This is a genomic window from Galbitalea sp. SE-J8, from assembly GCF_030345695.1.
GTDB lineage: Bacteria > Actinomycetota > Actinomycetes > Actinomycetales > Microbacteriaceae > JAUASV01.
In genome coordinates this window covers 1-54,800 of sequence record NZ_JAUASV010000005.1, presented here as the reverse complement: position 1 = coordinate 54,800, position 54,800 = coordinate 1, and the positions used below count along the sequence as shown (strand labels likewise).

The window sequence follows — 54,800 nt, the reverse complement described above, 5'->3', positions numbered from 1 at the left end:
ACGTGCTGCGCACGCCGAACTCCGCGTTCGTCTACCTGCACGGGCCGCGCGAGGTGCTCGCGGAGCGGCTCGCGACGCGCTCCGGCCACTTCATGCCGCCGTCGCTGCTCGACTCCCAGCTCGACACCCTCGAGCCGCTCGAGACGGACGAGGTCGGCATCCAGGTCGACGTCGAGCTCGAGCCGGAGGCCGCCGCCGACCTCGTGATCGCGACCCTCGGGCTGGAGCGCTCCGCCGGGCCGGTGCCCGCGAGCTGAGGCCGCCGCGCGCGCTGCACGCGCGACGATCGGTGCGCGACGATCGGTGCGCGACGGTCAGTGCACGGCGGGCCGGGCGCGGCGCCCGCCCGCGCTTCCGCGCCGCTCGCGCACCTCCCCGACGATGCGGCAGACCAGGTAGATCAGGAACGAGATCGTCGTCACGTACGGGCTGATCGGGATCGACGTGCCGAGGGCGACCAGGATGCCGCCGACCACCGAGACGACGCCGAACGCCATGCTGAGCACGGGCACCACGACCGGCGACGACGCCACCCGCAGCGCGGCCGCCGCCGGCGTGACGAGGATCGAGAGCACGAGCAGCGAGCCGACGATCTGCACGCTCACCGCCACCGCGAGCCCGAGCAGCACCATGAACAGCAGCGAGACACCCGCGGTCGGCACCCCGCGGCCGGCGGCGACCTGCGCATCCGTGCTCGCGAACAGCAGCGGACGCCAGGCGACGAGCAGTCCCGCGATCACGATCGCGCAGACCGCGAGCAGCGAGCCGAGGCGCGGGTCGTCGACGGCGACGATCTGGCCCGTGAGCAGGCCGAACTTGTTCGAGGCCCGCCCGGTGTAGAGCGCGAGGCACAGGATGCCGAGGCCGAGGCCGAACGGCATGAGCACCGCGATGATCGAGTTGCGGTCGCGCGCGCGCACGCCGAGCACGCCGATCAGGATCGCGGCCACGAGGGAGCCGCCGATCGCGCCGGGCACGACCCCGACCCCGAACAGCAGCCCGGCCGAGGCACCGGCGAACGACAGCTCGCTGATGCCGTGCACGGCGAAGGCCATGTCCCGGGCCATCACGAAGACGCCGATGAGCCCGCCGACGATGCCGAGGATCGCGCCCGCGATGATCGAGTTCTTCAGCAGCACCACGAGCTCGCCGTAGTTGGAGAAGTCGAAGAGCGACGACCAGAGCGAATCGTCGCTCACGAGGTGGGCGAGCGAGTCGATCATGCGGGCTCCTCGTCGTGGTGGCTCGAGTCCGTGGCGCCGACGACCACGACGCGCCCGCCGACGCGGATGACGTCGATGTGCGCCCCGTAGAGGTCGCTGAGCACGTCGCTCTGCAGCACCTCGTCGGGCGTTCCGATCCGGAACCGCCCCCCGGCGAGGTAGAGCACCCGATCCACCATGTCGAGGATGGGGTTGACGTCGTGCGTGACGAACAGCACGCCGAACCCGCGGCGGCGGCGCTCGCGGTGGATGAGCTCGCTCACCCCGCGCTGGTGGGCGAGGTCGAGCGAGAGCAGCGGCTCGTCGCACAGCACGAGCGCGGGGTCGCCGGCGAGCGCCTGGCCGACGCGCAGCCGCTGCTGCTCGCCGCCGGAGAGCGCCGAGAGCCTCGCCCTCGCGTACCCGGTCGCACCGACGTCGCGCAGGATGCCGTCGACGATCGCGCGCCGCTCCCGCGACGGCAGCGGCACGCCCCAGCGGTGCCCGTCGACGCCGAGGGCGACGAGGTCCCTGGCGCGCAGCGGCGTGCCGGCATCCGCCAGCTTCTGCTGGGGCACGTACCCGATGCGCCGGTTGCCGCGGCGCACGGGGCTGCCGAGCACCCGGATGCTGCCGGACGTGAGCGGGCGCTGGCCGAGGACCGTGGTCAGCAGCGTGGTCTTGCCGGAGCCGTTCGCGCCGAGCACGGCGATGAACTCGCCGGGGGCCATGTCGAAGGAGAGCCCGCTCCACAGGGTGCGCTCGCCGAGCCGGACGGCGGCATCGCGCACACTGAGCACCGGCCCGGCCGGGGACCACGGGTCCCCGGCCGGGCCGGTGGCGTCGCTCGTGACGGTGGCGATGTCAGCTCCCGAGAGCGGCCGAGACCGCGTCGAGGTTGTGCTGCATCCACTCAATGTACGACGTGCCGGCCGGGAGGGTCTCGGTCACGGGCACGACGGGCACGTCGTTGTCCTTCGCGGCGGTCAGCACAGCCTCGGTCTGCGGGCCCGTGGTCTGCGCGTTGTACGCCAGCAGGGCGACCTGGCCGGTGGAGAACAGGTCGGTCGTCTGCTTGAGCACGTCGGCGGGCACGTCGGTGTCCTCCTCGATCGCCTCGCTGAACTCGGCCGGGGTCTTGTTGTCGAGCCCGATCGCGTCGAGCAGGTAGAGCGGCACGGGCTCCGTGATCGCCACGCCCTCGCCCGCGTACTTCGTCTTCAGGTCGGCCTCCTGACCCTCCAGGTCGGTGAGCTTGCCCTGCAGGTCGGCGCCGTTCTTCTGGAACGTCGCGGCATCCGCGGAATCGATCGACGACAGCGCGTCGACGAGCTGGTCGACGACCTTGCTCACGGTCGGGAAGTCGTACCAGACGTGCTCGTTGAACTCGCCGTCGGCCGGCTCCTGGTCGTAGCCGGAGATGTCGGCGGCGTTGAGCACGGTCGCGGTCGTGTTGCCGGCGGACGACAGCAGCGTGTCGACGAAGTCGTCGTACCCGCCGCCGTTCTCGATCACGACCTGCGCCTTGGAGAGCGCGAGCTGGTTCTGCGCGTCGGCCTCGTACTCGTGCGGGTCCTTGTCGGGGTCGTCGATGATCGACGTCACGTCGACGAGGTCGCCGCCGATCGTCCCGGCGATGTCGCCGTAGACGTTCGTCGAGGCGACGACCGCGATGGGCGTCGAGCCGCCGCCGCCGGTGCCGGACGACGACGGGGTCGGCGAGCCGGAGCATCCGGCGAGGACGACGGCGAGCGTCAGTCCGGACGCGAGGACGGCGAGTGGGCGCAGGGTCATGGGGAAGCCAATCTGGGTCGTCGGGAGGGGGCGGAGCCCCTCGGTGACGCTACCCCCAACTGATAACCATAGTCAAAACGGTTATCGATTAGCCGTCCGATTCGGTGTCGAGGCGCCGCGCGCAGTCCGCGCACACGCCCATGATGTCGAGCACGTGGCGCACCCGCGTGAACCCGTGGTCGGCCGCGACCGCGTCGACCCAGCCCTCGATCGGGGCGTCGACCTCGACCGTGCGTCCGCACTCGACGCACACCAGGTGGTGGTGGTGGCCCTCCGAGGCGCACAGGCGGAACATCTGCCCCTGCGTGCCGGTGAACACGTCGGCCTGCGCGTGCTCGACCAGGTCGTTGAGCGTGCGGTAGACGGTCGCGAGCCCGATGCCCGAGCCGCGCTCCTTGAGCCGACGGTGCAGCTCCTGAGCGCCGACGAAGTCGGACGACTCCGCGAGCACGGCGCGGATGTCCCGCTTCTGCCGGGTCTGCCGGTGGGCGCGCTCCTCCATGACCGGTCCTTCCACGACGATGCGAGCAGCATTCTCAACAACGATACGCGGATGGGCACCGACCGGCTCAGTCGAATCGATTCTGAGGTCGCAGTGAGCGCGACGCCCAGAGGGCGGAGACCGAGGCGCCCACGACGATCAGCACGACGGAGGCCGCGAGCGCCGGCCACGGAACATACGGCTCGATGCCCCACCCGCCGACCGCGAGCACCACGATCGTCCCGATGAGTGCCGCGATCACCGACACCCCGAGGATCGAGCCCGTCACGTAGGCGATCTGCACGGCGAGAACGCCCACCAACCAAGGGCGCCCGATCCCGAGCGCCAGCAGACCGGCGAGGTTCGGGCGCAGCGAGCGTACCGAGCTGCCGGCGTAGTAGCCGATGAGGACCAGCTGTCGTCGAACCCGAGCGTCGCCGGTGCCCGCTCGGCGAGCGCAAGCTCCCCGGGAGTGACGCCGGTGTAGACCAGCGTCTCCTGCGAGAGCGGTATCGCGTCCTCGGCGGCCGCCTCGGCCAGCATGTAGCCGCCCCGGGACCGGTGACTCGGGTCGACGTCTCCGAGTGTGAGCGCGGGCACCGTGACGATGTGCGGGTCGTCGCTCTCGACGTCCAGCCGCAGCGTCGCTACATCGGGAGCCCTGGTCCGGAGCACTCCGCCCTCGCGGAGGAGGGCACGCTCCTTGCTCGCCAGGTGGCGCCCGATGTACTTCTGCACATCACTCGGCGAGGAGAACACGAAGATCGATCCGTCGCCGTACTCATTCCACGCATCCGCGGTCCACACGCACTTCGGCGCTCGTGAGGGCGCGCTGGTAACCAGTTTGGCAACCATCTGCATACCGCATTTTTGGTTACCTGCTGGGAGCCGTACTGCCTCTGACCAGCATTTTTCTTCGAAGTTGAGCGTTCGGTGGCAGGTGAGGGATTCGAACCCCCGAAGTTGAAAACGTCTGATTTACAGTCAGATCCCTTTGGCCGCTTGGGTAACCTGCCGAAGCGCCTCCACCCACCTGTACTCAGCTGTGCGAAGGCGCCCGATCACTGTACCCGAACCGCGACGGCCTCCCGACCACGGCATCCGTCATCGGGGCCCGTGCGCCGGCACCGGTTCACCTCCGCGCTCGGGGGGTCAGCGCCCGTACTCGATCGCCGCGCGGGCGACCGCGTGCAGGTACGAGGGCGCCGGGTTGTAGGCGCGGATGCCGCCCTGCCAGCCCGCGGTCGTCACCATGTCGGGCTCGCCCACCGCATCCTGGGTCGCCCGGCAGAGATAGTTCGCGGCGGCCATCGTCGCGTCGTCGATGTTCTGCGGGTCGCGCTTTCCGTCGCCCGAGCCGTCGGTGCGCCAGTTGCGCCAGGTCTGCGGGATGAGCTGCATCGGTCCCATCGCCCGGTCGTACTCCTTGTCCCGGTCGAAGCGCCCGTCGTCGCTGTCCGGGATGTGCTCCGTGCCGTCGCCGGTGAGCGACGGTCCGTAGATCGCGGGCCTCACCGCGCCGGACGCCGTCACGCGCGAGCCGCCGTGCGTGCCGTGCTTGCTCTCCACCCAGCCGATCGCGGCGAGCGTGTTCCACGAGATGCCGCACTGCGGCATCGCCCGCGCCTTCGCGATCGCGGCACCCGCGTATGCCGCGAGCGCGCGGGCCGGGATGCCGGTGCGCGCGCTCGTCGTCGCGAGCCAGACCGGGTCGACGAGCGTCGAGACGGATGCCAGCGAGTCAGCGGTGCCGACGGTCGCGTCGACGACGGGGGCGTCCATTGCCACGGCGGGCGGTGCCGCGGGGCGCGCGTAGCTCGGCTCCGGCGTCGGTGCCGGCCGGGGCGAGAGACTCCCTCCCGCGAGCGCCACGGTCAGGATGACCCCCGCGACGAGGAAGGCGATGCCCGCGATCGCGAGGAGCACGGCGGGGCGGGCGGGCATCCGTCGTTCCTACCATGCCGTCACTACGATTGACGCCATGGCAGATTCCTCGTTCGACATCGTCAGCAAGGTCGACAAGATGGAGGCCGAGAACGCGGTGAACCAGGCCCAGAAGGAGATCGCGCAGCGCTACGACTTCAAGGGCGTGGGCGCGTCGGTCGACTGGTCGGGAGAGAAACTGCTGCTCAAGGCGGAGACCGAGGAGCGCGTCAAGGCCGTGCTCGACGTCGTCGAGGCGAAGTTCGTCAAGCGCGGCATCTCGAGCCGCAGCCTCGACACGGGCAAGCCGTTCGCGAGCGGCAAGGAGTACCGCCTCGAGGTCGGCCTCAAGAACGGCATCGGCCCGGACGACGCGAAGAAGATCTCCAAGATCATCCGCGACGAGGCGCCCAAGACGGTCAAGAGCCAGATCCAGGGCGACGAGCTGCGCGTGCAGTCGAAGAGCCGCGACGACCTGCAGGCGACGATCGCCCTGCTCAAGGCCAAGGACCTCGACGTCGACCTGCAGTTCGTGAACTTCCGCTGAGCCGGGGCGGGCGCAGCGGATGAACCCCCCGTCCGGCGGCGACTTCTGGTCGGCCGTCGCCGTCACCTGGTCGATCGTCGTCGTGGTCGTCGACTGGACGATCCGCGTGCTCGCGCTCATCTACGTGCCCCGCAACCGCCGCCCGCAGACCGCGCTCGCCTGGCTGCTGCTCATCATGTTCGCGCCCGTGCCGGGCATCGTGCTGCTCGGCCTGTTCGGCTCCCGCCGGCTCCCCCGCCGCCGCCGGCGCAAACAGCGCGAGATCAACGAGTTCATCCTCGACGCGTCGCGCGGCGTCGAGGTCGAGCCCGTGACGCCCTGGCCGGACTGGCTGCCGCCCATCGTCGAGCTCAACCGCACCCTCGGCGCCATGCCGATGATCGGCGGCAACGTCACGAACGTCGTCACCGACTACGAGCGCTCCATCGAGGAGATGACGGATGCGGTGCGTGCCGCCCGCCGGTTCGTGCACGCCGAGTTCTACATCCTCGCCTGGGATACGACGACCGCGCCGTTCTTCGCCGCGCTCGCCGATGCCGTCGCCCGCGGGGTCACGGTGCGCGTGCTGCTCGACCACATCGCGACCGTGCGCAGCGCGCACTGGCGGCGCACCATCCGCAAGCTGAGCGAGACGGGCGCGCAGTGGGAGTTCATGCTGCCCGTGCAGCCGTGGCGCGGCCGGTTCCAGCGCATCGACCTGCGCAACCACCGCAAGCTGCTCGTCATCGACAACACGATCGGCTTCACCGGCTCGCAGAACATGATCGACGCGAGCTACAACAAGCGCGGCAACATCCGCCGGCACCTGCAGTGGAAGGACCTCATGGTGAGGTTCGAGGGCCCGATCGCCGCCGGCATCAACGCGCTCTTCATCACGGACTGGTACAGCGAGACGGATGAGCTGCTCGCCCCCGACGACGAACAGGTCGTCACGGCGCCCGCGGCCGCCACACTCGACTGCCAGGTGGTGCCGTCCGGGCCGGGATTCGAGGGCGAGAACAACCTGCGCCTGTTCAACGCGCTGGTCTACGCGGCGAAGGAGCGCGTCATCCTCGTCTCGCCGTACTTCGTGCCCGACGACTCGATGCTCTACGCGATCACGACGGCCGCCCAGTCCGGACTCGAGGTGCAGCTGTTCGTCTCGGAGATCGGCGACCAGCCCGTCGTCTACCATGCGCAGCGCAGCTACTACGAGCAGCTGCTGCGCGCGGGCGTGCGCATCTTCCTGTACCGCGCACCGACGCTGCTGCACGCCAAGCACTTCACGATCGACGACCAGGTCGCGGTGATCGGCTCGAGCAACATGGACATGCGCTCGTTCAGCCTCAACCTCGAGATCTCGGTCATGGTGCACGGCACGGCGTTCGTGAAGCGCCTGCGCGAGGTGGAGGCCGACTACCGCGCGGCGAGCACCGAGCTCACCCTCGAGGACTGGCTGAAACAACCCCGCCCGGCGCGAACACTCGACTCCCTCGCGCGCCTGACCGCGACCGTGCAGTAGGCCGCTCCCACTCCCGTGCGGTGGCGTTGCACGACCGTGCAGCGGCGCCGGACGACCGGGCAGTGGCGCCGCACGACCGTGCAGCGGTCGTGTCGACGGCCACTGTCTCGACGGCCACTGTCTCGACGGCCACTGTCTCGACGGCCACTGTCTCGACGGCTATCATCACGATTCGATAAAGGATCCTCAGCGCGGGCAACGGATGCGCCCCTCCCGGACATCTGTGTAGTGAGAGGCACCGTGCCGATCAGACGAGGAGCGATCATGGACCCCATCTCGAGCATCGGCGCCGGCATCCGCCCCGACGCGATCGACCTCCCGCCGACCGTGCCGATCTCGATCGCGACCTGGGTGCCCGACCGCTTCCAGGACTGAGGGTCGCTCGTCGAAGGTGGCGCGGAGGTCGACCGCACCAACTCGACGCGGCTGATGGCGACCCGCTGTGTCGTGGGTGGCGCGCCCGGAGGAGCAGCGCCGGTGCCGGCTCGCTGGTTGAGGAGCGCCCGAGCGCAGCGAGGACGCGTCTCGAAACCACCCGTCCGCCCGAACGATCCGTGGTGGTCCCGACCGCCGACATCACGGAAATGCAGGAGCGCAGCGCGGCGCACGCGCGCCCAGCCCCCGAATCACGCGAACCTCTCTCCGGTGACGCTCGGGTGCTCCTGCATTTCCGTGATCGAGGGGAGGGTTTCCGCGGTGGGGCCGCGTCGGGCGGCGCGCCCGGAGGAGCGGTGCCGGCGTCACACCCCGCTGGTTGAGGAGCGCCCGAGCGCAGCGAGGACGCGTCTCGAGACCACCCGCCCGCCCGAACGATCCGTGGTGGTCTCGAGCGCCGACATCACGGAAATGCAGGCGCGCAGCGCGACGCACGCGCGCCCGGCCCCCTAATCACGCGAGCGTCTCTGCGGTGACGCTCGGATGCTCCTGCATTTCCGTGATCCAGGGGAGGGTCTCCGCGGTGGGGCCGCGCAGGGCGGCGCGCCCGGAGGAGCAGCGGCGGCGTCATACCCCGCTGGTTGAGGAGCGCCCGAGCGCAGCGAGGACGCGTCTCGAGACCACCCACCCGCCCGATGAAGCTGTGGTGGTCTCGAGACGCCAGCTCGCTCCGCTCGCGGGCTCCTCGACCAGCGGGGCGGGCCAGCGGGGCGGACCAGCGGGACGGACCAGCGGGGCGGGGCCAGCGGGGCGGGGCCGGCGGGGCGGGGCCGGCTCGGCCGGCCCGGCCGGCGGGCCGCCGCGGGCTCCTCAACCAGCGGCAGGACGCGAGCGCTGCGACGCGCGGAGCATCTCGTCGCGCTCGACGACCTTGACGCGGGCCCGGCCCCGGGGCTCGCCCAGGCCGATCTCGTAGGCGTCGAGGTTGTGCCATCCGTCGAGGGTCGTGAACTCGACGCCGCGCGCGGCCAGCAGCGCGGGGATCGCCTGCTCCGACGGGTCGGCGGGGCTCCACCACGACGCCTGGTCGTTGATGAGGTGCGAGACGGTCTCCATCGCGTCGGACTTGGTGTGCCCGATGAGGCCCACGGGCCCGCGCTTGATCCAGCCGGTCGCGTAGACACCGGGCACCTTCTGGTCGTCGTCGCCGATGACCTGGCCCTCGCGGTTCGGGATGACGCCGCGCTTCTCGTCGAACGGCACCCCCGGCAGCACCGAGCCGAAGTAGCCGACCGCGCGGTACAGCGCCTGCACCCCGACCTCGCGGAACTCCCCGGTGCCGCGCACGCCGCCCGCGCCATCCGGCTCGGTGCGCTCGTAACGGATGCCGGTGACCCGGCCACCCTCGCCGAGCACCTCGGTGGGCGCCGCGTAGAAGTGCAGGTGCAGTCTGCGGCCGGCCTGCCCCACCGGACGCTGCCGCCACTGCTGCAGCACCCGGTCGATGACGAGGATCTGCTTGTTCGTCGCGATCGCCGTCTTCGACGCCTCGTCGTAGTCGAAGTCCTCGTCGTCGAGGATCATGTCGACGTCGCGCATCTCGCCGAGCTCGCGCAGCTCGAGCGGCGAGAACTTCACCTGGGCGGGCCCGCGCCGGCCGAACACGTGCACGTCGGTGACCGGCGAGGCCGCGAGTCCCCGGTAGACGTTGTCGGGGATCTCGGTCGGCAGCAGGTCGTCGGCGTGCTTCGAGAGCATCCGCGCCACGTCGAGCGCGACGTTGCCGTTGCCGATGACCGCGACGGATGCCGCATCGAGCGGCCACTCGCGCGGCACGTCGGGGTGGCCGTCGTACCAGTTCACGAACTCGGCCGCGCCGTGGCTGCCCGCGAGGTCGATGCCGGGGATCGCGAGCGGGGCGTCGAAGAACGAGCCCGTCGAGAAGATCACGGCGTGGTAGTGCCGCTTCAGGTCGTCGAGCGTGATGTCGGTGCCGAAGTCGACGTTGCCGAACAGCCGCACGGTGTGCGCGTCGAGCACGTCGCGCAGCGCGTTGACGATGCCCTTGATGCGCGGATGGTCGGGCGCGACCCCGTAGCGCACGAGTCCGTAGGGCGCGGGCAGGCGCTCGAACAGGTCGATCGAGACGTCGAACCTCCTCTCGGCCTTGCGCAGGATGTCGGCGGCGTAGATGCCGGCCGGGCCTGCTCCGACGATGGCGAGGCGCAGCGTGGTCATGGGGTGTTCCTTACGGGATCGGGGAGCGCGGGCCTCAGCCCTGGCGCTCGACGAGCGAGTCGGCGAAGCGGATGAGGGCGCGCGTCACGGCGCCCGCCGGGATCGCGTCGAGCGCGGCCACGGCCTCGGCGGCCCAGCGGCGGGCCTCGGCGAGCGTGCGCTCGGTCACGGGGTGGGCGCGCAGCTCGGCGACCGCGGCGTCGAAGGCGGCGTCGTCGAACGCGTCGTCGCCCGTCGGCGGGGCCTCCAGGCGCGCGAGCAGCGCGGCGGCATCCGGGTCGTCGGCGGCCTGGGCGCGCAGGTAGAGCAGCGGCAGTGTGGCGACCCCCGCGCGCAGGTCGGTGCCGGCGCGCTTGCCGGTGGCATCCGTCGCGGGCGACAGGTCGATGACGTCGTCGACGAGCTGGAAGGCGACACCGATGCCCTCGCCGTACGCGCGCACCGGCGCGCGGTAGGCGGCATCCGCTCCGGACATCATCACGCCGGTCTCGGCGGCCGTCGCGATGAGCGATCCGGTCTTGTCGGAGAGCACCCGCAGGTAGTGCGCGATCGGATCGGCGCCGTCCTCGGGGCCGACGGTCTCGTGCAGCTGGCCGAGGCAGAGCCGCTCGAAGGTCTCGGCCTGCAGACGGATGGCGTCCTCACCGAGGCCGGCGACGAGCCGGCTCGCGCGCGCGAACAGCAGGTCGCCCGAGAGGATCGCGACCGAGTTTCCCCAGACGTGCTGGGCGCTCGGCACGCCGCGACGCATGGTCGCGTCGTCCATCACGTCGTCGTGGTAGAGCGAGGCGAGGTGGATGAGCTCGACGGCCCGTGCCACGGCGAGCACGTCGTCGGTGCTGCCGGCGCCGAGCTGCGCGGTGAGCAGCGTGAGCGTCGGGCGCACGCGCTTGCCGCCCGCCTCGAGCAGGTAGCGCGTGGTGGTGTCGGCGAGCGAGTCGCTGAAGCGCATGTCGTCGCGCAGGTCGCCCTCGATGCGCTCGAGCGCGTCGTCGAGCTCGCGCGCGAGCTGCTTCTCCTCGGCCGAGGCGAACAGCCTCTCGCCGAAGCCGAACGAGGAGCTCAGCCGGCTGGCACGCCTGCTCGTGGCGCTCGGGGTCATCTCGAACCGATTCTGTCGGGGGCGGGGCGCCGGGGGATGGACTGCTGCGGAGGGGGCTACTGCGGCGCCGGCGGCTCGGGTGCGGCCGCGCTGCGGCGCGTCCGGCGCTTCTCGACGGATGCCAGCACCGCCGCATCCGCCGGCTTGCGACCGCGGTGCAGGGCGACGACGCCCGCCGAGAGGTTGCGGTAGGCGACCCGGGTGAAGCCGACGGCGCGCAGCCAGCGGCTCAGCTCGCCCTGGTCGGGCCAGGCGCGGATCGACTCGGCCAGGTAGTCGTAGGCGTCGGCGTTCGAGCTGCTGACCTTCGCGACCACCGGCATGACGGCGTTCAGGTAGCCGTAGTAGCCGGCGCGCACGATCGCGCGCGGCGGCCGGGAGAACTCGCACACCACGATGCGTCCGCCGGGCTTGAGCACCCGGTACATCTCGGCGAGCGCCGCCCGCGGGTCGTGCACGTTGCGCAGCCCGAAGCTGATCGTGGCGGCGTCGAACTCGTCGTCCCCGAACGGCAGCCTCGTGGCATCCGCCTCGATGAACTCGATGCGCGGGTGGCGCTTGCGTCCCTCCGCGATCATGCCCGGCGAGAAGTCGACGGCGACGACCGTCGCGCCGGACCTCGCCAGGGCGGCCGAGCTCGTGCCCGTTCCGGCCGCGACGTCGAGGATGCGCTCGCCCGCGACCGGGGCGACGGCCTTCGTGGTCGCGACCCGCCAGAGGATGCTCTGCCCGGCCGAGAGCACGTCGTTGGTGCGGTCGTAGTGCCTGGCGACGTCGTCGAACATGCCCGACACCTCGTCCGGGTGCTTCTCCATGTCCGCCGATGCCACCCGACGATCCTACCGGCGGGGCTCCGCGACCGACCCGGACGGATGCTCGCGGGGCCCAAAGTCCCGCCTCCCCGGCCCGCGGGGTCGTCCGTTGCCGCGTACCCTGGACCGAGTGAGTCCCACCCCGACCGTGCTGCCCTCGCTCACCGGCGTGAGCGAGCCCGTCGACGCTCTCGGCCCGGTCATCAAGCTGCTCGACCCGCGCGACCCGCTGCTGTTCCTGCGCAAGGGACAGGGCATCGCCGGCGTCGGCGAGGCGCTGCGGCTCGAGTTCACGGGACCGAACCGGATGACGGATGCCGCGGCCGCCTGGCGCGAGCTCGTGGCGACCGCGCGCATCGACGACCGCGTCGGCCTGCCGGGATCGGGACTCGTGGCCTTCGGGAGCTTCGCGTTCAGCGAGCACTCGGCCGCGACATCCGTGCTCATCGTGCCCGAGCTCGTGATCGGCCGCCGCGACGAGGCCACCTGGGTGACGCGCATCGCGAGCGACCGGCCGCTGCCCGAGCCGACCCCGCTCGGCCCGGAGTACCGCATCTCGCTGCTGCCCGGCGCGCTCGACGCCGCCGGCTACGTCGCCGCGGTCGACCGCGCGCTCGCCGCGATCGACGCGGGCCCGGTGCGCAAGGTCGTGCTCGCGCGCGACCTCGTCGGCCGGCTGCCCGAGGGCGCGGACCTGCGGCGCGTGCTCGCCGAGCTCGCCCTCGGATACCCGGACACCTACACCTACGCCGTCAACGGGTTCATCGGCTCGAGTCCGGAGACGCTCGTGCGCGTCGACCACGGCACGGTCTCGGCGCGCGTGCTCGCCGGGAGCATCGGCCGCGGCACCGACGCCGAGTCCGACCACGAGGCCGCCGTCACGCTCGCGACCTCGACGAAGGACCTCGACGAGCACCACTACGCGCTCGCGTCGGTCGTCGAGGCCCTCGCCCCGCACTCGGCCGGGCTGCGCGCGCCGGACGACCCGTTCGCGCTCAAGCTGCCGAACCTCTGGCACCTCGCGAGCGACGTCGAGGGAGCGCTCGTCGACGGCTCGTCGTCGCTCGACCTCATCGCGGCACTGCACCCGACCGCCGCGGTCGCGGGCACGCCGACGGATGCCGCGCTCGAGCTCATCCGAGCGCTGGAGCCGTTCGACCGCGGCCGCTACGCCGGTCCGATCGGCTGGGTCTCGGCATCCGGTGACGGCGAGTGGGCGGTCGCGCTGCGCGGCGCCCACGTCTCGTCGACCGGGCGAGTGACCGCGTACGCCGGCGCCGGCATCGTCGCGGGCTCGGCGGGCGAGACGGAGCTCGCGGAGACGACGATGAAGTTCCGGCCGATCGTCGAGGCGTTCGGGTAGTTCCCCTCCGCCGGTCGAGGAGCGCGCGACGAAGTCGCCCGCGTCTCGAGACCACAACAACACAGCGAACCAATGGTCTCGAGACGCGACCTCGCTGCGCTCGGACGCTCCTCGACTAGCGGAATGACCACACCCCTCGACCAGCGGAATGACCACACCCGACCAGCGGAGCGAGTCGGTCAGCCCTCCGCCAGGGGGACCTCGACGAGCGTCGTGCCGTCGAGCGGGGCGAGCGCCTCCTCCAGGCGCTGGCGGGTGTCCGCGCGCACGTGCCGCCAGCCGAAGGCGGCGGCGAGCGCCGCGAGGTCCGTGTGCTGGGGGGTGAGCATGACCCGGTCGAAGGCCGCCGCATCCGCCGTCGACGCGACCTCGAGGCCGGTGAAGATCGTGCCGCCGTGGTCGTCGCCCACGATGACCTGGATGCGCGGACGCTCCTCGCCGTCCGGGACCAGCAGCGCGCCCGCGTCGTGCAGCAGCGCGAGGTCGCCGAGCAGCACCCGCGTGACGCCGTGCGGATGCTGCCCCGCCTGGCTCGCGAGCGCGACCCCGATGCCGGTCGCGACCGTGCCGTCGATGCCCGCGAGCCCGCGGTTCGCGTGCACCCGGATGCGCTTGCCCGGCGCGACCTGATCGAGCTCCCGGATGAGGCGGCTCGCGCCGAGCACGAGCCGGTCGTGCGGCCAGGTGGCCCGCCACACCGCCTCCACGAGACGGCGGCGCGTGACCGGGGCGCGCAGGTCGGCGAGCACCGCGCGGTTGAACGCGGCCTGGTCGGCCGGCTCGCTCGACACCTGCACGTCGATCGGCGGGGCATCGTGCCGCTCGAGCGCGGCGCGGCTCGCGGCGACCCAGCGCCCGGACCACGCGCGCGGTGCCGGATCGCCCGCCACCTCGATCGCGTCGGCGAACACCGCGACCCGGCGGCCGGGGTTCCAGTCCTCGGCGCCGGGCCCGCGCACGACGATCGCCTCGACGTCCGGGCGCTGCACGAGCGCCGGCGCCTCGCGACTCAGCGTCGGACGACCGAACACGATCGCCCGGCGCACGGTCCCGCCGAATTCCGGATGCCGCAGCAGGCTCCGGTAGTCCACCACGAGGTTCGGTCCGAAGTGCGCCCCGCTCACCACCTCCGCGAGCAGCGGCGCGCCGAGCGCCCGGGCGGCCTGCTCGGCGGCCGGGCCGGCGCCCGCGCCGGCCACGACGACGGTGTGCTCGTCGGCGGTGACCGCGAGGGGCGCGGGGGTATCGGCAGGCTCGACCAGGGCGCCGGAGTCAGCCTGCGTGAGGGGCGCGCGACCGGCCACCGAAAACGAAGGAGTCCCGCGCGATTCGGGCGCGAGAGCGGCGCTTGCGGCGGCATCCGCTCGGTCGCTCCTTCGTTTTTGGTCCGGGAGGTCGACCGCGCCGCTCAGCGGATCGCGGAACGCGACATTGAGGTGCACCGGACCGGCCGCGCCGAGAACGCGCGCGACGACCGCGGCGGGGTCCGCATCCGTCGTCGCGCCGGTCGGCGCGGGCACGTCGACGAGCTCGGCGGCGGGCCCGAAGATGCCGCGCTGCTCGGTGGTCTGGTTCGCGCCGATGCCGCGCAGCTCGTCCGGCCGGTCGGCGGAGATCACGATGAGCGGCACGCCGCCGTGGTGCGCCTCGAGCACGGCCGGGTGCAGGTTCGCGACCGCGGTGCCCGAGGTCGTGACGACGAGCGCGGGCGCTCCGCTCTCCCGCGCGATTCCGAGGGCGAGGAACGCCGCGACCCGCTCGTCGACGCGCACCCGCAACCGGATGAGTCCCGCGGTCTCGAACGCGGCCGCGGCGAGCGCGAGCGCCTGCGAGCGGGATCCGGGGCAGACCACGACGTCGCGCACCCCCGCGCGCACGAAGGCGGCGAGGAGCGCGACCGCGAAGTCGCCGCCGGGCGAGGTCACCGGGACGAGTCGGGGCGGTCGCCGTCCGGCCGGCCGCCGTCGGGCTGGTCGTCGTCGAGGTCGGCGAGCTCCCGCTCGAGCTGGCGGATGCGCTCGTCCTGCGCCTCGCGCATCCGCAGCCGGTAGAGGAAGTCGGGGTCGTCGTCGGGTGCGACCGGGCCGCCGCGACCGGCGGCCGGGGGCGCCACGCGGCCTGCGGGCTCCTTGCCCAGGATGAACCAGATGATGCCGCCGATGGGCGACAGGATGATGACGATGATCGCCCAGATGGCCTTCGGCAGACCCCGCACGCGGGAGTCCTCGGTGAGGAGCACGTCGACGAACGCGAAGATCGTGAAGGCGATCACGAGCGCGGGGATGACGTACCGGATCATGCCGCGATCCTACTTTCCGCGCGCCCGCGGCGCCTCAGGGCCGGGGCGATCGACGCATCCGCGCCCGGCCGGGGCTCAGGCGGCGGAACCTAGACTGGGCGGGTGAGACCGGTCGTGCTCTACGGAGTCGTGCGCATCCTGCTGTTCGCCGCGGCGCTCGTGGTCTTCCTGATCGTGGTCCGCAATCCGTATGTCAGCGCGGTGCTCGCGGCCGTGGTCGCGTTCTGCATCGCCTACATCGCGTTCGCGCCGCTGCGCCGGGCCTCCGCCGAGGCCCTGGCCGCGCGGCGGCGCCTCGACGGCGAGGGCGACCACGTCGCATCCGCGCACGGCGACGACGAGGACGCCGAGGACGCCGCGGCGCCTCCCGCGGACCCGCGGTAGCCCGGTCACTTCGAGATCGGGATGACCGTGGGGTCTCCGATCGCCGCCAGATCGACGGGTGTCTCCGCAGCCTGCGCCCCGATCGCGTCCAGCGTCTCGCCGCTGTCCGGGTCGACGATCAGCACGAACTCGTCGAACGCGTCGGGCATGGCGGCCTGTGGCGGATGGTCGAACGACTGCTGGAACGATCCTCGCAGGAGCACGGCGAGGGCGGGAACATCGTCACCGACGGACTCGGGAATCGCTAATCGCGAGGCCCCCGGGAGCGCGCTGCGGATGCCGGCTCAGAACGCGATCGCCGCGCCCAGCCCGACGCCGTAGGCGAGCGCCGTGAGCGACGTCAGCTGCAGCGCCCAGATGAGCTCGCGCGGCGTGCGGGCGGTGAGCGTGATGACGGCCGCCGGGATCGCCGCGAGCAGCCCGAACAGCACGTACAGCGCGTTCGGGTACAGCACCGTGAACAGCGCCACGACCACGAACGGCAGCAGCACGAGCACCGCGAAGCTCACGCGCGACGCCCGTTCGCCGAGCCGCACCGCGAGCGTGCGCTTGCCCGCGAGCGCGTCCTGCGCCCGATCGCGGATGTTGTTGACCATGAGCACGGCGCACGCGAGCAGCCCGGCGCCGACGCCGCCCGCCCAGCTCTCCAGATTGACCTGCCCGACCTGCACGAACGTCGACCCGGAGGTCGCGACGACGCCGAAGAAGACGAACACGAACAGCTCGCCCAGCCCCGCGTACCCGTAGGGGCGCTTGCCGCCGGTGTAGAACCAGGCCGCGGCGATCGCGACCGCGCCGACGGCGAGCAGCCACCACTGCTGCGACAGCACGACGAGCGTCAGGCCCGCGGCGGCCGCGATCGCGAAGAAGACGAGCGCGACCGTGAGCACGGTGCGCGGCCTCGCGCGTCCCGAGCCCGTCAGCCGCGACGGGCCGACGCGGAACGCGTCGGTTCCGCGGATGCCGTCCGAGTAGTCGTTGGCGTAGTTGACGCCGATCTGCAGCGCGAGCGCGACGATGAGGCACAGCGCGATGCGGTACTCGTGCCACACCTCCTCGCCGATGACGTGGGCCGCGCCCGTGCCGAGCGCGACCGGCGCGATCGCGAGCGGCAGGGTGCGCAGCCGCGCCCCGCCGATCCAGTCGCCGAGGGTCGCGGGCCGGACGGCGACCGGGCCCGGCCGCCTACCGCCCGGCCGCCCCTGGCGCGCCGCCTGCGAGCGCGATCGGGCGTTCTGCGTCTGCTTCTTCCGCCCGGGCCTCGTGGAGGCCGGCTTCTTCGGGGACTGCTTCTTGGGAGACTGCGCCACGGATGCGGATTCTAGCCACCGAACTCACGGGCGATCCTGCGACGGTCGGGCTTGCCGCTCGCGAGCTGCGGGATCGCGGGGATCCGCTCGACGCGCGCGGGCGCCGCGGCCCGGCCGAGCTCCGCCGCGACCGCGTCGCGCACGCGGGCGAGCGTCGCCTCCGGCTCGACGGATGCCGCGGTCACCACGACCGGCGCGGCGCCCCACTCCGGGTGCGCGCCGCCGATCACGACCGCGTCGCCGAGCCCGGGGAGTCCGCGGACGACGCGCTCGACCGCCCCGAGGAACACGTTCACGCCGCCGGACACGATCATGTCGTCCCGTCGCCCGACGACCGAGACGACACCGCCGGCGTCGATCTCGCCGACGTCGCCGGTGCGGTACCAGCGCCGGCCGTCGCGCTCGACGAAGGCGGCATCCGTTCGCGCCGGGTCGCCGAGGTAGCCCTCCGCGAGCACCGGACCGCCGAGCAGCAGCTCGCCCCGGCCGGCGGCGTCGGCGCCCTCGATCCGCACGTCGACGGTGCCGAACGGCACGCCGTCGTAGACGCAGCCGCCGCTCGTCTCGCTCGATCCGTAGGTCGTGACCACGGCGATCCCCGCGTCGTGCGCCCGCTCGAGCAGCGCCGGCGGCGTCGCCTGTCCACCGACCAGCACGCCCGCGAAGCGCGCGAGCGCGGCCCGGCCGACCGGCTCGGCGAGCAGGCGGGCGAGCTGCGCCGGCACGAGCGCCGTGTACCGCCGCGGCTCGACGAGGAGCGCGGCGGCATCCGCGAAGCCGGCCGCGTCGAAGTGCCCCGCGGGCATCGCGACGGGCGTCGTGCCCGCGGCGATCGAGCGCACGAGCACGTTGACGCCGGCGATGTAGCTCGTGGGCAGGGCGAGCAGCCACTGGCCGGGACCGCCCAGGGCGGCGTCGGATGCGGCCGCGCTCGCGAGCACCGCATCCGCCGACAGCGCCACGCGCTTCGGTCGCCCGGTGGAGCCGCTCGACGCGACGACGAGCGCCACCCGCTGCGGCACGCGGGCCGGCAGATCGCCCGGGTCGCCCCCCGCGAACACGGCCGGTCCGCTGCCGTCGAGCGCCGCGTGCAGCGCCGCCGGCAGGGCCGCGGCGGGGGCGGCGGCGAGTCGCCGCGTCATGCTCCCAGGCTATCGCCGCGCGATGCCCCCCCGAACTGGGGTGAGCCGACACGGGCGGCGGCACCCCACTCTGATTCGAAGACCCGGGGGTGGCCATGAACGACGCCGGTGCGACGTCGCGCATGACACGCATCCTCGTCGTGGCGTGGGGACTGGGCACGTTCGTGTTCGCCGCCCTCATCGCGGGCGAGATCGTCGCCCAGGCGCGCACGCTCGCCCCGTGGCTCACGGGCGGGGCCGTCACGGTGTTCGTCGTCGCCCCCGCCGTGCTCGCGGCACTCGCCTACGCCGTTCCGGTGCGCGCGCTCCGCGTCGCGATCCTCGCGGATGCCGCGGTCGCGCTCGCGGTCGCGGCGCTCTGGTGGTTCGCGCTCGATCCCGCCGAGCTGCCCGCCCGTCCCTGGCTGTTCGACATGTGCGCCGTGGCCGGCTGCGGGGTCGCACTCGTGCTGCCCTACGCCGCGACCGCGTGCTACACGGTCGCGATGGCCGCCGTGGTCGCCCTGCTCGACAACGCCGTGACCGGCGGACGCGAGCCGCTCACCGCGATCCTCGACCTGCTCTTCACGCTCCTGTTCGCGGTCGTCTTCGTCACGATGCTGAGCCTCGCGCTCTACTCCGCCCGCCGGCAGGACGCCGTGCGCGCGACGGCCGAGGCGGATGCGGTGCGCGCGACGACCGCGGAGGCCGTCGACCGCCAGCGCGAGCGCTACCAGGAGTTCGTGCGCACGGAGCTGCTCGACGTGTACGCGTCGGTGCGCGCGGACGGCGCGACCCCGAGCGCCGCGACCCGGCTCGGCGCCCTGCAGGTGCTGACCCGCATCGACGAGCTGCGCAGCGGGCAGGTGCGCCCCGCGTTCGTGGACGCGGAGGAGTTCGAGGCGATGCTCGGCGCGGCGTCCGGCGGCGCCGTGCCGGTCGGGCTCACCGTGTTCGAGCCGCCCGGGCAGCGGGTGCTCATGCCGGTCGAGGTGGCCGACGTGCTCGCGGAGGCCTACGGCGAGGCGGTGCGCAACAGTCTCGCGCACGCCGCGCGGCGCCCCGGCGCGCTCGTGCTGCGCCGCTCGCGCGTCGTCCTCGCGCCCGAGTCGGTCGACATCGTCGTGTCCGACGACGGTCGCGGGTTCTCGCCCGCCGGCATCGCCCCCGACCGCGTCGGCGTGCGCATCGGCATCCTGCACACGGTGAACAGCACGCCCGGATGCGCGGCGCGCGTCACGAGCGGACGCGGGCGCGGCACCGTGGTCACCCTCGAGTGGCGTCGGGATCGGAGCCGCGCGTGAAGCCCGACGTCACGAGCATCATCGGCTTCTCGACCCGGCGCGGCCGTGCCCTGCTCGGCTTCTACGGCGCCCTGACGGCGGTCGTCGCGGTGCTCACCCTGCCCGGGACGATCTCGCCCGTGCCGGCGCTGCTCGCGCTCGCCCTCGTGCTCGCCGGCCTCGTCGTGCTCACCCTGCCCGGACGCGAGCCGTTCGCGTGGCGGATGACCCTGCCCGTCGTCGGGATCGTGATCGTCGTCACCGCCCTGTGCTCGTGGAACCTGCGCCACCCGGCCGACCCCGGCTACGCCGACTGGAACCTCGGCGCCACCACGCTGCTGCTGCTCGTGCTCGCGCTGCGCGGGCGCCGGCTCGTGGCCTGGATCGCGTTGGCGGCCGTCGCTGTGGTGCTCGTGACGGCATCCGTCACCCTCGGCGAGGCGGTCGCCGGCGCCCTCTACACGTCGGCACGCCAGGCGGCGACGCTGCTCGTCGGCACGCTGTTCGCGATCCTGCTGCGGCGCACCGCGCACGCGATCGGCGCGATCCAGAGGCGCGCGCTCGTGCACGCGTCGCGGGATGCGGCGACCGCCGCCCGGGTCGCCGAGCGCGCGGCGCAGAACGCGCGGCTCGAGCGCGACGCCCGGCCGGCCCTCGAGCGCCTGCTCGCCGATGCCCCGCTCGTGCCGGAGGAGCTCGAGGCGTTCGCGCTGCTCGAGGGATCGCTGCGCGACGGCATCGACGCCGCGGCGCCCGCGGACGACCCGCTCGCCGAGGCCATCCGGGCCGCGCGGCGAGCGCGCTGACGGCGACGGCGGATACGGTGGGAGTGACGCGGTACGCGTGACCCCGCGATCGTCGCGACCAGCGGGTCACATCCCGCGCGGACGGCGCGCGAAGGGGGGCGCTCAGCATGATCACCGAGAGCGCGATCGACCGTGTGCTGCGCGTGCTCGCCCTCTCCATCGGCGTCGGCAGCGTCATCTTCACCCTGCTCGGCCTCGGCGACATCCTCGCCCAGTCGCCGTACCTCGATCGCACCTACGTCATCGCGATCTGGGCCGTGTTCTTCGGCCTGCCGGCGCTGCTCGCCGTGCTCGCCTTCGCCGTTCCGGTGCGCGTCATCCGCATCCTGGCGGCCGCGCACGCGATCAGCGCGGTCGTGTTCCTCGTGTTCTGGGACCCCGCCCTGGCCGACGGCGGCATCCCCGGGCACCCGGAGCCGTTCCTGCTCAGCGTCATCAGCGTCGCCACCTGCACCGCGGCGCTCGTGCTCGGCTGGCTGCCGTCCTGGCTGTTCATCTTCGGCATCGCGGCGATCAGCTTCATCGTGCGCGTGTTCGGCTACATCGGCACCGCGCCCGACTTCTCGCGCGCCTTCCAGGACGCCCTGCTCATCGCGATGTTCTCGGGCGTCATGACGACCTTCATCCAGCTCACGATGGCGATCGGCCGCGGTCAGGACAGCGCCGTCGTCGCGACCCGCGAGTCGGCGGCCGCGGCGAAGGCCGCCGAGGCACTCGACCGGCAGCGCACCCGGTACCACGCGTTCACGCACGACGACGTGCTCGCGACGCTCAACTCCGCCGTGCACAACTCGCCCGACGCGCTGCTCGCGGTGCGCGCGAGCGCGCAGCACGCGCTCGCCAAGATGAACGAGTTCCGCGACGACCCGATCGGCCGCACGTTCCACGGCGAGAGCGAGATGGCGTCCCTGCTGCGCGGCGCGGCCGTCGACGCCGGCGCCGAGCTCGGCGAGATCGAGGTCGACGGCGAGGCCCCCGCGCTCGCCGTCCCCGTGGAGGTGAGCGACGCCATCGCGGAGGCGCTCGCGGAGGCCATCCGCAACAGCATCCGTCACGCCGGCTGGCCCGACGGCCGCCCCGTGCACCGCCGCGTCGGCATCGAGTTCGCCCCGCGCGGCCTGCGCGTCGTGGTCGCGGACGACGGCATCGGATTCACCGCCCGGCGGGTCGCCCCCGACCGGCTCGGCGTGCGGGTCAGCATCCTGCAGCGGGTCAACTCGCAACCGGGCGGCTCGGCGTCGCTCGCGAGCGCGCGCGGCCGCGGCACCACGGTGACGATCGGCTGGAGCTCCGCCGGGGACGCGTCGTGACCGACAGCACCGGGACGATCAACCTCACCGACCGACGCGGCCGGTTCCTGCTCGTGCTCTACGGATCGGGCACCACGCTCGTCGCGCTCGTCAACCTGCAGCGGCTCGAGGTTCCCGCACTCGGCTTCGGGTCCCTCGTGCTCGTCTGGGTCGCCCTGACCTTCCTCGGGCGGGCGTCGGACGACGGCTTCGGCATCCGTTCGACCGTGGCCGTGCTCGTGCTCGTCACCGGCATCACGCTCGGCATGGCCTGGAACATCACGGATGTCGCCGCCCCCGGCTACGCGAACTGGCACCTCGGCGCGATCACGTTCATGATGTTCGTGCTCGCCGCGCGCGGCCGGGTCGCCTTCTCCTGGCTCGGATTCGGGATCATGGCGGCCCTCTCGATCCTCTCCACCGTGAGCACCGGACAGGCGATCGGAGCGGCGATCGGCGACCTCGCCCGGCAGGCCGGCACGCTCGTGATCGGCACGGTCTTCGCGCTGTCACTGCGCCGGGCGGCCCGCACCATCCGCACCATCCAGGGACGGCAGGTCGACCGCATCGCCTCGGAGGCGGCGGTCGCCGCGGCCGAGCGCGAGCGGTCGTCGCAGAGCGCACGACTCGAGCGCTACGCGCGGCCCGCCCTCGAGCGCATCGCCGACGGCGCTCCGCTGACGGCGTCCGAGCGGCGCTCGATGGCCCTGCTCGAGGCGGAGCTGCGCGACGGCATCCGCGCTGCCGGGTTCAACACGCCCGCGATCGTGAACGCCGTGCGCAGCGCGCGGGAGCGCACGGTGCACGTCGCGCTCGTCGACGATCGCGGCGCACCGCTCGCCGACGAGGACCTCGAACGCGTCGAGGACGCCCTGCTGCACGAGCTGCGCCGGGCGGGCGGCGGGCGCGTCACGGCCCGCCTGAGCTCGGCCGACAGCGACGAGATCGCGACGATCGTGGTCGCGGAGGGAGACGCGTACCGCAGCGTCATCGTGCGCCGCACGGGCATCGAGGTCACCCGGCTCTCGAGCGACTGACCTCCGCGCCCCGCTCGCTGGTCGAGGAGCGCGCGCCCCGCTCGCTGGTCGAGGAGCGCGCGACGCAGTCGCCCGCGTCTCGAGACCACCTCCCTCGCTGGTCGAGGAGCGCGCGACGCAGTCGCCCGCGTCTCGAGACCACCACGGATCCCCTCCGACAGGCGAATGGTCTCGAGACGCCGGCTCGCTGCGCTCGCAGGCTCCTCGACCAACGGCCCGGCGAATGGTCTCGAGACGCCGGCTCGCTGCGCTCGCAGGCTCCTCGACCAGCGGGCGGGCGGGCGGGCGGGCTCAGTACTGCCAGGGGAAGGCCCCCCAGTCGGGCGCCCGCTTCTCGAGGAACGCGTCGCGCCCCTCCACCGCCTCGTCCGTGCCGTAGGCGAGCCGCGTCGCCTCCCCCGCGAACACCTGCTGGCCGACGAGCCCGTCGTCGACGGCGTTGAACGCGAACTTGAGCATGCGGATGGCCGTCGGCGACTTGCCGAGGATCGTCTGCGCCATCGCGTACGCGCTCGCCTCGAGCTCGACGTGCGGCACCACCCGGTTGATCGCGCCGATCTCGTAGGCACGCTGCGCGTCGTACGTCTCGGCGAGGAAGAAGATCTCGCGCGCGACCTTCTGCCCGACCTGGCGCGCGAAGTACGCGCTTCCGTAGCCGGCGTCGAACGAGCCGACGTCGGCATCCGTCTGCTTGAAACGGGCGTGCTCGGCGCTCGCGATCGCGAGGTCGGCGACGACGTACAGCGAGTGCCCGCCGCCCGCCGCCCAGCCGGGGATCACCGCGATCACGACCTTCGGCATGAAGCGGATGAGGCGCTGCACCTCCAGGATGTGCAGGCGCCCGAGGCCCGGGCCCTCCCCGTCGGCGTACTTGTAGCCGTCCCGCCCGCGCATGCGCTGGTCGCCGCCGGAGCAGAACGCCCAGCCGCCGTCCTTCGGGCTCGGCCCGTTGCCGGTGAGCAGCACGACGCCGACGCGCGGGTTCTGCCGGGCGTCGTCGAGCGCGCGGTACAGCTCGTCGACGGTCCGCGGACGGAACGCGTTGCGCACCTCCGGCCGATCGAACGCGATGCGCGCGACGCGGCCGTCGACGTCGAGGTGGTAGGTGACATCCGTGAGGTCCTCGAACCCGGGAACCGCGCGCCAGAGCGCCTCGTCGAACAGCTCGGACACGGCCATGCCCTCAGCCTACGGGCCGTCGTATTCGTCGATCGACGCAACCCATCGCACGACGTGCGTCGTTCGACGAAGAACACGGCCCCCGGGCGGGCAGACTGGGCGCGTGATCCCCTCGCTCGACGAGCTGCTCGACGGCGCGCGCATCGTCAGCATTCCGCTGCGCCGGCGGTTCCGCGGCATCGACGTGCGCGAGGCGCTGCTCGTCGAGGGCCCGCACGGCTGGACCGAGTTCTCGCCGTTCCTGGAGTACGACGACGCCGAGGCGGCGCACTGGCTGCGCGCGGCGGTCGAGGCGGGCTGGAGCGCCGCTCCCCCGGCACTGCGCGAGAGGATCCGGGTCAACGCCACCCTGCCGGTCGTCGACCCCGGCGACGTCGGGGCGGTGCTCGCCCGGTTCCCCGGCTGCCGCACCGTCAAGGTCAAGGTCGCCGATCCCGGCACCACGCTCACGGATGACGTGGCCCGCGTGCGCGCGACGCGCGCCGCGCTGGGGCCGGAGGGCCGCATCCGGGTCGACGCGAACGCCGCGTGGACCGTCGACGAGGCGGAGCACGCGCTGCGCGCCCTGTCCACCGCCGACCTCGAGTACGCCGAGCAGCCGTGCGCGACGATCGGCGAGCTCGCCGAGCTGCGCGAGCGGATCGCGGACCTCGCGATCCCGATCGCCGCCGACGAGAGCGTGCGCAAGGCCGAGGATCCGCTCGAGGTCGCCCGCGCGGGCGCCGCCGACCTGCTCGTCGTCAAGGTGCAGCCGCTCGGCGGCGCTCGCCGCGTGCTCGATCTCGTCGAGCGCACCGGCCTGCCCGTCGTCGTCTCGAGCGCCCTGGAGACGAGCGTCGGCATCGCCGCGGGCGTGCGTCTCGCGGCCGCGCTGCCCGCCCTCGAGTTCGACTGCGGCCTCGCGACCGTCGCGCTCTTGACGGATGACGTGGCACGGCATCCGCTCGTCCCGATCGACGGCGCGCTGCCGGTCGGCGCGGTCGAGGTGGATCCGGCGGCGCTCGACCGCCTCCGGGCCGCCCCCGAGCGCGAGGCGCACTGGCGGGCGCGGCTCTCGCGCTGCTACGGGCTCGCGTTCGGCGCCGCCACGGTCACGACCTAGCCGCGCCGCCCAGCCGCACCACGCAGCCGCACTACGCAGCCGCCGCATTACGCAGCCGGTGCCCCGGTCAGACGGGCGGCGGGTACAGGAACAGCGCGACATCCGAGACGTCGATCGTGCGCGTGTGGTACGCGCCGTCGCCGCCCCAGTTGTACTCCTCGAGGTTCACCTGGTCGCCGGCGACGCTCTTCACGTAGGCGACGTGGTTGCCGTAGAACCAGGCGACCGCTCCCCGCACGGGCGTGTGCGACGTCTTCCAGCCGTTGCGCTTCCACTGGCTCGCCCACTGCGACGCGCTGCCGCCGCCCGGGGTCATGACCGACCAGACGAGCTTGTAGTCGCCGCCCTTGCTGCCGGCATCCTGGTTCAGGCGCCAGGCCACGAAGTCGGTGCACTGGCGGATGACGTAGCCGAGCGGCGAGAGACCGCCGGAGTTGCGCCACGGGTAGTCGTCACCGGGGGCACGCGGCCCGTCGACCGTGCTGAACCCGCCGTCGGACGCCGCGGCGGACCGCGGGAACAGTCTGGCCCGCAAGGCGGCGCGCGCGTCCCGGAGGTCCTGCTCGCTCGTCGCGTCGAAGTCGGCACGAGCGGCGGTCGCGCCCGTGGCGTCGTCGGCGACGACGATCCCGTCCTGCGCGTCGGCGGCGACGTAGTGGTCGGACGCTCCGCTCGCGTTGGCGATCGCGAACGACGGGATCGAGGTCCCGGCGACGATGCCCGGGATGACGAGCACCGCGAGCACCCCCGCGAGCCGGCGCTGCACCGACGGGCGCTGCGCCGACGGGCGCCGCAACGGGCGGGCCGGGCGCGCCGACACCGGTGGGAGCGCGGGTCGCGCGTCGACGGATGCGGGCGCCCGCGGCACCGCGGGAGCGGCATCCGTGCGCGTGCGGGCCGTGCTCGAGGCGGCGTGCTCCCGCAGCGATCGGCGGGTCGGGAAGGGGTCGGTCGACGCTGGCCCGGTACCGGGCGTCAGCACATCGACCATGGTGGATCCTTCGGGTTGTGGTGCCCCCGGGCCGTCCAGCGCGGGTCGGGCAACCCGACCACCGTACGTGATCGCGTGCGCGATGTCTCCCCGTGCGGCGACATTGTTAACGTTTCGGTAACGCCGCAACGGAAATCGTGCCCCGGCCGGGGGTCACCCGCCGCGTCGCCCATCACGGGCCGGAGTACGGATCACAGGCCGGAGTACGAGTGCAGCCCCTTGAAGAACAGGTTCACGATCGTGAAGTTGAAGATGACGGCGCCGAACCCGATGATCGCGAGGACCGCGGACCGGCTGCCGCGCCATCCGCGTGTCGCCCGGGCGTGGATGTAGCCGGCGAACACGACCCAGATGATGAACGTCCAGACCTCCTTCGTGTCCCAGCCCCAGTAACGGCCCCAGGCGTGGTCGGCCCAGATGGCGCCGGCGATGAGGGTGAAGGTCCAGAACACGAAACCGACGAGGATGACGCGGTAGGCGAGGTTCTCCAGGCTCGTCGAGCCCGGCAGCGTCGCGAGGAAGCCGAGGCCCGTGCCGCGCGACTCGCGCCGCGCCTGCAGCAGCTGCGCGATCGAGAGTCCGGCCCCGATCGCGAAGATGCCGGTGCCGAGGCTCGCGACGAAGACGTGGATGACGAGCCAGTACGACTGCAGCGGCGGCGGCAGCGGCGTCACCGGCACGTAGAAGTTGACGGTCGCGAGGCCGAGCAGCACGAGCACGATGCCCGTGATGTACGCCCCCAGGAAACGGATGGGCTGGAACAGCCCGAAGATCAGGTAGACGCCCATGGCGATCGCCGTCGCGGTGAGCGTGAACTCGTACAGGTTCGCCCAGGGCACGCGGCCGGCGGCGAGTCCGCGGAGCACGTCGGCCGTGACCTGCAGCACCCAGCCGATGACCACGAGGGCGGTCGCGGTGCGCTGCGCGGCGCTCGCCGCCGGCGGGGCGCCCTCGGCGGGCGGTGCGTCGGTCGCCAGCCGCTCGAGCAGCGCCGTCGCGCGCCCGCCGACCGCGCGGGCGTTCGCCGCGTTCGCCGCGCCCGCCCCGCCGACGGCGGCCGCGGGCGCGGACCGCTTCGCGAGATCGACGGTGTACGCGATGAACGCGAGCGTATAGATCGCCATCGCCGCGTACACGGCGATGAGCGAATAGTCCTCCAGCACCTCGGTCACGGCATAAGACTAGGCGGTCCGCACCGCTCGCCGGCTGAGACGGCCGTGGCCTGCGCCCGCGGTGCCGGGCGGTCACGTTGTCGACCCTCGGGTCGCGAGGGTCGTGCGGTGCGCGGTGCGGAGCCGGTGTGCACCGCCGCCCGCGTCGGGCGCGGGACCGCGGGGTCTGTTCCTGTTCGGGCCCGGCGTCGAGCCGAACGGTGCGCCGAGCGGTCGCCGGGTGCAGATCATGCCGTCGGCCGCAGCGCGGCGGCGTGACGCTTCGCGACGTCGGCGATCGCCGCGTCGAGGCCCGGATCCTCACCGCGGGCGAGGCCGGCGTACTCGAGCCGCGTGCCGTCATCCGTCTCGGTCGCCGCGATCCAGACCCGGCGACGCGGGATGAACAGGCCGGTGAGCAGGCCGAGCACGACGAGCACCGCGAAGCCGCCGACCCACAGCTGTGCCGGATCGTGGTGGATGTCGAGCGACACGTAGCGCTTCACCGAGTCGAGCGAGATGGTGCCGAGCCCGTTCGGCAGGTCGGCGGTCTCGCCGAGGCCGAGCTCGATGCCGGGCACGTCCGTCCCGCGACCGGCGACCTCGGTCATCTTCGACACGTCGAGCTGGTAGACCGAGCGCGGGATGCCGTCGTCGAGCCCGAGGTCCCCGGTGTACACGTTGAGCGACAGCAGCGGATCGTCGAGCGCGGGGAACGTCGACGTGCGCGCTCCGCCGACCCCGCTCGTGCCGACGGTCGGGTAGAACAGCCCCTCGAAGCCGACCTGGTCGGCGAGCCCGTCCGGGATCTTCACGACGCCCGTTGAGGTGAGGTCGGTGTCGGTCGGCAGGAACGGCACCGCCTGCGAGTAGACGACCTGGCCCTGCGGGTCGCGCACGGTGATGACCGGCGCGTAGCCGTTGCCGAGCAGGTACACCGCGGTGCCGCCGATGTCGAGCGGCTCGTTGACCTTGACGGTGCGCTTCGACTCGGTGCCGTCGATCGTCGTCGTCAGGTGCGCCGTGTAGTCGGTGGCCTGGCCGATCGCGTGCTGGTTCGCCGTCTCGTACGTCACGTCGAACCGGTCGAGCGTCAGACGGTAGGGCGTGAGCGAGTCGGCGTTCACGAGCCGGCCCGCGCTCAGCGAGTCGTAGTCGCCGCGCGTGTTCACGAACTTCGACCCGACGACGACGAGCCGCTGACCGGTGAAGCCGTACGCGCCGCCGATGGCGACCGCGACGAGCACGCCGATGAGCGCGAGGTGGAACACGAGGTTGCCGGTCTCGCGCAGGTAGCCGCGCTCGGCGCTCACGCTGCCGCCCGCCCCGGCCCCCGCGCCGGCGGGGGCCGGTCCGAACCGCTCCACGCGATAGCCGGCGCGGCGCAGCACGCGCGCCGCGGCGTCGAGAGCGGATGCGGCATCCGTCGTCGTCGAGGTCTCGCGGTAGCCCGCCATCCGGGTCAGCCGCGAGGGCGTGCGCGGCGGGCGCGAGCGCAGCTGCTCGATGTGGTGCTTCGCGCGCGGCAGCACGCAGCCGATGAGCGAGACGAACAGCAGCAGGTAGATCGCGCTGAACCAGGCCGACGTGTACGTGTCGAACACCTGGAAGAAGTCGAGCACGCGGAAGGCGTCCGGGTGCTCGGACCGGTACAGCACGACGCCGTTCGGATCGGCGGAGCGCTGCGGCACGAGCGAGCCCGGCACCGCGGCGAGCGCGAGCAGCAGCAGCAGCACGAGCGCCGTGCGCATGCTCGTGAGCTGGCGCCAGAAGAAGCGCAGCCAGCCGAGCACCCCGAGGCGCGTGCCGGCCGGCGCCGGTTCGGGCTCGGGCGTGTCGAAGTGGTCAGACGGCCGGAGTGAAATCGAGGATCACCGCCCCGAGGGCGAGCATGAGGTGGTTCCAGACGCCCGACACCATGAGCGCGCCGATCACGACGAGCAGAGCGCCGCCGATGATGTTGACGACACGGATGTGGCGCCTGATGAACCGGGTGGAGGTCGCGAACCAGCCGAAGCCGAGCGCCGCGAGCAGGAACGGGATGCCGAGGCCGATCGAGAACGCGACGCCGAGCACGATGCCCTGCCAGGCGTATCCGCTCGATGCCGCGACCGCGATGATCGCGGTGAGGGCGGGTCCGACGCACGGCGTCCAGCCGAGCCCGAACACGATGCCGAGCAGCGGTGCGCCCGCGAGGCCGGCCCGCGGCGCCCAGCTCGGCTTGATCGTGCGCTGCAGGAACGTGAACTGCCCGATGAACACGAGCCCGAGCACGATGACGAGCACGCCCGCGACGCGCGTGATCGCGTCGCGGTGCACCGTGATCCAGGCGCCGGCGGTGCCGATGACGCTGAACGCCGTGACCGTGACCGTGAACACGAGCGTGAAGCCGAGCACGAACAGGCCGACGCCGCCGACGAGCCGGCGCCTGGACGGCGCGCCCGAGCTCGTGGTCGCACCGCCGACGTAGCCGAGGTAGCCCGGCACGAGCGGCAGGATGCACGGGCTGAGGAACGCGGTGAGCCCCGCGATCAGCGCGATCGGCACGGCGAGGTAGAGCTGTCCGTTGCCGACGAGCGCTCCGAGGTCGGGCATCACTGCTCCTCGAGCGCGGCGTCGATGTAGCCGCCGAGCTCCGCGGCCGACTCGATCCCGCCGAGGATGCGCGCCGCGACACGGCCCCGCTTGTCGAGCACGAGCGTCGCGGGGGTGGAGTTGGGCGGCACGACGCCCGCGTACGCGAGCTGCGCGTCGCCGGTGTCCGCGTCGAGCACGCTCGCGTACGGCACGTCGAACTTTCTCTCGAAGGCCTGCGCCGAGGCGACGTCGTCGCGCGTGTTGACCCCGACGAACACCACCCGGTCGCTCGGGTAGGAGCCGGCGACCGTGTCGAGCAGCCCCGCCTCCGTGCGGCACGGCGGGCAGGTGGCGTACCAGAAGTTGAGCACCACGACCTTGCCGCGCAGCGCCGAGGTGTCGACGGAGGCGCCATCCGTCATCGCCGTCGCGCGGAAGTCCGCGGGCGCCCGGCGGTCGCCCGGCGCGTAGAACTCCGAGCCGGTGCCCGTGTACCCGGCGTTCGCGTCGTTGGCGGTCGTCGCCACGCCGTCCGTGCTCGTGCACGCCGTCAGTCCGACGAGCAGAACGGATGCTGCGGCGAGCGCCGCCAGACCTCGCCGCGTCGGATTGCGGTGCGTCACACGGCCCGGCATCACACGGCCCCGCATCACACGGCCCCGCATCACACGGCCCGGCATCACACGGCCCCGAGGTCGATGGAGCGGGCGAGCAGGTCGGCCGCCGGGTCGCGGTAGCCGACCTCGCGGAACCGGCCGTCGCGCAGCTCGAAGCTCGTCACGCTCGACAGCGAGCAGCGGCGCTTGCGCGCGTCGTGGAACAGCGGGCGGCCCTGGGCGTGCAGCGCGACGATCCAGATCGGCAGCTGGTGGCTGACCATGGCGACCTCGCCGTCATCCGCCTCGTCCCACGCCGCGCGCATCGCCGCCTCCATGCGGGTGACGATGCTCGTGTAGGCCTCGCCCCAGGACGGGCGCAGCGGGTTGCGCACGCGCCACCAGTTCGCCGGGGTCTTCAGCACCTCGGGGAAGCGCACGCGCGTGCCCTCGAAGTCGTTGTGCGGCTCGATGATCCGCGGCTCGGTGCGGATCGGCAGTCCCGTCATCGCGGCCCACGGAGCGGCGGACTCCTGCGCCCGCTCGAGCGGGCTCGCATAGAGCCGCGTGATGGGCTCGCCGGCGAAGGCGTCGGCGGCCGACCGGGCCATCTCGCGACCGAGCGCGGAGAGGTGGAACCCCGGGATGCGCCCGTAGAGCACGCGCGTGGGATTGTCGACCTCGCCGTGCCGCACGAGGTGGAGGCGGGATGCGGGCACCCGCCGATTGTACGGATGTCGCCCCCGGCACCGCCTGTGCGCGCGGCGCGACCCCCCACCGCCCCCATCCGCTGGTCGAGGAGCGCGCGGCGCAACTCCCATCCGCTGGTCGAGGAGCGCGCGGCGCGAAGCGCCGCCCGCGTCTCGAGACCACCACGCCCCCACCCGCTGGTCGAGGAGCGCGCGGCGCGGAGCGCCGCCCGCGTCTCGAGACCACGCCAGCGGAGTCCTAGGCTGGACGCCGGCCCCGCCCGTCTCGCGGATCGTCACCGCCTCACCGAGAGTTCTCGCCATGTATCGCACGCACCACGCATCCGCTCTCCGCGCCTCCGACGCCGGAACCACCGTCACCCTCTCCGGATGGGTGGCCCGCAAGCGCGATCACGGCGGCGTCGCGTTCGTCGACCTCCGTGACTCCTCGGGCATCGTGCAGGCGACCTTCCGCGACGAGCTCGTGCCGCAGATCGAGGCCGTCCGCGTCGAGTCCGTCGTGACGGTCGTCGGCATCGTCCGGGAGCGCCCCGAGGGCAACGCGAACGACGCGATCGCCAGTGGCGCGATCGAGGTCGAGGCGACGCAGCTGACGGTGCTGTCGGCATCCGACGTGCTCCCGTTCCAGCTCGACGACCCGGTCGGCGAGGAGACCCGCCTCGCGCACCGCTACCTCGACCTGCGCCGCGCGGAGACGGCCTACCCGCTCAAGCTGCGCTCGAGGGTGTCGGCCGCGGTGCGCGGCGTGCTCGCCGACGAGGACTTCGTCGAGGTCGAGACCCCGACCCTGACCCGCTCGACGCCCGAGGGCGCGCGCGACTTCGTGGTGCCCGCGCGGCTCAAGCAGGGTGCGTTCTACGCCCTGCCGCAGAGCCCGCAGCTCTTCAAGCAGCTGCTGATGGTCGGCGGCTTCGAGAAGTACTTCCAGCTCGCGCGCTGCTACCGCGACGAGGACTTCCGCGCCGACCGCCAGCCGGAGTTCACCCAGCTCGATGTCGAGATGGCGTTCGTCGAGCAGGACGACGTGATCGCCCTCGCCGAGAAGGTGCTGCGCGCCGCGTGGTCGACGATCGGCTACGAGCTGCAGACGCCGATCCCGCGGATGACGTACGCCGAGGCCATGCGCCGCTACGGCTCCGACAAGCCCGACCTGCGCTTCGGACTCGAGCTCGTGGAGTGCGCCGGGTTCTTCGCCGACACGCCGTTCGCGGTGTTCCAGCAGCAGTACGTGGGCGCGGTCGTCATGCCGGGCGGCGCCGACCAGCCGCGGCGCACGCTGGACGCCTGGCAGGAGTGGGCGAAGCAGCGCGGCGCCCGCGGCCTCGCCTACATCCTCGTCGGATCGGATGCCGACCCGACCGAGCTGCGCGGCCCCGTCGCGAAGAACCTGTCCGACGCCGAGCGCGCCGGCATCGTCGCGCACGTCGGCGCGCGGCCGGGCGACGCGATCTTCTTCGCGGCCGGCGCCGCGAAGCCGTCGCGCGCGCTGCTGGGCGCCCTGCGCGGCGAGATCGCGTCCCGCCTGGGGCTCATCGACCCCGACGCGTGGGCGTTCACGTGGGTCGTCGACGCGCCGCTGTTCGAGCCCGCGGGGGATGCCGTGGCATCCGGCGACGTCGCCGTTGGCTCCGGCGCGTGGACGGCCGTGCACCACGCGTTCACGTCGCCGCAGGAGGCGTTCCTCGACTCCCTGGAGACCGACCCGGAGGGCGCGCTGAGCTACGCCTACGACATCGTCTGCAACGGCAACGAGATCGGCGGCGGCAGCATCCGCATCCACACGCGCGAGCTGCAGGAGCGCGTGCTCGGCATCATGGGCATCTCGAGAGAGCAGGCACAGGAGAAGTTCGCGTTCCTGCTCGACGCGTTCGACTTCGGCGCCCCGCCGCACGGCGGCTTCGCCCTCGGCTTCGACCGGCTCGTCTCGCTGCTGGCGAAGACGGAGTCGATCCGCGACGTGATCGCGTTCCCGAAGTCGGGCGGCGGCAACGACCCGCTCACGGGCGCGCCGGCCGCGCTCGAGGACGCCCAGACGACGGAGCTGTACCGCCAGCTCGGCGTGCGGGCGGTCCCCCGCGCCTGATCCGGCGCGCGGATGCCGCGCCTCGAAACCGGGCTCGCAATGCGTTCGCTCGCCCGACCTCCAAACATTCATTTGACAGTGGTGTCCTGATTTGTCAAGCTCGGCTCCATGGCCGACCTGGACGAGTTACGGGCGACGGCGCATCCGCTGCGACTTCGACTCCTGTCATTGCTCACGGGTGCGGCGCTGAGCGCGGCCGAGGCCGCACGGGAGCTCGGTGAGCAGCAGGCGAACGTGAGCTACCACTTGCGGCTTCTGCAACGCGCGGGGCTTATCGAGGTCACGGAGACCGTCCGGGTGCGCGGCGGTGTCGCCAAACGCTACCGCCACACCTCGTCGTCCCGACCGTACGAGCTCGAATCCCGCTCCGCGACGAATCCGACGCCCGAGGAACGCGAGACTCGAGCGGCGTTCGTCGCCGCGATGGGGGTCGAGTTGCGACGGCGCCTGGCACGGCGGCGCTCGGGTGCACAGATCTTCACCGACGCCGAGGTGTGGGTCGAGCGTGAGACCTGGCGTCGGGTCGTGGAGCTCGTCGGCCAGGCGTCCGCCCTGCTGCACGAGTCGGCGACGGCCCCGCGCACGGCCGGAACGGCGCCCGTCGCGATGTCCGCCGCCCTGTTCGAGCTGGACCCGGAGTGACATCGAGCCCATTGCGGCGTCCGGCGTACCGGCGTCTGCTCGCAGCGCGCACGGCGATCGTGGTCGGGAACGCGATCGCCCCCGTCGCGCTCGCGTTCGCGGTGCTCGACCTCACGGGCTCGGCCGCGGCGCTCGGGCTCGTCGTCGCCTCGCGTTCGATCGCGAACGTCGCGGTCCTCCTCGTCGGCGGCGTCATCGCCGATCGCCTCCCCCGGCAGCTCGTCCTCCTCGTCGCGTCCGTCGGTGCCACCCTCACCCAGACCGCGGTGGTGGCTGTCCTCGTCAGCGGCCGTGGCTCCGTCGGTGCGCTCGCGGCTCTCGCCGCCCTCAACGGCGTCGCGGCGGGGATCGCCCTGCCGGCCTCCTCGGCGCTCATCCCCACGACGGTGCCCTCCTATCTGCTCCGGCAGGCCAACGCGATCCTCCGCCTCGCCGTCAACACGGGCACCATCGTGGGCACGGCCGCTGGCTCGGTGCTCATCGCGGCGCTCGGCCCCGCGACGGGGATCGCCGTCGACGCCGCGACGTTCCTCGTCGGCGGGCTCCTCTTCGGCGCCGTCCACGGGCGGGCGCGGTCCATGCCGTCGAAGGACGCACCGGCGCCGAGCTCCGTCCTGCACGACATCCGCGTGGGCTGGCGCGAGTTCGCGGGCCGGCGGTGGGTCTGGGTCATCGTGGCCCAATTCGGCATCGAGAACGCCGCGTTCGCGGGCGCCGTCGCAATCCTCGGCCCCGTCATCGCCGACCAGTCCTTCGGGCGCGCCGCATGGGGCGTCATCCTCGCGACGCAGACGGTCGGCTACCTCGCCGGGGGCGCGCTCGCGCTGCGCTGGCGCCCCCGGCGGGCCCTCGCCGTCGGCGTCGCGCTGAGCGCGACGACCGCGCTCCCCGTCTTCGCCCTCGCCGTCGCCCCGGTCGTGCCGCTCCTGATCGCCGCGTTTTTCCTGGGCGGGCTCGCCGTCGAACAGTTCACGGTCGCGTGGGACCAGGCGCTGCAGACCCACATCCCCGCCGACCGCCTCGCGCGCGTCTACTCGTACGACGCCCTCGGCTCATTCGCCGCGATGCCGATCGGCGAAGCACTCATCGGCCCGGTCGCCACGACCGTCTCGACTCCCATCGCCCTCCTCGCTTGCGGCGCGGCGATCGTTCTCGCGACAGCCGCCGCGATGACGCAGCGCAGCATCCGTTCTCTCGCCACGTGACGGAGACGGTGGTCGCCCGCCGGATAGTCGTGCGCGACGCGGCACTCGAGCCACAGCGGCGGGCATGCTCTGGAAGCTCGCGCGCACGGCATCCGTCACCGGGTCAGGCGCCGTGCGTCGCGCGGTACGCCGCACCCGGATGCGACGCGGGCAGCCGCGGCGACGTGGCGCCGCCGAGGCGCTCGCGCATCGAGCCCGACCGCGGCGCGTCGGGCAGCCACCCCCGTGCGCGCAGGATCGGCATCACCTGCTCCGCGAAGTCCTGGAAGCTGTCCCAGCCGCCGTAGGTCCACTCGATGAGGAAGCCGTCGGCATCCGAGATCTCGATGTACTCGATGAGCTGGTCGGCGACCGACTCGGGGGTGCCCGTGAACGCCGGGCCGCCCATGGTGCGCGCGATGATGCCGAGGATCTCCCGGATCGTCTCGCCGTTCTGGAACCGCGCGAGCATCGTCCTGCCGACCTCGGTCGACACGGAGTCGAGCGTCGCGTCGAGGTCGAACCGCATCAGGTCGACACCGCTCCAGCCCATGAAGAGCGCCGCGGCGGCCTCCATCGACGGCGTCGAGTCGAACTCCTCGCGCAGCCGCGCTGCCTCCTCCTCCGTGTCGGCGACGATGATCGACACGCTCGGCATGGCCTTGATCGACCGCGGATCGCGGCCGTTCGCCGCGGCCCGGGCGCGCAGGTCGGCGACCGTGGCGGCCGCCGCGCGGGGGTCGCGGTCCTGCATGAACACGCACTCGGCGTAGGCGCCCGCGAACGCCTTGCCCGCCTCCGAGGTGCCCGCCTGCAGCAGGAACGGCGTGCGCTGCACGCTCGGCACAGCCGGGAAGTAGCCGTCGACGTCGAAGTACTCGCCGTGATGACGGATGCGGTGCACCTTCGCGGGGTCGGCGAACGTGCGCGTGGCCTTGTCGTAGACGACCGCGTCGTCCTCCCACGCGCCCTCCCAGAGCTTGAGGCAGACCTCGAGGAACTCGGTGGCGCGGCGGTAGCGCTCGTCGTGCGGCGTGACGCCGTCGTGCCCGAGCAGCTTCGTGAGGGCGACCTGGTTGTCGCTCGTGACGACGTTCCATGCGATGCGCCCCTCGGTGAGGTGGTCGAGCGTCGTGAAGGTGCGCGCGTTGAGGTACGGCTGCTGCGAGGTCGTGGACGCGGTGACGACGAAGCCGAGCCGGTCGACGGTCGCGGCGAGCCCGCTGATGAGCGCCAGCGGGTCGTGCACGGGCAGCTGCACGGCCTCGCGGATGACGACCTCCGGCACGTCGTCGCCGCTCATCGGGTAGCCGAGCGCCTCGGCGAGGAAGAGGAAGTCGAAGCCCGCCGCGTCGAGCTTGCGCGCGAGATCCTGCCAGTAGCCGAGCGTCGCGAAACCGCTCGTGTCGCCGCGCTCGTGGTGCCAGGCGTTCGAGATGAAGTTCGGCGTGAACTCCTCGAACGCGCCGATGATGAGCTGTTTGGGCACGGGACGACCTTCCGCGAGCGAGCCGAGTTGATAACCTGGTGTTATCACATCCGATGATAACCACGGGTTATCACCCTCGACAACCGGGAGCAGACGTGGCGACGGAGCCCCCCGCCGACGACATCGGCGCCGTCGTCAAGCGGCTGCGCACCGAGCGCGGCGCGTCGATGCGCGCGCTCGCCGCATCCGCCGGCGTCTCGCAGCCCTTCCTCTCCAAGCTCGAGTCGGGTCGTCTGCTGCCGAGCCTGTCCACGCTCTACGCGCTCGCCGACGCGCTCGGCGTCTCGCCCTCCGAGCTGCTGCCCGCGGTCGACGACAGCACGGCATCCGTCATCCACCTCTCGGCGAGCGACAGCGCCCGCACCCCGCGCGCCCAGCTGCTCGCGGGCGGCCCCGGACGCGCGACCGAGGCGTACCTGTTCACCGCGGATGCCGGCGACAGCGACGACGTCGACTTCGCCCACGGCGGCGAGGAGTTCGTGTTCGTCCTCGAGGGCTGCGTCGTGCTCACGCAGGACGGACGCGACCGCCGCATCCCCGCGGGCGGATCGGTCACGCTCGACCCGACCCTGCCGCACCGCTGGTCGGCCGCCGAGGCGACGCGCTACCTGCTCGTGACCACCCGAACGGATGCCGCACCCGCTCCGTAGACCGCGTTCACTTTCATGCGCCAGAATGCAGCCATGTCCAAGAGGATCGACGCGGCGCGCAAGCGCCTCAACCAGGCGCTCAAGAAGCACGCCGAGGTCGTCGGCGGCTCGGCGGTCTCCATCAAGAAGTCGCAGCGCGCCGCCGCCGAGGTGCGGGAGGCCGCCCTCGCCTATGCCGAGATCGTGGTCGAGAAGACGGGCCAGCCGAGCCCGTTCGACGGCCTGAAAGACACCTCGGCCCTGCGGGACACCACGATCGCCTCGCTCAAGAGCGAGCGCGACAAGATCGCGTCGAAACCGGCCAAGAAGGCCAGTTGACCCGGCGCTTCGGGTGACCTCGGTCGCGGGCTCCCCCGCCACGGCGACGCCGGCGCGCCGCTCCCGGCTCCAGCGCTACTCGACGACGTCGATCGAGAACCGGTCGGTCGTGTTCGCGCGGATGAACTCGACCGCGCGCTGGTGCTCCGGATGCGAGATGTAGCCGTGGAGGGCGTCCTCGCTCTCGAAGTGCGAGATGAGCGCGAGGTCGCGGTTGCCCTCGATCCCGACGCCGTTGCGGTGCACGCGCAGGTCGATGAGCCCGGGCACCACGCCCACGAGGCCCTCGAGCAGGTCGCGGATGGTGCCCGCGGCCGCGGTGCGCTCGGCATCCGTTGCGGCGGTCAGATTCCAGCCGACGAGGTGGGTGATCACGATCCGGCCTCCGTGAGCGCGTGGTCGAGGCGCGCCGGGTCGACGCGCCAGATGGTGTGCACTCGCCCGTCGACGAGCACGACCGGGATCTCCTCGGCGTACGTCTCCCGCAGCTGCGGGTCATCGAGGATCGACAGCTCGGTCACCTCGACGTCACGCCCGTCGACCACGGTCGAGACGACCGCGCGGGCGTCGTCGCACAGGTGGCAGCCGGGCTTGGAGAGCAGGGTCACGGAGACGGGCGGCACACCGATCAGCGTACGCGGCGCTCGTTAGGATCGTCAGACCATGCCCGACGACGACGCTCCGACCGGCGCGCTCGACGCGGTGCCGCCCTCCGACCGCCCGATCATCGCGTTCTTCGACGTCGACAACACCCTGCTGCGGGGCGCGAGCATCTTCCACATCGGGGCGGGAGCGTTCCGCAAGCGCCTCATCCGGCTGCGCGACATCGCGCTGTTCGGCTGGCACCAGCTGTCGTTCCTGCGGGTCGGCGAGAACGCCGAGCACCTCGCGGTCGCCCGGGACCGCGCCCTCGAGCTCGTCGGCGGTCATCCGGTCGCCGACCTCGTCGCCCTCACCGACGAGATCTTCGACCGCACGATCTCCCGCAAGCTCTGGCCGGAGTCGGTCGAGCTCGCCCGCGAGCACCTCGCGAAGGGCCACGAGGTGTGGCTCGTGACGGCGACGCCCCAGATCGTCGCCCAGGTCATCGCCGACCGGCTCGGTCTGACCGGCGCGCTCGGCACCCTGGTCGAGGAGGTCGACGGGCTGTTCACCGGACGCCTCGTCGGCACCGTGATGCACGGCGCCGCCAAGGCGGATGCCGCGCGCGCCCTGGCGCTCTCGCGCGACGCCGCACTCGAGGACTGCTGGGCGTACTCGGACTCGAAGCACGACATCCCGCTGCTGACCCTCACCGGTCACCGCGTCGTCGTGAATCCGGATGCCGCGCTCGCCGCCCACGCGTCGGAGCACGGCTGGCCGATCATGCGCCTCAAGCTCGCGAGCATCCGCGAGGCCCGGCGCCGCGTGCGCCGTGAGGCCCGCGCGGTGAGGCGCTCGGCCCGCAACCCCTGACCGCACGGCGCCGCATGCCCGGCTCGCTCGGGCCCGGTCAACTCGGGCCCGGTTAACGGAAGAAGGCCGGGCGGACCCGGCCTTCGTTCACTTCTTGTTGCGACGCTGGTGACGCGTCTTGCGAAGCAGCTTGCGGTGCTTCTTCTTCGCCATGCGCTTGCGGCGCTTCTTGATGACTGAACCCATGATTCACCTCCGTCGAGGAACCGATACGGACCACCCGGTCCGTCTCAGAACCGCGGAAAAGTACCCGTGCAGTGTACTCCGGATCAGCCGGCGTCCGCGCGCGGCACCTGAACCGCCGCGACGACCGCCGACTCGGGGATGCGGAACGAGCGCCCGAAGCGCACCGCGGGCAGGTCGCCGGAGTGCACCATCCGGTACACGGTCATCGACGAGACGCGCATCATCTCGGCCACCTCGGCGACGGTGAGGAACCGCAGGTTCGTGAGGTCGGACACGGTTTCCCCCGGGATGCGCCTGTGACGGCCGTGACGGATGTGACTGGAGTAGTCACCGCTCACTCTACGGTGCGCGGCCACCGACGTAAAGAAGGATCACTTCCCGCGGGCGACACGCTTCTTGATCGGCTCGGGCAGCCGCTCGGCGAGGTCGGCGACGCGCTCCTGCGCACCCTGCAGCGCCGACCGCACCCGGAAGGAGCGCTCCGCGACGGTGCGGCCGATGGTCTCGCCGACATCCGCTCCGCTCCACGCGGAGAACACCGTCGCACCGGCATCGACCGGGCCCAGCGCGAGGAAGGGCACGAGCCAGTCCTCGACCGCCTCGAGCGGGCTCGCGTCGAGCGACCAGCGTCGCCCCGCGCCCGCACTCCCGCCCTCGCCCGCGCCCTCGCCCGCGGGCACCACGAGCCCCGCCTCGGCGAGCGTCGCGAGCTGCCGGTTCACGCTCTGGCGCGTCGAACCGAGCGCCTCGACGAGGGTCGGCACGTCGACGGCCGCCTCCCCCGCGGCCGCGCGCTCGCGCAGCTCCTCGAGGATTCCGCGTCGGGTCGCGTCGGCGACGATCGTGAAGATGTCCGTCATCCGGCCAGAGTAGTGCGGGGCCCGCGATCCGCGCGGGTACGATGCGTTGTCGTCCCGGCGCTCGAGCGCCCGAAGCGGAAGGCGGCGCATGCCGAGGAGACCGGTCACGCGTGACCGCGTGGCCCGACGGCTCCGCGAGGTGCTCTCGCACTTCGCGGAGGTGCGGCCCGCCCGGTTCGCGATCGCCGTGTTCGCGGCGCTCGTGCTCCTGTTCGCGATCCTGCTGTCCCTGCCGATCTCGACCGCCGACGGCCGTATGCCGCGACCGGTCGACGCGTTGTTCACCGCGGTCTCGGTGATCTGCGTGACGGGACTGTCGACCGTGGACATGGCGACCTACTGGTCCACGTTCGGCCACACCGTCATCCTCATCGGCGTGCAGATCGGCGCCATCGGCGTGCTCACGCTCGCCTCGATCCTCGGCCTCGCGATCTCGCGCCGCCTCGGACTGCGCCAGCGTCTGCTCGCCGCGAGCGACGCGAACCCGCTGCGCATGCACAAGGGTGTGAGCGAGGGGCAGGCCGTGCACCTCAACGACGTCGGCCGCCTGCTCGTCACGGTCGCCCTGAGCCTGCTCGTGATCGAGGTGGCCTGCGCGGTGCTGCTGCTGCCCCGCATCCTGGCGGAGGGCACCGCGTTCGGCGAGGCGCTCTGGGAGTCGTTCTACTTCTCCACGATGGCCTTCACCAACACCGGGTTCACGCCGACGGATGCGGGCATCACGCCCTACGCGCGGGACCCCTGGTTCCTCTCCGTGCTCATGGTCGGCGTGTTCCTCGGTGCGGTCGGCTTCCCGGTCATCCACTCCCTGCTGCGCGGGTGGCGGCATCCGCACCGCTGGAGCGTGCACATCAAGCTGACCCTGACCGCGACGATCCTGCTGTTCGTGATCGGCGGCGTGATCTTCCTCGGGCTCGAGTGGGACAACCCCGCGACGTTCGGCGAGCTGGACACCGGACAGCGCATCTTCCAGCCGTTCTTCCTCTCGATGATGACGCGCTCGGGCGGCTTCTCGACGATCGACCCGAACCAGCTCGGCGGGTCGAGCCTGCTCGTGGCCGACATGCTCATGTTCATCGGCGGCGGCTCGGCGTCGACGGCCGGCGGCATCAAGGTGACGACGCTCGCGGTGCTCTTCCTCGCCGCGGCTGCCGAGGCCCGCGGCCACCAGGCGATGGAGGCGTTCAACCGGCGCATCCCGGGCGACGTGCTGCGGCTCGCGGTGAGCGTCGTGCTGTGGGGCGCGACGACCGTCGCGGTGGCGAGCATCATCATCCTGCAGATCTCGGGGGCGAGCCTCGACCGCGTGCTGTTCGACGTGATCTCGGCGTTCGCGACGTCGGGACTGAGCACGGGGCTCACGGCCCAGCTGCCCGACTCGGGCCAGCTCGTGCTCGCCGCGACGATGTTCATGGGGCGCGTCGGTACAGTGACCCTGGCCGCCGCGCTCGCCGCGTCGAGCAGTCCCCGCCTGTTCACGAAGCCGGAAGAGAGACCCATCGTTGGCTGATCGCATCGCGCACGACGCGCCCGTGCTCGTCATCGGCCTCGGCCGGTTCGGCGCCGCGACCGCCGGCCAGCTCGACCGCCTCGGCCGCGAGGTGCTCGCCGTCGACGGCGACGAGTCGCTCGTGCAGAAGTGGGCGGATCGGGTCACGCACGCCGTGCAGGCGGATGCGCGCAACATCGAGGCGCTCCGGCAGATCGGGGCGGCGGAGTTCGCGATCGCCGTCGTCGCGGTCGGCTCGTCGATCGAGGCGAGCGTGCTCATCACCGCGAACCTCGTCGACCTCGGCGTGCCGCAGATCTGGGCGAAGGCGATCAGCCAGTCGCACGGCACGATCCTCAATCGCATCGGCGCGAACCACGTGATCTACCCCGAGGCGGAGGCCGGGGAGCGCGTCGCGCACCTCGTCTCCGGACGGATGCTGGACTTCATCGAGTTCGACGACGACTTCGCCCTCGTCAAGATGCACCCGCCGAAGCTCATCCGCGGGGTGCCGCTGTCGAAGTCGCTCGTGCGCTCGAAGTACGGCATCACGGTCGTCGGCGTGAAGGCGCCGGGCCGGGAGTTCACCTACGCGACGAACGAGACCGTGCTCACCGACAGCGACATCATCATCGTGTCGGGCAACTCGGGCGACATCGAGCGCTTCGCCACCCTGACCTAGCCGGCCCCGAGGACCTAGCCGGCGGCGAGCTCCCGCGCACGGGCCAGCGCCGCGGCGGTCGCCCGGTCGAACAGGTCCTCGAGCCCGGCGCCCTCGAGCACGGCGATCGCGCGCTCGGTGGTGCCGTTCGGGCTCGTGACCCGGCGTCGCAGCTCCGCGGGGCCGACGTCGGATGCCGCGAGCAGCTCGCTCGCGCCACGGAACGTGCCGTTCACCATCGTCGCCGCCTCGTCCGGCGTGAAGCCCAGGTCGATCGCCGTGCGCGTGAGCTGCTCGATGAGGAGGAACACGTACGCGGGCCCGGATCCCGACACCGTCGAGAGCGCGTCGATCTTCTCCTCCGGCACGACGAGCACGTCGCCGACAGTGCCGAACAGCGCGACGGCGAGCGCGAGATCGTCGGCGGTCGAACGGGTGCCCGCGGCGATCCCGGTCACGCCGCGACCGACGACGGATGGCGTGTTGGGCATCGCGCGCAGCACCGATCCGGGCACGATCGCCTCCATCGTCGCGACGGTGACGCCCGCCGCGACGGAGACGACCACGGCATCCGTCTCGAGCGCCGGCGCGATCTCGCGCAGCAGGTCGGGCACCATCGCGGGCTTCACCCCGACGAGCACGATGCGCGCGCCGCGCACGGCGTCGAGGTTCGCCGACGGCGTCGAGACCAGCGCGTAGGACGTGACGCCCTCGCCCGTGATGCCCGCGGCCTTCTCGGCGCTGCGGTTCGTGACGTGCACGCCGCCCTCGATCGTCACGCCGGGCTGCAGCAGGCCGGAGAGGATCGCGCCGCCCATCGAGCCGGCACCGAGCAGGGCTATCCGCGGGAGGACGATGGCGGGAGGGGTCACGGGCACGCGCCCATCCTAGAATCGGGCCCATGAGCACCGAGTGGCGGCACGCATGAGCACCGAGGGCGGCACGAGGGCGATCATCGCGGCGCTCGGCGCGAACCTCGGCATCGCGCTCACCAAGTTCGTCGCGTTCGCGTTCTCCGGGTCGAGCTCGATGCTCGCCGAGGGCGTGCACTCGCTCGCCGACACCGGCAACCAGTTCCTGCTGCTGATCGGCGGCCGGCGGGCGAAGAAGGCGGCGGATGCGGAGCATCCGTTCGGGCACGGACGCGAGCGCTACGTGTACGCGTTCGTCGTCTCGATCATCCTGTTCTCGATCGGCGGCGTGTTCTCGATCTACGAGGGCGTCGACAAGCTCGAGCATCCGCACGAGCTCGAGACCTGGTGGCTGCCCGTCGTCGTGCTCGTCATCGCGATCGGGCTCGAGGGCTTCTCGTTCCGCACGGCGCTCAAGGAGTCTGCGCCCGCCCGCGGCTCGCAGAGCGTGCTGACCTTCATCCGCCGCGCGAAGGCGCCCGAGCTGCCGGTCGTGCTGCTCGAGGACTTCGCGGCGCTCATCGGCCTCGTGCTCGCGCTGCTCGGCGTCGGCCTCACGGTCGTGACGGGCAACAGCGCGTTCGACGCGATCGGCACGCTCGCGATCGGCGCGCTGCTCGTGCTCGTCGCGATCGTGCTCGGCATCGAGACGAAGAGCCTGCTCGTCGGCGAGGGCGCGTCGGCGGCCGACACGGAGCGCATCCGCGACGCGATCAACGCCCACCCGGCGGTCGAGGCGCTCATCCACATGAAGACGCTCTACCTCGGACCCGACGAGCTGCTCGTCGGCGCCAAGGTCGCCTTCGGCCGCGCCACGACGCTCACCGACATCGCGCTGTCGATCGACGAGGTCGAGGCCGCGATCCGTGCCGCCGTGCCGGTCGCCCGCGTCATCTACCTCGAGCCCGACGTCTACATCGAGCAGCACGACACCCTCGCGACGGATGCCATCGTCATCCGTGCCGCGGACTGAGCGCCCGCCGGGGCGCCGCGGGTGAGCCGGCGCGGCGTGACGGATGCCGCTACAGCTCGAGCGTGGAGTCCACGAGCCGCTCGGCGAGGCCCCGAGCGCCCGGCACCGCGGTCAGCCCGTCGAAGCAGGCGAGGAACGCGTGCTGGAACGCGGCCCCGCAGAGCAGGCTCGCGACCGCGAAGGAGTCCGTCGAGCGCTCGAGGCGGCCGAGCTCGATCTCGGCGTCGAGGTAGGCCTCGAGGGCGCGCAGCGGCGAGCGCGGCCCGGCGCCCCGGGTCGTCATCTGCTCCCGCCACGCCGTCAGGAGCGCGTGCGACGAGAAGATCGACGCCGACATCGGGAAGCTCACGACATAGAACGCGAGCAGGCCCTCGACCGTGTCGATGAGGTTGTCGCGCACCTCGCCCGTGCCCGGGTCCTCGCCGAGGTCGAGCGCACCGCCGGCGCGTTCGCGCAGCACGGCCATGAAGAGCGCCTGCTTGTCGGAGAAGTGCTTGTACAGCAGCGCCTCGGAGCAGCCGGCGGCGCGCGCGATCTCCTTCGTCGTGACGTGGGCGACGCCGCGCTCGCGCAGCACGGTGGCGGCGGCGTCGAGGATGCGCTCGCGCGTCGGCGAGGCGGCGTTCGGGGCGGGGGTCGGCATCCGTTTCTCTCCGTGGACTTGACAGGTGAGTGTCCGCTCACTCTATCCTGTGCAGGGTTAGTGAATACTCACCCACCCCAAGGAGAAGCCATGTCCATCGCCATCGTCGGAGCCAGCGGACGCACCGGGACCGCGGTGCTCACCGCAGCCGCAGCGCGCGGGATCGCCACCGTCGCCGTCGTGCGGAACGCCGCCCGGCTGAGCGCACCGAGCACGTCCATCGCGATCGCGGATGCCGCCGACCCGGCCGCGCTCGCGGCCGCGTTCGCCGACGCCGACGCCGTGATCTGGTGCGTCGGCCCCGTGAAGGGCGAGCCCGAGGGCGTCATGGCGCGCACGATCCCCGCGACGCTCGCGGCGATGCGCGAGGCATCCGTCGACCGGCTTCTCGTGGTGAGCGCGTCGGGGCCCTTCACCGAGGGCGATTCGTGGCTGCTCGCGCGCGTCATCAAGCCCATCGTCACGCTCTTCCTCGGCGGCGCGTTCCGCGACATCGCGGCGACGGATGCGATCGTGCAGGCGAGCGACACGCGCTGGACCCTCGTGCGCCCGCCCCAGCTGACCGACGCCCCGGCCCGCGGCTACCGGGCGGCGCGCGGCCGCAACGTGTCCGGCGGCTTCCGCGTCACGCGCGCCGACCTGGCCGCCGCCCTCCTCGACGCCCTGGAGGACCCGACGAGCGAACGCGGCATCATCTCGATCGCCAACTGAGCTCGGCGTCGCGTCGCCTCAGCGCCAATCGCTTCAGCGCGGCTCGCCTCAGCGCCGCCCGCCTCAGCGCCGCTCGCCTCAGCGCCGCTCGCCTCAGCGCCGCTCGCCGAAGAACTCGCGCAGCACGGCCGCGCACTCCGCCTCGAGCACACCGCCGACGACCTCGGCGGTGTGGTTGAGGCGGCCGTCGCGCAGCACGTCGTAGACGCCGCCCGCGCCGCCCGCCTTCGGGTCCCAGGCGCCGAGCACGACGCGCGGCACCCGCGCGTTCACGATCGCGCCCGCGCACATCACGCACGGCTCCAGTGTCACGACGAGCGTGGCATCCGTGAGACGCCAGTCGCCGACGGATGCCGCGGCCTCCCGCAGCGCCACGATCTCCGCGTGCGCGGTCGGGTCCCGGTGCGCCTCGCGCTCGTTGCGACCGCGCCCGAGCACCGTGCCGTCCGCGCCGACCACGATCGCCCCGATCGGCACGTCACCCGTCGCGAGCGCCGCGCGCGCCTCGGCGAGTGCGAGCCGCATCCAGGACGCGTAGTCGTCCACGAGTCCTCCCGGGCCGTTCAGATGGGTAGCCTGAGCCTATGCGCCTGCACGTCGCCGACCACCCGCTCGTCACCCACAAGCTCTCGGTGCTGCGCGACCGGGCGACCCCGTCGCCGACGTTCCGCGAGTTGGCCCGCGAGCTCGTGACGCTGCTCGCGTACGAGGCGACCCGCAACGTGCGCACCGTCGAGGTCGAGGTCGTCACCCCGGTGACCACGACGACGGGACTCGCGATCGCCGATCCGAAGCCGCTCGTGGTGCCGATCCTGCGCGCCGGGCTCGGCATGCTCGACGGATTCGTGGCCCTGGTGCCGACCGCCGAGGTCGGCTTCCTCGGCATGGCGCGCAACGAGGAGACCCTGCAGCCCACGACCTACGCGGAGCGCCTGCCCGACGACCTCACCGGCCGCCAGTGCTTCGTGCTCGACCCCATGCTCGCGACCGGCGGCTCGCTGTCCGCGGCGATCCAGTTCCTCGTCGACCGCGGGGCGAGCGACGTCACGGCGATCTGCCTCATCGCCGCCCCCGAGGGCGTGGCGGCGGTCGAGAAGGCGACCGCGGGCCTCGACGTCACCGTCGTCGTCGGCGCGCTCGACGAGAAGCTCAACGAGGTCGGCTACATCGTGCCGGGCCTCGGCGACGCGGGCGACCGTCTCTACGGCACGGTCGGCTGACTGGCGCGTCGCCCAGAGCTCCACCGCGCGGCGGTTGACACGACCGCGATCCCTGGAAGATAGTTGTCGCTATGACTATCGACGCGCGCGTCACGATCCCCTCGGGAGTTCGTGGAGCGACCGGCATGATGATGCCGGTCAGCGCCGTCGCATGTTGTCGAATGTGTGCCTGATCGGCCGAACCTCGCTGGATCCCATCGCGGATCCCCCGGACACCGTCCTCATGACGACGGCAGCACCGGATTCGCTCGATAACGCACCACCCCGAAGGAATCACACCCTCTTCATCACGAGGTCCTTCACCCGATAACGGCCCGAACCGCGGCCAGTCAAGGATCAGTCCTCCCATGTCCCTCGCGACTCTCGACACCCGTACGCCCTTCCCATCCCCCGTCGCCCCGGCCCCCGAGCCGAAGCCCACGACGGATGCCCCCCGCCTCCGCGCGGTGCCCACCGGCACCGAGGCCCGCGGCTTCGCCCTCTACGTGGGCGTCGACGAGCTCAAGGCCCTGCAGTCCGGCACGAGCCTCGCCGAGCTCGTCGCCCAGCTGCGGGCCCTGACCGCCCAGCTCGTGCCCGCCGCCGAGGTGCACGCCGCCGTCGCCCTCGCCCCCGTGGGGGCCGGCGGCCGCGACGTCGACGTCGTGCGCCTCGCGCTGCAGGACCCCGCCGCGCTCGCCGGCCGCCGCGCCGCCGAGCAGCGCGTCGAGGACGAGCCGCTCGAGCGCGGCGGCGTCGTCATCGACATCTCCCGCAAGCGCCTCGTGATCGACGGCGAGACCGCCGGGCTCACCTACAAGGAGTTCGAGCTGCTGCAGTTCCTCGTGCTCCGCGAGGGCCGCACGGTCGACCGCCACGAGATCATCGAGTCGCTCTGGGGCGAGGGCGAGGACGACATCCCCAACGAGCGCACGATCGACGTGCACGTGCGTCGCCTGCGCTCGAAGCTCGGCGCGTACGAGGACATCGTGCGCACCGTCCGCGGCGCGGGGTACCGCTTCGACCGGCACGCCGACGTCTCGATCCGCTACGCGAGCGCGCCGAGCCCGGACGTCTTCTAGCCCTCGACCCTCGGGCCCGACCCGCTACTCCTCGACGGCGGCGGATGCCGTGTCGAGGGCCGCGAGCTCGGCGGGTTCCAGGTCGAGCGCGGTCGACGCGAGGACCGCGCCGAGCTGCTCGGCCGAGCGCGCGCTCGCGATCGGCGCGACGACGTGCGGACGCGTGCGCAGCCACGCGAGGGCGACGGATGCCGGCGCCACCGCATGCGCGGCGGCCACCTCGCCGAGCGTCCCCAGCAGGGCGAGACCGGCATCCGTGAGGTACCTCGCGGCGCCACGGCCGCGCGGGCTCGCGCCCAGGTCCGCCTCGGACCGGTACTTGCCGGTGAGGAAGCCCGCCGCGAGGCCGTAGTACGGCAGCACGCCGAGCCCGCCGCGCTCGACCACGGGCGCGAGCTCCCGTTCGAACGTGGCGCGATGCACCAGGTTGTAGTGCGGCTGCAGGGCCACCGGCTTCGCCCATCCGTTCTCCTCGGAGAGCTGCAGCCAGCGGTCGACGCGATCGGCCGAGTAGTTCGAGATGCCCACGTAGCGCACCTTGCCGGCGCGCACGAGCGCGTCGAATGCCTCCACGGTCTCCTCGAGGGGCGTGTCCTCGTCGTCGAAGTGCGCGAAGTACAGGTCGATGCGGTCGGTGCCGAGCCGGGTCAGCGAGGCGTCCGCGGCGTCGCGCACGGTGTCCGCGGCGAGCCCGCGGAACTCCGGATGCTGGCTCACCTTGGTCGAGACGACGAGCCGGTCGCGGTTGCCGCGGCGGTTCATCCACTCGCCGATGAGCACCTCGCTCTCGCCCCCGGTGTGGCCGGGCACCCACGCGGAGTACGAGTCCGCAGTGTCGATGAGCGTGCCCCCGGCCGCCGCGAAGGCGTCGAGCACGGCGAACGAGGCGTCGCGATCGGCCGTCCAGCCGAACACGTTCCCGCCGAGGTCGAGGGGCAGGGTCGCGTCGAGGTCGCTCGTTCCGATGCGGGTCATGGTTCTCCTTCCGCCCGACGACGTGGACGTCGGGCCCACGGAGTTCAGCCCGCGCGGGCCGTCACGAATTCCGCGACGGCCCGAATCGCCGTCGCGAGATGCTCGCTCCGGCTGAACCCGCTCAGCCGGGCGCGCGGGGTGAGGTCGTGGTCGCCGTCCTCGAGCCAGAGCACGCGGATGCCGTCGGCGAGCGCGTACCCGCCGACGTCCTGGCGCGAGCCGAACGGATCGCGCGTGCCCTGGCAGATGAGCGCGGGGGTCGCGAGGTGCTCCAGGTGCGCCGTGCGCACCTTCGCCTGGTCGCCGATCGGGTGGAACGGGTAGCCGAGGCAGACGAGGCCGGTGGCGGCATCCGTGTCGTCGACGACCATGCTTGCGACGCGGCCGCCCATCGACTTGCCGCCGATGACGACGGGCGCCCCGGCGACCGCGACGATGTCGGCGACCGCGGCGCGATACTCGTGGAGCACGAGCTCCGCCCGGGGCGGCGGGCGGCGATCGCCCGACCGCCGCGCAGCCATGTACGCGAACTCGAATCGCGCGGTGCGGATGCCGTGCCCCGCGATCCCGTCCGCGAACGCGTTCATCCACCCCGAGTCCATCGCGCCGCCCGCGCCATGCGCGAGCACGAGCGTCGGAGCGCCCTCCGGACCTCGCCACAGCACATCGGTCGTCATTCGGTCAGCCTAGGTGCCCCGCTGTCGCGGGCGGGGACGCGGGGGACAGGATGCCGTTGCCCGCCGGCATCCGGACGGCCCGGCCGACGCCGCTAGCACCCGCGAGGAGCACGCCCAGGCAACTCGCAGAAAAATAACGCTTTGGTAACTAGCGCACCGTTACCTCGCCGTTATACATTCGATGTCGCAGAGGTTGTTTGCTGTGGCAGCCGAAGCGGAATGTGATTGCAGGACACTCTTGGTGCAAGGGAGAGGGCCGGTTCCTAGCCTCGGGAACCGGCCCTCAATCCGTTGACGCGCCGCTCCCCGCGCGGCGGCAGCCCCGCTCGCGCGCGCCTCCCCGTTCGCGGTGAGCGCGCGCCACCCTGCCGAGCAACGGGCACCTCCCGCTGGTCGAAGGCCCCCTCCCCGCTGGTCGAGGAGCGCCGCGACCGCAGGGAGCCCTCCCGCTGGTCGAGGAGCGCCGCGACCGCAGGGAGCGCCGCGTCTCGAGACCACCCGATCACCCCACCATCCGTAGTGGTCTCGAGACGCGAGCGACGTCGTCGCGCGCTCCTCGACCAGCGAGGCCGCCGCTCCCCGACCAGCGCGGCCGGATCGAGTACGACGAGCCGGAACGACGCGCCGAGCACGACGAGCTCCTTCGACGACACCGACGCGAGCAACGTCGGGCAGTCCCCGTGCGCGCGTCGCTGACACGCCGGCCGCGGACCGTCGCGTGCCATCGCGCGGCGTCGGCCCGCTTGAGCGCTCAGGCGACGCGGTTCAGGGCGATCGCCGCGAACAGCACCGCCGCGATCGTCTCGCCGTCGGCGATCTCCCCCACGGCGATCAGGCGCAGGAGCTCGCGCCACGGCACGAACCGCACGTCGGTGATGCCCTCCTCGTGCCGGCCCTCGGCCGCATCGTCGGCGCGGCTCAGCCCCCGCGCGAGGAACACCGTCTCGGGCGCCCGGCAGATGCCGTTGAGCGCGTCCATGCGGCCCACCTCGCGCCAGTCCTCGGCGATGAGCCCGGTCTCCTCGCGCAGCTCGCGCCGCGCGGCCTCGAGCGCGTCCTGGCCGTCGCTGCCGCCCGCGGGCACCTCGAGCGAGATGCCGACAGTGTGGCGGTCGACGGCGACGAGCGCGACCTCGTCGGCATCCGTCATCGCCACGATGAAGACCGCCGACTGCCGCACCTCGACGACGCCATAGACGCCCGCATCGCCGTCGGGCCGCAGGACGCGGTCCTCGACGACGCGGATCCACGGATTCTCGTACACGGTCTCGGAGGAGGTCACGGGCCAGGCCATGCCTGCATCCTCGCAGCGACGGTGCCGCCGATCCCATCCGACATCCGTCGGCGCCGCCGATCCGTGCGTCTGCATACAGTTGGACCATGGGGGTGACGGACGACGAGCGCGGCGGCAACGCGGCGCATCGCTCGCTCGCCGTCGACACCTGGGAGGAGCTGTTCCGCGCCGAGGTCACCGTGCTCCGCGAGCTCAGCGGTGACTTCCCGCTGCACGGGCTGTCGTTCACGGACTACGACGTGCTGTTCAACATCGCCCGCCAACCCGGTCGCCGCCTGCGCCTGCGCGATCTCAACCGGCACCTGCTGCTCACCCAGCCGAGCGTGAGCCGCCTCGTCGACCGGCTCGTCGCGCGCGGATGCGTCACGAAGCAGAGCGACCCGGGCGACGGACGCGGCACGATCGTCGCGCTCACCGACCACGGCTACCAGGCGTTCCGCCGCGCGGCCGTCGTGCACGCCGAGTCGATCACGCGCCGCGTCGGATCCGCCCTCACGGATGACGAGCTCACCGAGCTCGCCCGCCTCACCCGCAAGCTGCGGCTCGGCGACGACAGTCCACCCGAGTAGGCCGAGGCCCGCCGGCGCGGGCCGACGAGTCTCTACCGTGGAGGGATGCCGGCACCACGATCGTCTGGTTGCGCGACGACCTGAGGGTCGCAGCGGACGTTCGACCCGGGGCTCCGGCACGTGCGTCGCTGGGTGCGGGAGTTCGGAACGGATGCCTACCCCGAGCCGATCGTCGACCTCGCGTCATCGCGCAAGGAGGCCCTCGCGCACCACGACACAATGCGTCGCTCCTCTGCCGCTCGTTGAGGAGCGCGCGAGCGAAGCGAGCCGGCGCCTCGAAACCGGCCTGCGCCGACGGAGCTGCCGTGGCCTCGAGACGCGTGCGACTTCGTCACGCGCTCCTCGACCAGCGGGAGGGCGCACGCGGGCCCGCGACGTTCACCGACTAGTGGTCTGATTCTTCCTCCCGAGCGGGTCGACGACTCAGGCTCCATAGCGACTGGCCGGACGGGCACCGTGACGGTCGGCGGACCGCGATCAAATGCCAGACGGGCGGCCGCCCGGGGTCGCGACGCTCTGGGCCGCGAGGCGCACGGCGGCGGTGCCCGCGGCAGCGGCATCCGCTCCCGCGAGCCAGGAGGCCAGGAATCCCGCCGCGAACGCGTCGCCGGCCCCCGTGGGGTCGATCGCGTCGGCGGACTCCGCGGCGATGCGCGCCGATCCGCGCTGACCTGCGACGAGCGCTCCGTCCCGACCCAGGGTGAGCACGACGGTCTCGACCCGCTGAGCGAGCGCGGCGAGCACCGCATCCGGCTCCGTCTCGCCGGTCAGGGCGCGACCCTCGTCGAGGTTCGCGAACAGGATCGTCGCCCCCTCGAACGCGGTGCGGAAGGCGTCGACGCCGACGTCGGCGAGGTGCCCCGCCGAGCCCGGAGCGACCGCGACCTCGAGGCCCGCCACGCGGGCGCGCGAGACGAGCGTGCGCACGGTTCGGGCATCCGTTCGGCCGGCGAGAGCGTGACCGGTCAGGTACAGCGCCGCGGCGCCCTCGAGCAGGCCGTCGGGCACCGCGTCCGGGTCGAGGTCGGCGTTCGCGCCGCGCTCGGTGAGCATCGCGCGCCGGTCCCCCGCGACGAGCACGACGATCGTGCCGGTGGGCAGCGACGGATGCGGCGTCAGGTGCGCCCGCACCCCATGGCGCGCGAGCAGCGCCGCGTGCCGCTCGACGTCGTCCGCGCCGACGATGCCGACGAAGTCGACGGATGCGCCCGCCGCTCCCAGCCACGCCGCCGTGTTCGCGGCCGAGCCGCCGGGCACGAAGCGGATCGTCGAGACCGTGTCGGTGTCCGGGCGGATGGGCGCCGCGGGCACGACCACGATGTCGTCGATGACGTCGCCGATCACGACCACGCGCGCGCTGGAGCCGGCAGCGACGGGCCCGGGTCGCCGCGACGCCGGCACCACCGTCGGCGGCGGCGGCGGGGCAGCCTGCGATCGGGGTTCCTCCGGGGTCGCGGCATCCGCCCCGGGCTCCTCGGGCCCGCCGGGCTCAGCCAAGCGCGGCCCAGGCCGTCGCGATGCGGCCCGCGACGCGCACGTTGTTGCGGGCGAGGTCGAGGTTGACCTCGAGGCTGCGTCCGCCCGACAGCTCGACGATCTTCAGCAGCAGGAACGGCGTGACCGCCTTGCCCGTGATCCCGGCCTCCGCGGCGAGCGAGAGGGCCTGCGCGAGCACGCGGTCGTGCTCCTCGCGCTCCCAGGCCTGGCCGGCCGGCACGGGGTTCGCGACGAGGATGCCCTGGCCGTGGCCGAGCTCGTCCTGCGCGCGCATCACCGCGGCGACCTCCTCGGCCGAGTCGACCGTCCAGTCGAGCACGAACTCGCTCTCGCGCAGCCAGAAGCTCGGGAACGCCCTCGTGCCGAAGCCGATCACCGGCACGCTCAGCGTCTCGAGCCGCTCGAGCGTCGCCGCGATGTCGAGCACGCTCTTCACGCCCGCCGAGACGACCGTGATCGGCGTGATCGCGAGGGTGCTCAGGTCTGCGGACTCGTCGAACGTCGCGGCGCTCGTCGGAGTGCCCCCGGCTCCGCGGTGCACCCCGCCGAGGCCGCCCGTCGCGAAGACGCGGATGCCGGCTTCCGCGGCGAGGTAGGACGTCGACGCGACCGTCGTCGCGGCACTGATGCCCGCCGCAGCGACGATCGGCAGGTCGCGCACGCTCGCCTTCGCCATCTCCTCCTCCGCGATGCGGCGCACGCCGTCGGCGTCGAGGCCGACGTGCGGCACCCCGTCGAGGATCGCGATCGTCGCGGGCGTCACCCCCTGCTCGCGAAGGATCTCCTCGAACTCGACCGCCGCCTCGTGATTGCGCGGGCGCGGCAGGCCGTGGGAGATGATCGTGGACTCGAGCGCGACGACCGGGCGGCCCGCGTTCAACGCGTCGGCGACCTCGGTGGAGAGTTGGAGAGACATCCGCTCCAGGCTACTTCCCGGTGTGAGGACGTTTTGCGCGTGTGAGGACGGATCGATCCGTCCTCACACGCGCAAAACGTCCTCACCCGGGGGATTCGCTTCGCTCCGGGCCGAGCACGCGCTCGAGGTAGGGGCCGTGGACCTTCCCCGCCGGGTCGGTGCGCGCCACGAGTTCGCGGAAGTCGCCCAGACCTGAACCGTGCCGATTTAGTGCGTGATTCTCGTCCGGCGGAGGGCGTCGAGGATCTCGGTGGCTGCGGGGCCCGGCGGCGTGGCTGCCGTGAGGTCGTGCCCGAGGGCGTTGATCGTTACGTCGCGGAGCGGCTTGAGCTCGCGGACGATGCGCCGGATGGAGATGCCGGTGCGGTTCTGCAGGTCGCGGGCGATCGCGAGGGCGGCGAACACGATGGTGAGGTGCGCTTCGATCGAGTCGCGCTTGTGGTGGAAGATCGGGCGGGCGCGGAGGTCGGTCTTGGCCATCCGGAACGACTTCTCGACCTGGAAGAGGTCGTGGTAGGCCGCGACCACGCTCGGCCCGTCGAGCTGCTCGGCCGGGATGTTGGTGACGTAGCCCTTGAGCCCGATCACGATCCTCGCCTGCTCGACGCGGTCCCAGTTCACGCCCGGTTTCTCGCCGGTGAAGGCGACAAAGCGGTCCTTCTTGATCGGCCGCTTCCCGTCCGCGACGGCCTGTGCGCGTTCGATCTGCAGGTTCAAGGTGCGGTTGTCGCGCCGTTCCCGCGCGGCTGAGTACTGCCAGACCACTCGCCGCTCCCGCGCCTTCGACCCCACCTTCATCGTCCGGGTCGTCTCGATGGTCTGCCCGTCGGCGAAGAAGTTGCCCCGGTTGGCGAGCTGATCAGCGAGGTCGTACGGGGCGCTCGAGACGCGGGAGCCGACGATGAACGACAGGCCAGCGTCCTCGAGCGCGAGCAGGTTCGCGGCCGAGAGCATGCCGGCGTCGGCGACGACCACAACATCGGTCAAGTCGTTCCTCACGCGGAACGCGTCGAGCACCGGGATCAGGGTGGTCGTCTCGCCCTTGTTGCCCTCGAACGCGTGGACCTCCAGCGGGAACCCGCCAGCGTCGACCAGGAGCCCGACGAGGATCTGCGGGTCGACCCGCCGTTCCTTGGACATGCCGACCTTGCGGAGCTTGTCCT

General features: G+C 72.5%; 60 protein-coding genes and 1 tRNA gene (1 of these 61 running past the window's edge). 23 read left to right on the top strand and 38 right to left on the bottom strand.

The genetic code is table 11. The features are described from left to right. Positions 1 to 257, top strand: the 3' portion of a protein-coding gene (locus QT381_RS05315) for a gluconokinase (protein WP_289247840.1). The gene continues 247 nt to the left of window position 1, outside the view; the window shows 257 of its 504 coding nt (coding positions 248–504); its start codon lies off the left edge, out of view; it ends in the stop codon at positions 255 to 257. 57 nt (positions 258 to 314) lie between these two features. Here the strand turns inward: QT381_RS05315 and QT381_RS05310 are convergent, their stop codons facing one another. From QT381_RS05310 to QT381_RS05275, 8 genes are all read right to left on the bottom strand, one after another. Further along, a complete protein-coding gene (locus QT381_RS05310) occupies positions 315 to 1,223 on the bottom strand; it encodes a metal ABC transporter permease (RefSeq protein ID WP_289247731.1) in 909 nt (302 codons plus the stop codon). Next, the gene (locus QT381_RS05305) at positions 1,220 to 2,002 is read right to left on the bottom strand and encodes a metal ABC transporter ATP-binding protein (RefSeq protein ID WP_289247730.1); all 783 of its coding nucleotides are present in this window, start codon (positions 2,000 to 2,002) and stop codon (positions 1,220 to 1,222) included. Before QT381_RS05305 ends, QT381_RS05310 begins: the two co-directional genes overlap by 4 nt. A gap of 64 nt (positions 2,003 to 2,066) precedes the next feature. Further along, on the bottom strand, positions 2,067 to 2,996 hold the full coding sequence (locus QT381_RS05300) for a metal ABC transporter solute-binding protein, Zn/Mn family (protein WP_289247729.1): 930 nt from the start codon (positions 2,994 to 2,996) through the stop codon (positions 2,067 to 2,069). 88 nt (positions 2,997 to 3,084) lie between these two features. Then, on the bottom strand, positions 3,085 to 3,498 hold the full coding sequence (locus QT381_RS05295; protein WP_289247728.1) for a Fur family transcriptional regulator: 414 nt from the start codon (positions 3,496 to 3,498) through the stop codon (positions 3,085 to 3,087). 67 nt (positions 3,499 to 3,565) lie between these two features. Further along, entirely contained in the window at positions 3,566 to 3,781 is a 216-nt protein-coding gene (locus QT381_RS05290) for a hypothetical protein (protein WP_289247727.1), read from the bottom strand. Next, a complete protein-coding gene (locus tag QT381_RS05285; protein ID WP_289247726.1) occupies positions 3,763 to 4,332 on the bottom strand; it encodes a hypothetical protein in 570 nt (189 codons plus the stop codon). The genes QT381_RS05290 and QT381_RS05285 overlap by 19 nt, the downstream gene beginning before the upstream one ends. Before the next feature lie 79 nt (positions 4,333 to 4,411). Then, positions 4,412 to 4,493: transfer RNA gene (locus QT381_RS05280), tRNA-Tyr, on the bottom strand. A 136-nt stretch (positions 4,494 to 4,629) separates the two neighbouring features. After that, positions 4,630 to 5,421, bottom strand: a complete 792-nt coding sequence (locus QT381_RS05275) for a lytic transglycosylase domain-containing protein (protein WP_289247725.1) — start codon at positions 5,419 to 5,421, stop codon at positions 4,630 to 4,632. Positions 5,422 to 5,458: 37 nt separating this feature from the next. On the opposite strand from QT381_RS05275, the gene QT381_RS05270 reads away from it, so the two are divergent. Both QT381_RS05270 and cls read left to right on the top strand, forming a co-directional pair. Further along, positions 5,459 to 5,947 (top strand): YajQ family cyclic di-GMP-binding protein, encoded by a 489-nt coding sequence (locus tag QT381_RS05270; RefSeq protein WP_289247724.1) that lies wholly within the window; start codon positions 5,459 to 5,461, stop codon positions 5,945 to 5,947. 19 nt (positions 5,948 to 5,966) lie between these two features. Next, a complete protein-coding gene (cls, locus tag QT381_RS05265) occupies positions 5,967 to 7,448 on the top strand; it encodes a cardiolipin synthase (protein ID WP_289247723.1) in 1,482 nt (493 codons plus the stop codon). Positions 7,449 to 8,693: 1,245 nt separating this feature from the next. Here cls and QT381_RS05260 read toward each other — a convergent pair. From QT381_RS05260 to ubiE, 3 genes are read right to left on the bottom strand one after another with little or no spacing between them, the layout of a single operon-like run. Next, positions 8,694 to 10,061, bottom strand: a complete 1,368-nt coding sequence (locus QT381_RS05260; protein WP_289247722.1) for an FAD-dependent oxidoreductase — start codon at positions 10,059 to 10,061, stop codon at positions 8,694 to 8,696. 34 nt (positions 10,062 to 10,095) lie between these two features. Next, a complete protein-coding gene (locus QT381_RS05255; protein WP_289247721.1) occupies positions 10,096 to 11,163 on the bottom strand; it encodes a polyprenyl synthetase family protein in 1,068 nt (355 codons plus the stop codon). A 56-nt stretch (positions 11,164 to 11,219) separates the two neighbouring features. Further along, complete coding sequence (gene ubiE / locus QT381_RS05250; RefSeq protein WP_289247720.1) at positions 11,220 to 11,993, bottom strand: bifunctional demethylmenaquinone methyltransferase/2-methoxy-6-polyprenyl-1,4-benzoquinol methylase UbiE; 774 nt, start codon at positions 11,991 to 11,993, stop codon at positions 11,220 to 11,222. A gap of 112 nt (positions 11,994 to 12,105) precedes the next feature. Between ubiE and QT381_RS05245 the strand changes: the two genes are divergently transcribed. Continuing rightward, entirely contained in the window at positions 12,106 to 13,338 is a 1,233-nt protein-coding gene (locus QT381_RS05245) for an isochorismate synthase (RefSeq protein ID WP_289247719.1), read from the top strand. 179 nt (positions 13,339 to 13,517) lie between these two features. Here the strand turns inward: QT381_RS05245 and menD are convergent, their stop codons facing one another. Both menD and QT381_RS05235 read right to left on the bottom strand, forming a co-directional pair. Then, positions 13,518 to 15,263: a 2-succinyl-5-enolpyruvyl-6-hydroxy-3-cyclohexene-1-carboxylic-acid synthase gene (gene menD, locus QT381_RS05240; protein WP_289247718.1), complete on the bottom strand. Its 1,746-nt coding sequence runs from the start codon at positions 15,261 to 15,263 to the stop codon at positions 13,518 to 13,520. Next, positions 15,260 to 15,637, bottom strand: coding sequence for a PLD nuclease N-terminal domain-containing protein (locus tag QT381_RS05235; RefSeq protein ID WP_289247717.1), 378 nt, complete (start codon positions 15,635 to 15,637; stop codon positions 15,260 to 15,262). Before QT381_RS05235 ends, menD begins: the two co-directional genes overlap by 4 nt. Positions 15,638 to 15,739: 102 nt before the next feature. Between QT381_RS05235 and QT381_RS05230 the strand changes: the two genes are divergently transcribed. After that, positions 15,740 to 16,021, top strand: coding sequence for a DUF4229 domain-containing protein (locus QT381_RS05230; protein WP_289247716.1), 282 nt, complete (start codon positions 15,740 to 15,742; stop codon positions 16,019 to 16,021). 5 nt (positions 16,022 to 16,026) lie between these two features. On the opposite strand, the gene QT381_RS05225 is transcribed toward QT381_RS05230, so the two are convergent. The 3 genes from QT381_RS05225 to QT381_RS05215 form a co-directional block, all read right to left on the bottom strand. Then, the gene (locus QT381_RS05225; protein ID WP_289247715.1) at positions 16,027 to 16,170 is read right to left on the bottom strand and encodes a hypothetical protein; all 144 of its coding nucleotides are present in this window, start codon (positions 16,168 to 16,170) and stop codon (positions 16,027 to 16,029) included. A 135-nt stretch (positions 16,171 to 16,305) separates the two neighbouring features. After that, positions 16,306 to 17,331, bottom strand: coding sequence for a 1,4-dihydroxy-2-naphthoate polyprenyltransferase (locus tag QT381_RS05220; protein ID WP_289247714.1), 1,026 nt, complete (start codon positions 17,329 to 17,331; stop codon positions 16,306 to 16,308). 11 nt (positions 17,332 to 17,342) lie between these two features. Further along, the gene (locus tag QT381_RS05215; protein ID WP_289247713.1) at positions 17,343 to 18,473 is read right to left on the bottom strand and encodes an AMP-binding protein; all 1,131 of its coding nucleotides are present in this window, start codon (positions 18,471 to 18,473) and stop codon (positions 17,343 to 17,345) included. Between the two features lie 122 nt (positions 18,474 to 18,595). On the opposite strand from QT381_RS05215, the gene QT381_RS05210 reads away from it, so the two are divergent. From QT381_RS05210 to QT381_RS05195, 4 genes are all read left to right on the top strand, one after another. Beyond that, positions 18,596 to 19,756 carry a sensor histidine kinase gene (locus QT381_RS05210; RefSeq protein WP_289247712.1) on the top strand — a complete coding sequence of 387 codons (1,161 nt, stop codon included), beginning with the start codon at positions 18,596 to 18,598 and terminating at the stop codon, positions 19,754 to 19,756. After that, entirely contained in the window at positions 19,753 to 20,541 is a 789-nt protein-coding gene (locus QT381_RS05205) for a DUF8320 family protein (RefSeq protein ID WP_289247710.1), read from the top strand. The genes QT381_RS05210 and QT381_RS05205 overlap by 4 nt, the downstream gene beginning before the upstream one ends. Positions 20,542 to 20,648: 107 nt before the next feature. Then, a complete protein-coding gene (locus QT381_RS05200; protein ID WP_289247709.1) occupies positions 20,649 to 21,851 on the top strand; it encodes an ATP-binding protein in 1,203 nt (400 codons plus the stop codon). After that, positions 21,848 to 22,867, top strand: coding sequence for a DUF8320 family protein (locus QT381_RS05195; RefSeq protein ID WP_289247708.1), 1,020 nt, complete (start codon positions 21,848 to 21,850; stop codon positions 22,865 to 22,867). Before QT381_RS05200 ends, QT381_RS05195 begins: the two co-directional genes overlap by 4 nt. A 291-nt stretch (positions 22,868 to 23,158) precedes the next feature. On the opposite strand, the gene QT381_RS05190 is transcribed toward QT381_RS05195, so the two are convergent. Next, the gene (locus QT381_RS05190) at positions 23,159 to 24,046 is read right to left on the bottom strand and encodes a 1,4-dihydroxy-2-naphthoyl-CoA synthase (RefSeq protein ID WP_289247707.1); all 888 of its coding nucleotides are present in this window, start codon (positions 24,044 to 24,046) and stop codon (positions 23,159 to 23,161) included. Between the two features lie 103 nt (positions 24,047 to 24,149). Here QT381_RS05190 and QT381_RS05185 point away from each other — a divergent pair, with 103 nt between their 5' ends. Then, positions 24,150 to 25,148 carry an o-succinylbenzoate synthase gene (locus QT381_RS05185; RefSeq protein ID WP_289247706.1) on the top strand — a complete coding sequence of 333 codons (999 nt, stop codon included), beginning with the start codon at positions 24,150 to 24,152 and terminating at the stop codon, positions 25,146 to 25,148. Between the two features lie 67 nt (positions 25,149 to 25,215). Here the strand turns inward: QT381_RS05185 and QT381_RS05180 are convergent, their stop codons facing one another. The 6 genes from QT381_RS05180 to QT381_RS05155 form a co-directional block, all read right to left on the bottom strand. Further along, positions 25,216 to 26,139 carry a CHAP domain-containing protein gene (locus QT381_RS05180; protein ID WP_289247705.1) on the bottom strand — a complete coding sequence of 308 codons (924 nt, stop codon included), beginning with the start codon at positions 26,137 to 26,139 and terminating at the stop codon, positions 25,216 to 25,218. Positions 26,140 to 26,330: 191 nt separating this feature from the next. Beyond that, entirely contained in the window at positions 26,331 to 27,311 is a 981-nt protein-coding gene (gene ccsB / locus QT381_RS05175) for a c-type cytochrome biogenesis protein CcsB (protein WP_289247703.1), read from the bottom strand. A gap of 227 nt (positions 27,312 to 27,538) precedes the next feature. Continuing rightward, positions 27,539 to 29,083 (bottom strand): cytochrome c biogenesis protein ResB, encoded by a 1,545-nt coding sequence (gene resB, locus QT381_RS05170; protein ID WP_289247702.1) that lies wholly within the window; start codon positions 29,081 to 29,083, stop codon positions 27,539 to 27,541. Between the two features lie 52 nt (positions 29,084 to 29,135). After that, positions 29,136 to 29,885: a cytochrome c biogenesis CcdA family protein gene (locus QT381_RS05165; RefSeq protein ID WP_289247700.1), complete on the bottom strand. Its 750-nt coding sequence runs from the start codon at positions 29,883 to 29,885 to the stop codon at positions 29,136 to 29,138. Continuing rightward, entirely contained in the window at positions 29,885 to 30,502 is a 618-nt protein-coding gene (locus tag QT381_RS05160) for a TlpA family protein disulfide reductase (RefSeq protein ID WP_289247699.1), read from the bottom strand. The genes QT381_RS05165 and QT381_RS05160 overlap by 1 nt, the downstream gene beginning before the upstream one ends. Before the next feature lie 44 nt (positions 30,503 to 30,546). Further along, positions 30,547 to 31,182 (bottom strand): histidine phosphatase family protein, encoded by a 636-nt coding sequence (locus QT381_RS05155; RefSeq protein ID WP_289247698.1) that lies wholly within the window; start codon positions 31,180 to 31,182, stop codon positions 30,547 to 30,549. A 292-nt stretch (positions 31,183 to 31,474) separates the two neighbouring features. Here QT381_RS05155 and aspS point away from each other — a divergent pair, with 292 nt between their 5' ends. From aspS to QT381_RS05140, 3 genes are all read left to right on the top strand, one after another. Next, a complete protein-coding gene (gene aspS / locus QT381_RS05150; RefSeq protein ID WP_289247697.1) occupies positions 31,475 to 33,256 on the top strand; it encodes an aspartate--tRNA ligase in 1,782 nt (593 codons plus the stop codon). A gap of 108 nt (positions 33,257 to 33,364) precedes the next feature. Further along, complete coding sequence (locus QT381_RS05145; protein ID WP_289247696.1) at positions 33,365 to 33,898, top strand: helix-turn-helix domain-containing protein; 534 nt, start codon at positions 33,365 to 33,367, stop codon at positions 33,896 to 33,898. After that, positions 33,895 to 35,103: an MFS transporter gene (locus QT381_RS05140; protein WP_289247695.1), complete on the top strand. Its 1,209-nt coding sequence runs from the start codon at positions 33,895 to 33,897 to the stop codon at positions 35,101 to 35,103. Before QT381_RS05145 ends, QT381_RS05140 begins: the two co-directional genes overlap by 4 nt. 103 nt (positions 35,104 to 35,206) lie before the next feature. Here QT381_RS05140 and QT381_RS05135 read toward each other — a convergent pair whose 3' ends face one another. Next, positions 35,207 to 36,571 (bottom strand): NtaA/DmoA family FMN-dependent monooxygenase, encoded by a 1,365-nt coding sequence (locus tag QT381_RS05135; RefSeq protein WP_289247693.1) that lies wholly within the window; start codon positions 36,569 to 36,571, stop codon positions 35,207 to 35,209. A 95-nt stretch (positions 36,572 to 36,666) separates the two neighbouring features. On the opposite strand from QT381_RS05135, the gene QT381_RS05130 reads away from it, so the two are divergent. Beyond that, positions 36,667 to 37,221, top strand: a complete 555-nt coding sequence (locus QT381_RS05130; protein WP_289247691.1) for a helix-turn-helix domain-containing protein — start codon at positions 36,667 to 36,669, stop codon at positions 37,219 to 37,221. Positions 37,222 to 37,254: 33 nt separating this feature from the next. Beyond that, the gene (locus QT381_RS05125) at positions 37,255 to 37,539 is read left to right on the top strand and encodes a hypothetical protein (protein WP_289247690.1); all 285 of its coding nucleotides are present in this window, start codon (positions 37,255 to 37,257) and stop codon (positions 37,537 to 37,539) included. A gap of 75 nt (positions 37,540 to 37,614) precedes the next feature. Here the strand turns inward: QT381_RS05125 and QT381_RS05120 are convergent, their stop codons facing one another. Continuing rightward, the gene (locus QT381_RS05120; RefSeq protein ID WP_289247688.1) at positions 37,615 to 37,914 is read right to left on the bottom strand and encodes a Dabb family protein; all 300 of its coding nucleotides are present in this window, start codon (positions 37,912 to 37,914) and stop codon (positions 37,615 to 37,617) included. Further along, a complete protein-coding gene (locus QT381_RS05115) occupies positions 37,911 to 38,162 on the bottom strand; it encodes a glutaredoxin family protein (RefSeq protein ID WP_289247687.1) in 252 nt (83 codons plus the stop codon). Before QT381_RS05115 ends, QT381_RS05120 begins: the two co-directional genes overlap by 4 nt. A gap of 40 nt (positions 38,163 to 38,202) precedes the next feature. On the opposite strand from QT381_RS05115, the gene QT381_RS05110 reads away from it, so the two are divergent. After that, positions 38,203 to 38,994: an HAD family hydrolase gene (locus QT381_RS05110; RefSeq protein WP_289247686.1), complete on the top strand. Its 792-nt coding sequence runs from the start codon at positions 38,203 to 38,205 to the stop codon at positions 38,992 to 38,994. 87 nt (positions 38,995 to 39,081) lie between these two features. On the opposite strand, the gene QT381_RS05105 is transcribed toward QT381_RS05110, so the two are convergent. The 3 genes from QT381_RS05105 to QT381_RS05095 all read right to left on the bottom strand — a co-directional run bounded on the left by QT381_RS05105 (position 39,082) and on the right by QT381_RS05095 (position 40,040). Continuing rightward, on the bottom strand, positions 39,082 to 39,180 hold the full coding sequence (locus QT381_RS05105; protein WP_003792170.1) for a 30S ribosomal protein bS22: 99 nt from the start codon (positions 39,178 to 39,180) through the stop codon (positions 39,082 to 39,084). 83 nt (positions 39,181 to 39,263) lie between these two features. Continuing rightward, positions 39,264 to 39,455 carry a helix-turn-helix domain-containing protein gene (locus tag QT381_RS05100; protein ID WP_289247654.1) on the bottom strand — a complete coding sequence of 64 codons (192 nt, stop codon included), beginning with the start codon at positions 39,453 to 39,455 and terminating at the stop codon, positions 39,264 to 39,266. A gap of 96 nt (positions 39,456 to 39,551) precedes the next feature. Beyond that, positions 39,552 to 40,040, bottom strand: coding sequence for a helix-turn-helix domain-containing protein (locus tag QT381_RS05095; RefSeq protein WP_289247653.1), 489 nt, complete (start codon positions 40,038 to 40,040; stop codon positions 39,552 to 39,554). A gap of 88 nt (positions 40,041 to 40,128) precedes the next feature. Here QT381_RS05095 and QT381_RS05090 point away from each other — a divergent pair, with 88 nt between their 5' ends. Then, positions 40,129 to 41,550 carry a TrkH family potassium uptake protein gene (locus tag QT381_RS05090; protein WP_502877448.1) on the top strand — a complete coding sequence of 474 codons (1,422 nt, stop codon included), beginning with the start codon at positions 40,129 to 40,131 and terminating at the stop codon, positions 41,548 to 41,550. Beyond that, on the top strand, positions 41,543 to 42,211 hold the full coding sequence (locus tag QT381_RS05085; RefSeq protein ID WP_289247651.1) for a potassium channel family protein: 669 nt from the start codon (positions 41,543 to 41,545) through the stop codon (positions 42,209 to 42,211). Before QT381_RS05090 ends, QT381_RS05085 begins: the two co-directional genes overlap by 8 nt. Before the next feature lie 14 nt (positions 42,212 to 42,225). Here the strand turns inward: QT381_RS05085 and proC are convergent, their stop codons facing one another. Continuing rightward, on the bottom strand, positions 42,226 to 43,068 hold the full coding sequence (gene proC / locus QT381_RS05080; RefSeq protein WP_289247650.1) for a pyrroline-5-carboxylate reductase: 843 nt from the start codon (positions 43,066 to 43,068) through the stop codon (positions 42,226 to 42,228). 46 nt (positions 43,069 to 43,114) lie between these two features. Here proC and QT381_RS05075 point away from each other — a divergent pair, with 46 nt between their 5' ends. Further along, positions 43,115 to 44,074, top strand: a complete 960-nt coding sequence (locus QT381_RS05075) for a cation diffusion facilitator family transporter (protein ID WP_289247649.1) — start codon at positions 43,115 to 43,117, stop codon at positions 44,072 to 44,074. 49 nt (positions 44,075 to 44,123) lie between these two features. Here the strand turns inward: QT381_RS05075 and QT381_RS05070 are convergent, their stop codons facing one another. Next, the gene (locus QT381_RS05070; RefSeq protein WP_289247648.1) at positions 44,124 to 44,717 is read right to left on the bottom strand and encodes a TetR/AcrR family transcriptional regulator; all 594 of its coding nucleotides are present in this window, start codon (positions 44,715 to 44,717) and stop codon (positions 44,124 to 44,126) included. Positions 44,718 to 44,807: 90 nt separating this feature from the next. Here QT381_RS05070 and QT381_RS05065 point away from each other — a divergent pair, with 90 nt between their 5' ends. Next, positions 44,808 to 45,428, top strand: coding sequence for an NAD(P)-dependent oxidoreductase (locus tag QT381_RS05065; RefSeq protein WP_289247647.1), 621 nt, complete (start codon positions 44,808 to 44,810; stop codon positions 45,426 to 45,428). Between the two features lie 93 nt (positions 45,429 to 45,521). Here the strand turns inward: QT381_RS05065 and tadA are convergent, their stop codons facing one another. Then, a complete protein-coding gene (tadA, locus tag QT381_RS05060) occupies positions 45,522 to 45,953 on the bottom strand; it encodes a tRNA adenosine(34) deaminase TadA (protein WP_289247839.1) in 432 nt (143 codons plus the stop codon). A 59-nt stretch (positions 45,954 to 46,012) separates the two neighbouring features. On the opposite strand from tadA, the gene upp reads away from it, so the two are divergent. Beyond that, complete coding sequence (gene upp / locus QT381_RS05055; RefSeq protein ID WP_289247646.1) at positions 46,013 to 46,648, top strand: uracil phosphoribosyltransferase; 636 nt, start codon at positions 46,013 to 46,015, stop codon at positions 46,646 to 46,648. Positions 46,649 to 46,995: 347 nt separating this feature from the next. Then, the gene (locus QT381_RS05050; protein ID WP_289247645.1) at positions 46,996 to 47,709 is read left to right on the top strand and encodes a winged helix-turn-helix domain-containing protein; all 714 of its coding nucleotides are present in this window, start codon (positions 46,996 to 46,998) and stop codon (positions 47,707 to 47,709) included. 24 nt (positions 47,710 to 47,733) lie between these two features. Here QT381_RS05050 and QT381_RS05045 read toward each other — a convergent pair whose 3' ends face one another. The 3 genes from QT381_RS05045 to QT381_RS05035 all read right to left on the bottom strand — a co-directional run bounded on the left by QT381_RS05045 (position 47,734) and on the right by QT381_RS05035 (position 50,655). Next, positions 47,734 to 48,684 (bottom strand): aldo/keto reductase, encoded by a 951-nt coding sequence (locus QT381_RS05045; RefSeq protein WP_289247644.1) that lies wholly within the window; start codon positions 48,682 to 48,684, stop codon positions 47,734 to 47,736. A gap of 44 nt (positions 48,685 to 48,728) precedes the next feature. After that, positions 48,729 to 49,361, bottom strand: a complete 633-nt coding sequence (locus tag QT381_RS05040) for an alpha/beta family hydrolase (protein ID WP_289247643.1) — start codon at positions 49,359 to 49,361, stop codon at positions 48,729 to 48,731. Between the two features lie 751 nt (positions 49,362 to 50,112). Further along, positions 50,113 to 50,655 (bottom strand): NUDIX domain-containing protein, encoded by a 543-nt coding sequence (locus tag QT381_RS05035; RefSeq protein WP_289247642.1) that lies wholly within the window; start codon positions 50,653 to 50,655, stop codon positions 50,113 to 50,115. Between the two features lie 86 nt (positions 50,656 to 50,741). On the opposite strand from QT381_RS05035, the gene QT381_RS05030 reads away from it, so the two are divergent. After that, positions 50,742 to 51,224 carry a MarR family winged helix-turn-helix transcriptional regulator gene (locus tag QT381_RS05030; protein ID WP_289247641.1) on the top strand — a complete coding sequence of 161 codons (483 nt, stop codon included), beginning with the start codon at positions 50,742 to 50,744 and terminating at the stop codon, positions 51,222 to 51,224. A gap of 477 nt (positions 51,225 to 51,701) precedes the next feature. Here the strand turns inward: QT381_RS05030 and QT381_RS05025 are convergent, their stop codons facing one another. The 3 genes from QT381_RS05025 to QT381_RS05015 all read right to left on the bottom strand — a co-directional run. After that, positions 51,702 to 52,574 carry a carbohydrate kinase family protein gene (locus QT381_RS05025; protein ID WP_289247640.1) on the bottom strand — a complete coding sequence of 291 codons (873 nt, stop codon included), beginning with the start codon at positions 52,572 to 52,574 and terminating at the stop codon, positions 51,702 to 51,704. Positions 52,575 to 52,713: 139 nt separating this feature from the next. Beyond that, positions 52,714 to 53,637: a pseudouridine-5'-phosphate glycosidase gene (locus QT381_RS05020; RefSeq protein ID WP_289247639.1), complete on the bottom strand. Its 924-nt coding sequence runs from the start codon at positions 53,635 to 53,637 to the stop codon at positions 52,714 to 52,716. A gap of 207 nt (positions 53,638 to 53,844) precedes the next feature. Continuing rightward, positions 53,845 to 54,800: IS1634 family transposase (locus tag QT381_RS05015; protein ID WP_289247638.1), on the bottom strand; the 956-nt coding region annotated here is incomplete at its 5' end.

Bases quoted from the DNA above. Each gene is read 5' to 3' on its own strand.
- QT381_RS05125 (WP_289247690.1), top strand. From the start codon at position 37,255: ATGTCCAAGAGGATCGACGCGGCGCGCAAGCGCCTCAACCAGGCGCTC.
- aspS (WP_289247697.1), top strand. From the start codon at position 31,475: ATGTATCGCACGCACCACGCATCCGCTCTCCGCGCCTCCGACGCCGGA.
- QT381_RS05090 (WP_502877448.1), top strand. From the start codon at position 40,129: ATGCCGAGGAGACCGGTCACGCGTGACCGCGTGGCCCGACGGCTCCGC.
- QT381_RS05065 (WP_289247647.1), top strand. From the start codon at position 44,808: ATGTCCATCGCCATCGTCGGAGCCAGCGGACGCACCGGGACCGCGGTG.
- QT381_RS05110 (WP_289247686.1), top strand. From the start codon at position 38,203: ATGCCCGACGACGACGCTCCGACCGGCGCGCTCGACGCGGTGCCGCCC.
- QT381_RS05295 (WP_289247728.1), bottom strand. From the start codon at position 3,498: ATGGAGGAGCGCGCCCACCGGCAGACCCGGCAGAAGCGGGACATCCGC.
- QT381_RS05190 (WP_289247707.1), bottom strand. From the start codon at position 24,046: ATGGCCGTGTCCGAGCTGTTCGACGAGGCGCTCTGGCGCGCGGTTCCC.
- QT381_RS05300 (WP_289247729.1), bottom strand. From the start codon at position 2,996: ATGACCCTGCGCCCACTCGCCGTCCTCGCGTCCGGACTGACGCTCGCC.
- QT381_RS05160 (WP_289247699.1), bottom strand. From the start codon at position 30,502: ATGCCGGGCCGTGTGACGCACCGCAATCCGACGCGGCGAGGTCTGGCG.
- QT381_RS05145 (WP_289247696.1), top strand. From the start codon at position 33,365: ATGGCCGACCTGGACGAGTTACGGGCGACGGCGCATCCGCTGCGACTT.
- QT381_RS05035 (WP_289247642.1), bottom strand. From the start codon at position 50,655: ATGGCCTGGCCCGTGACCTCCTCCGAGACCGTGTACGAGAATCCGTGG.
- QT381_RS05045 (WP_289247644.1), bottom strand. From the start codon at position 48,684: ATGACCCGCATCGGAACGAGCGACCTCGACGCGACCCTGCCCCTCGAC.
- QT381_RS05235 (WP_289247717.1), bottom strand. From the start codon at position 15,637: ATGATCCGGTACGTCATCCCCGCGCTCGTGATCGCCTTCACGATCTTC.
- QT381_RS05215 (WP_289247713.1), bottom strand. From the start codon at position 18,473: ATGACGCGGCGACTCGCCGCCGCCCCCGCCGCGGCCCTGCCGGCGGCG.
- QT381_RS05255 (WP_289247721.1), bottom strand. From the start codon at position 11,163: ATGACCCCGAGCGCCACGAGCAGGCGTGCCAGCCGGCTGAGCTCCTCG.
- QT381_RS05285 (WP_289247726.1), bottom strand. From the start codon at position 4,332: ATGGTTGCCAAACTGGTTACCAGCGCGCCCTCACGAGCGCCGAAGTGC.
- QT381_RS05105 (WP_003792170.1), bottom strand. From the start codon at position 39,180: ATGGGTTCAGTCATCAAGAAGCGCCGCAAGCGCATGGCGAAGAAGAAG.
- QT381_RS05260 (WP_289247722.1), bottom strand. From the start codon at position 10,061: ATGACCACGCTGCGCCTCGCCATCGTCGGAGCAGGCCCGGCCGGCATC.
- QT381_RS05165 (WP_289247700.1), bottom strand. From the start codon at position 29,885: ATGCCCGACCTCGGAGCGCTCGTCGGCAACGGACAGCTCTACCTCGCC.
- QT381_RS05180 (WP_289247705.1), bottom strand. From the start codon at position 26,139: ATGGTCGATGTGCTGACGCCCGGTACCGGGCCAGCGTCGACCGACCCC.
- tadA (WP_289247839.1), bottom strand. From the start codon at position 45,953: ATGCGGCTCGCACTCGCCGAGGCGCGCGCGGCGCTCGCGACGGGTGAC.
- QT381_RS05095 (WP_289247653.1), bottom strand. From the start codon at position 40,040: ATGACGGACATCTTCACGATCGTCGCCGACGCGACCCGACGCGGAATC.
- QT381_RS05075 (WP_289247649.1), top strand. From the start codon at position 43,115: ATGAGCACCGAGGGCGGCACGAGGGCGATCATCGCGGCGCTCGGCGCG.
- QT381_RS05050 (WP_289247645.1), top strand. From the start codon at position 46,996: ATGTCCCTCGCGACTCTCGACACCCGTACGCCCTTCCCATCCCCCGTC.
- QT381_RS05225 (WP_289247715.1), bottom strand. From the start codon at position 16,170: ATGCCCGACGCGTTCGACGAGTTCGTGCTGATCGTCGACCCGGACAGC.
- QT381_RS05070 (WP_289247648.1), bottom strand. From the start codon at position 44,717: ATGCCGACCCCCGCCCCGAACGCCGCCTCGCCGACGCGCGAGCGCATC.
- cls (WP_289247723.1), top strand. From the start codon at position 5,967: ATGAACCCCCCGTCCGGCGGCGACTTCTGGTCGGCCGTCGCCGTCACC.
- QT381_RS05270 (WP_289247724.1), top strand. From the start codon at position 5,459: ATGGCAGATTCCTCGTTCGACATCGTCAGCAAGGTCGACAAGATGGAG.
- QT381_RS05020 (WP_289247639.1), bottom strand. From the start codon at position 53,637: ATGTCTCTCCAACTCTCCACCGAGGTCGCCGACGCGTTGAACGCGGGC.
- QT381_RS05040 (WP_289247643.1), bottom strand. From the start codon at position 49,361: ATGACGACCGATGTGCTGTGGCGAGGTCCGGAGGGCGCTCCGACGCTC.
- QT381_RS05310 (WP_289247731.1), bottom strand. From the start codon at position 1,223: ATGATCGACTCGCTCGCCCACCTCGTGAGCGACGATTCGCTCTGGTCG.
- upp (WP_289247646.1), top strand. From the start codon at position 46,013: ATGCGCCTGCACGTCGCCGACCACCCGCTCGTCACCCACAAGCTCTCG.
- QT381_RS05275 (WP_289247725.1), bottom strand. From the start codon at position 5,421: ATGCCCGCCCGCCCCGCCGTGCTCCTCGCGATCGCGGGCATCGCCTTC.
- QT381_RS05030 (WP_289247641.1), top strand. From the start codon at position 50,742: ATGGGGGTGACGGACGACGAGCGCGGCGGCAACGCGGCGCATCGCTCG.
- QT381_RS05210 (WP_289247712.1), top strand. From the start codon at position 18,596: ATGACACGCATCCTCGTCGTGGCGTGGGGACTGGGCACGTTCGTGTTC.
- QT381_RS05200 (WP_289247709.1), top strand. From the start codon at position 20,649: ATGATCACCGAGAGCGCGATCGACCGTGTGCTGCGCGTGCTCGCCCTC.